This window comes from Photorhabdus sp. RM96S, from assembly GCF_042879335.1.
GTDB lineage: Bacteria > Pseudomonadota > Gammaproteobacteria > Enterobacterales > Enterobacteriaceae > Photorhabdus > Photorhabdus kayaii.
The window spans coordinates 114,283-171,142 of record NZ_JBHFKT010000006.1 but is presented as its reverse complement, the minus strand read 5'-3'; the positions used below and the strand labels follow the sequence as shown (position 1 = coordinate 171,142).

General features: G+C 41.7%; 60 protein-coding genes, 2 pseudogenes and 1 other annotated feature (2 of these 63 running past the window's edge). Of the genes and pseudogenes, 40 read left to right on the top strand and 22 right to left on the bottom strand.

Going from position 1 to position 56,860, the window contains the following annotated elements; all coding sequences use genetic code 11:
• The 4 genes and pseudogenes from ACGF49_RS05910 to ACGF49_RS05895 all read right to left on the bottom strand — a co-directional run.
• Positions 1–596, bottom strand: the beginning of a protein-coding gene (locus ACGF49_RS05910) for an L-serine ammonia-lyase (protein ID WP_113041017.1). 769 nt of this gene lie to the left of the window's left edge; the window shows 596 of its 1,365 coding nt (coding positions 1–596); it begins with the start codon at positions 594–596; the stop codon falls past the left edge of the window.
• A 171-nt stretch (positions 597–767) separates the two neighbouring features.
• Positions 768–1,331 carry a CoA pyrophosphatase gene (locus ACGF49_RS05905; protein ID WP_113041016.1) on the bottom strand — a complete coding sequence of 188 codons (564 nt, stop codon included), beginning with the start codon at positions 1,329–1,331 and terminating at the stop codon, positions 768–770.
• Positions 1,328–1,645, bottom strand: a pseudogene (locus ACGF49_RS05900) (chorismate-binding protein); the annotation flags it as partial. The gene ACGF49_RS05905 and the pseudogene ACGF49_RS05900, both read right to left, overlap by 4 nt.
• Positions 1,567–1,803 carry a hypothetical protein gene (locus tag ACGF49_RS05895; RefSeq protein ID WP_113041015.1) on the bottom strand — a complete coding sequence of 79 codons (237 nt, stop codon included), beginning with the start codon at positions 1,801–1,803 and terminating at the stop codon, positions 1,567–1,569. The gene ACGF49_RS05895 and the pseudogene ACGF49_RS05900, both read right to left, overlap by 79 nt.
• Before the next feature lie 139 nt (positions 1,804–1,942).
• Between ACGF49_RS05895 and ACGF49_RS05890 the strand changes: the two genes are divergently transcribed.
• From ACGF49_RS05890 to pip, 3 genes are all read left to right on the top strand, one after another.
• The gene (locus ACGF49_RS05890) at positions 1,943–2,128 is read left to right on the top strand and encodes a YoaH family protein (RefSeq protein ID WP_112875701.1); all 186 of its coding nucleotides are present in this window, start codon (positions 1,943–1,945) and stop codon (positions 2,126–2,128) included.
• A gap of 101 nt (positions 2,129–2,229) precedes the next feature.
• Positions 2,230–2,604: a protein YebF gene (gene yebF / locus ACGF49_RS05885; RefSeq protein WP_113041014.1), complete on the top strand. Its 375-nt coding sequence runs from the start codon at positions 2,230–2,232 to the stop codon at positions 2,602–2,604.
• A gap of 73 nt (positions 2,605–2,677) precedes the next feature.
• Positions 2,678–3,631, top strand: coding sequence for a prolyl aminopeptidase (pip, locus tag ACGF49_RS05880; protein ID WP_113041013.1), 954 nt, complete (start codon positions 2,678–2,680; stop codon positions 3,629–3,631).
• 174 nt (positions 3,632–3,805) lie between these two features.
• Here pip and ACGF49_RS05875 read toward each other — a convergent pair whose 3' ends face one another.
• Positions 3,806–4,036 carry a DNA polymerase III subunit theta gene (locus ACGF49_RS05875; protein ID WP_112875704.1) on the bottom strand — a complete coding sequence of 77 codons (231 nt, stop codon included), beginning with the start codon at positions 4,034–4,036 and terminating at the stop codon, positions 3,806–3,808.
• Positions 4,037–4,349: 313 nt separating this feature from the next.
• On the opposite strand from ACGF49_RS05875, the gene ftnA reads away from it, so the two are divergent.
• From ftnA to copD, 3 genes are all read left to right on the top strand, one after another.
• A complete protein-coding gene (gene ftnA, locus ACGF49_RS05870) occupies positions 4,350–4,853 on the top strand; it encodes a non-heme ferritin (RefSeq protein WP_113041012.1) in 504 nt (167 codons plus the stop codon).
• Positions 4,854–5,047: 194 nt separating this feature from the next.
• On the top strand, positions 5,048–5,434 hold the full coding sequence (yobA, locus tag ACGF49_RS05865) for a CopC domain-containing protein YobA (RefSeq protein WP_113041011.1): 387 nt from the start codon (positions 5,048–5,050) through the stop codon (positions 5,432–5,434).
• A 2-nt stretch (positions 5,435–5,436) separates the two neighbouring features.
• Positions 5,437–6,330 carry a copper homeostasis membrane protein CopD gene (copD, locus tag ACGF49_RS05860; RefSeq protein WP_387490073.1) on the top strand — a complete coding sequence of 298 codons (894 nt, stop codon included), beginning with the start codon at positions 5,437–5,439 and terminating at the stop codon, positions 6,328–6,330.
• A gap of 9 nt (positions 6,331–6,339) precedes the next feature.
• Here copD and ACGF49_RS05855 read toward each other — a convergent pair whose 3' ends face one another.
• Positions 6,340–6,522: a hypothetical protein gene (locus tag ACGF49_RS05855; protein WP_146748044.1), complete on the bottom strand. Its 183-nt coding sequence runs from the start codon at positions 6,520–6,522 to the stop codon at positions 6,340–6,342.
• A gap of 34 nt (positions 6,523–6,556) precedes the next feature.
• On the opposite strand from ACGF49_RS05855, the gene ACGF49_RS05850 reads away from it, so the two are divergent.
• Positions 6,557–6,898, top strand: a complete 342-nt coding sequence (locus ACGF49_RS05850; protein WP_113041009.1) for a YebY family protein — start codon at positions 6,557–6,559, stop codon at positions 6,896–6,898.
• Between the two features lie 351 nt (positions 6,899–7,249).
• On the opposite strand, the gene ACGF49_RS05845 is transcribed toward ACGF49_RS05850, so the two are convergent.
• Positions 7,250–7,492: a DUF1480 family protein gene (locus ACGF49_RS05845; protein WP_112875709.1), complete on the bottom strand. Its 243-nt coding sequence runs from the start codon at positions 7,490–7,492 to the stop codon at positions 7,250–7,252.
• A 667-nt stretch (positions 7,493–8,159) separates the two neighbouring features.
• On the opposite strand from ACGF49_RS05845, the gene ACGF49_RS05840 reads away from it, so the two are divergent.
• The 4 genes from ACGF49_RS05840 to htpX all read left to right on the top strand — a co-directional run bounded on the left by ACGF49_RS05840 (position 8,160) and on the right by htpX (position 12,758).
• On the top strand, positions 8,160–8,657 hold the full coding sequence (locus tag ACGF49_RS05840) for a GAF domain-containing protein (RefSeq protein WP_113041008.1): 498 nt from the start codon (positions 8,160–8,162) through the stop codon (positions 8,655–8,657).
• A 95-nt stretch (positions 8,658–8,752) separates the two neighbouring features.
• Positions 8,753–9,457 (top strand): RNA chaperone ProQ, encoded by a 705-nt coding sequence (proQ, locus tag ACGF49_RS05835; protein ID WP_113041007.1) that lies wholly within the window; start codon positions 8,753–8,755, stop codon positions 9,455–9,457.
• Positions 9,458–9,476: 19 nt separating this feature from the next.
• Positions 9,477–11,528: a carboxy terminal-processing peptidase gene (prc, locus tag ACGF49_RS05830; RefSeq protein ID WP_113041006.1), complete on the top strand. Its 2,052-nt coding sequence runs from the start codon at positions 9,477–9,479 to the stop codon at positions 11,526–11,528.
• 342 nt (positions 11,529–11,870) lie between these two features.
• On the top strand, positions 11,871–12,758 hold the full coding sequence (gene htpX, locus ACGF49_RS05825; RefSeq protein ID WP_113041005.1) for a protease HtpX: 888 nt from the start codon (positions 11,871–11,873) through the stop codon (positions 12,756–12,758).
• Positions 12,759–12,824: 66 nt separating this feature from the next.
• On the opposite strand, the gene ACGF49_RS05820 is transcribed toward htpX, so the two are convergent.
• From ACGF49_RS05820 to ACGF49_RS05805, 4 genes and pseudogenes are all read right to left on the bottom strand, one after another.
• Entirely contained in the window at positions 12,825–14,216 is a 1,392-nt protein-coding gene (locus tag ACGF49_RS05820; protein ID WP_191214722.1) for an L-cystine transporter, read from the bottom strand.
• A gap of 187 nt (positions 14,217–14,403) precedes the next feature.
• Positions 14,404–14,952, bottom strand: coding sequence for a metal-dependent hydrolase (locus ACGF49_RS05815; RefSeq protein ID WP_113041003.1), 549 nt, complete (start codon positions 14,950–14,952; stop codon positions 14,404–14,406).
• A gap of 23 nt (positions 14,953–14,975) precedes the next feature.
• Positions 14,976–15,116, bottom strand: a complete 141-nt coding sequence (locus ACGF49_RS05810; RefSeq protein ID WP_387490066.1) for a hypothetical protein — start codon at positions 15,114–15,116, stop codon at positions 14,976–14,978.
• Between the two features lie 127 nt (positions 15,117–15,243).
• Positions 15,244–15,594, bottom strand: a pseudogene (locus ACGF49_RS05805) (HAD hydrolase-like protein); the annotation flags it as partial.
• A gap of 186 nt (positions 15,595–15,780) precedes the next feature.
• Between ACGF49_RS05805 and ACGF49_RS05800 the strand changes: the two are divergent.
• A complete protein-coding gene (locus tag ACGF49_RS05800; protein ID WP_113041002.1) occupies positions 15,781–16,323 on the top strand; it encodes a YniB family protein in 543 nt (180 codons plus the stop codon).
• A 54-nt stretch (positions 16,324–16,377) separates the two neighbouring features.
• On the opposite strand, the gene ACGF49_RS05795 is transcribed toward ACGF49_RS05800, so the two are convergent.
• From ACGF49_RS05795 to ACGF49_RS05775, 5 genes are all read right to left on the bottom strand, one after another.
• Positions 16,378–17,247, bottom strand: a complete 870-nt coding sequence (locus tag ACGF49_RS05795) for a fructosamine kinase family protein (RefSeq protein ID WP_349010818.1) — start codon at positions 17,245–17,247, stop codon at positions 16,378–16,380.
• A gap of 243 nt (positions 17,248–17,490) precedes the next feature.
• On the bottom strand, positions 17,491–18,378 hold the full coding sequence (locus tag ACGF49_RS05790; protein WP_271865713.1) for a metal ABC transporter permease: 888 nt from the start codon (positions 18,376–18,378) through the stop codon (positions 17,491–17,493).
• Positions 18,375–19,253 (bottom strand): metal ABC transporter permease, encoded by an 879-nt coding sequence (locus tag ACGF49_RS05785; RefSeq protein WP_112875720.1) that lies wholly within the window; start codon positions 19,251–19,253, stop codon positions 18,375–18,377. Before ACGF49_RS05785 ends, ACGF49_RS05790 begins: the two co-directional genes overlap by 4 nt.
• Positions 19,250–20,146, bottom strand: coding sequence for a manganese/iron ABC transporter ATP-binding protein (locus tag ACGF49_RS05780; protein ID WP_112893985.1), 897 nt, complete (start codon positions 20,144–20,146; stop codon positions 19,250–19,252). Before ACGF49_RS05780 ends, ACGF49_RS05785 begins: the two co-directional genes overlap by 4 nt.
• The gene (locus tag ACGF49_RS05775; RefSeq protein ID WP_271858569.1) at positions 20,143–21,063 is read right to left on the bottom strand and encodes a metal ABC transporter substrate-binding protein; all 921 of its coding nucleotides are present in this window, start codon (positions 21,061–21,063) and stop codon (positions 20,143–20,145) included. Before ACGF49_RS05775 ends, ACGF49_RS05780 begins: the two co-directional genes overlap by 4 nt.
• A 218-nt stretch (positions 21,064–21,281) precedes the next feature.
• Between ACGF49_RS05775 and ACGF49_RS05770 the strand changes: the two genes are divergently transcribed.
• From ACGF49_RS05770 to ACGF49_RS05685, 18 genes are all read left to right on the top strand, one after another.
• Positions 21,282–21,932, top strand: a complete 651-nt coding sequence (locus ACGF49_RS05770) for a transglycosylase SLT domain-containing protein (protein ID WP_387490059.1) — start codon at positions 21,282–21,284, stop codon at positions 21,930–21,932.
• A 313-nt stretch (positions 21,933–22,245) separates the two neighbouring features.
• The gene (gene thrS / locus ACGF49_RS05765; RefSeq protein WP_228901572.1) at positions 22,246–24,174 is read left to right on the top strand and encodes a threonine--tRNA ligase; all 1,929 of its coding nucleotides are present in this window, start codon (positions 22,246–22,248) and stop codon (positions 24,172–24,174) included.
• A gap of 3 nt (positions 24,175–24,177) precedes the next feature.
• On the top strand, positions 24,178–24,717 hold the full coding sequence (infC, locus tag ACGF49_RS05760; protein ID WP_228901579.1) for a translation initiation factor IF-3: 540 nt from the start codon (positions 24,178–24,180) through the stop codon (positions 24,715–24,717).
• A 97-nt stretch (positions 24,718–24,814) separates the two neighbouring features.
• Positions 24,815–25,012 (top strand): 50S ribosomal protein L35, encoded by a 198-nt coding sequence (rpmI, locus tag ACGF49_RS05755; RefSeq protein WP_011146889.1) that lies wholly within the window; start codon positions 24,815–24,817, stop codon positions 25,010–25,012.
• A 41-nt stretch (positions 25,013–25,053) separates the two neighbouring features.
• Complete coding sequence (gene rplT, locus ACGF49_RS05750) at positions 25,054–25,410, top strand: 50S ribosomal protein L20 (protein ID WP_011146888.1); 357 nt, start codon at positions 25,054–25,056, stop codon at positions 25,408–25,410.
• A gap of 104 nt (positions 25,411–25,514) precedes the next feature.
• Positions 25,515–25,639, top strand: a sequence feature (Phe leader region).
• 42 nt (positions 25,640–25,681) lie between these two features.
• Positions 25,682–26,665, top strand: coding sequence for a phenylalanine--tRNA ligase subunit alpha (gene pheS / locus ACGF49_RS05745; RefSeq protein ID WP_387490055.1), 984 nt, complete (start codon positions 25,682–25,684; stop codon positions 26,663–26,665).
• Positions 26,666–26,680: 15 nt separating this feature from the next.
• Entirely contained in the window at positions 26,681–29,068 is a 2,388-nt protein-coding gene (pheT, locus tag ACGF49_RS05740) for a phenylalanine--tRNA ligase subunit beta (RefSeq protein ID WP_011146886.1), read from the top strand.
• Positions 29,069–29,072: 4 nt separating this feature from the next.
• Positions 29,073–29,369, top strand: a complete 297-nt coding sequence (gene ihfA / locus ACGF49_RS05735) for an integration host factor subunit alpha (protein ID WP_011146885.1) — start codon at positions 29,073–29,075, stop codon at positions 29,367–29,369.
• Between the two features lie 65 nt (positions 29,370–29,434).
• A complete protein-coding gene (gene btuC / locus ACGF49_RS05730; RefSeq protein WP_011146884.1) occupies positions 29,435–30,442 on the top strand; it encodes a vitamin B12 ABC transporter permease BtuC in 1,008 nt (335 codons plus the stop codon).
• 33 nt (positions 30,443–30,475) lie between these two features.
• Positions 30,476–31,228 carry a vitamin B12 ABC transporter ATP-binding protein BtuD gene (gene btuD / locus ACGF49_RS05725; protein ID WP_113041116.1) on the top strand — a complete coding sequence of 251 codons (753 nt, stop codon included), beginning with the start codon at positions 30,476–30,478 and terminating at the stop codon, positions 31,226–31,228.
• Positions 31,229–31,365: 137 nt separating this feature from the next.
• Complete coding sequence (gene arnB, locus ACGF49_RS05720) at positions 31,366–32,511, top strand: UDP-4-amino-4-deoxy-L-arabinose aminotransferase (protein WP_011146882.1); 1,146 nt, start codon at positions 31,366–31,368, stop codon at positions 32,509–32,511.
• Positions 32,512–33,489 (top strand): undecaprenyl-phosphate 4-deoxy-4-formamido-L-arabinose transferase, encoded by a 978-nt coding sequence (gene arnC / locus ACGF49_RS05715; protein ID WP_011146881.1) that lies wholly within the window; start codon positions 32,512–32,514, stop codon positions 33,487–33,489.
• Entirely contained in the window at positions 33,490–35,472 is a 1,983-nt protein-coding gene (gene arnA, locus ACGF49_RS05710) for a bifunctional UDP-4-amino-4-deoxy-L-arabinose formyltransferase/UDP-glucuronic acid oxidase ArnA (protein WP_387490048.1), read from the top strand. It begins immediately after the preceding gene.
• Positions 35,472–36,365 (top strand): 4-deoxy-4-formamido-L-arabinose-phosphoundecaprenol deformylase, encoded by an 894-nt coding sequence (gene arnD / locus ACGF49_RS05705; RefSeq protein WP_011146879.1) that lies wholly within the window; start codon positions 35,472–35,474, stop codon positions 36,363–36,365. Before arnA ends, arnD begins: the two co-directional genes overlap by 1 nt.
• 7 nt (positions 36,366–36,372) lie before the next feature.
• Entirely contained in the window at positions 36,373–38,034 is a 1,662-nt protein-coding gene (gene arnT, locus ACGF49_RS05700) for a lipid IV(A) 4-amino-4-deoxy-L-arabinosyltransferase (protein ID WP_113040993.1), read from the top strand.
• Entirely contained in the window at positions 38,031–38,372 is a 342-nt protein-coding gene (gene arnE, locus ACGF49_RS05695) for a 4-amino-4-deoxy-L-arabinose-phosphoundecaprenol flippase subunit ArnE (protein ID WP_011146877.1), read from the top strand. The genes arnT and arnE overlap by 4 nt, the downstream gene beginning before the upstream one ends.
• Positions 38,369–38,749, top strand: a complete 381-nt coding sequence (arnF, locus tag ACGF49_RS05690) for a 4-amino-4-deoxy-L-arabinose-phosphoundecaprenol flippase subunit ArnF (RefSeq protein ID WP_113040992.1) — start codon at positions 38,369–38,371, stop codon at positions 38,747–38,749. The genes arnE and arnF overlap by 4 nt, the downstream gene beginning before the upstream one ends.
• 105 nt (positions 38,750–38,854) lie before the next feature.
• Positions 38,855–39,340 (top strand): C40 family peptidase, encoded by a 486-nt coding sequence (locus ACGF49_RS05685; protein ID WP_011146875.1) that lies wholly within the window; start codon positions 38,855–38,857, stop codon positions 39,338–39,340.
• A gap of 489 nt (positions 39,341–39,829) precedes the next feature.
• Here the strand turns inward: ACGF49_RS05685 and ACGF49_RS05680 are convergent, their stop codons facing one another.
• Positions 39,830–39,967: a hypothetical protein gene (locus ACGF49_RS05680; protein WP_158536476.1), complete on the bottom strand. Its 138-nt coding sequence runs from the start codon at positions 39,965–39,967 to the stop codon at positions 39,830–39,832.
• 366 nt (positions 39,968–40,333) lie between these two features.
• Between ACGF49_RS05680 and ACGF49_RS05675 the strand changes: the two genes are divergently transcribed.
• The 3 genes from ACGF49_RS05675 to ACGF49_RS05665 all read left to right on the top strand — a co-directional run bounded on the left by ACGF49_RS05675 (position 40,334) and on the right by ACGF49_RS05665 (position 42,265).
• Positions 40,334–41,263: a hypothetical protein gene (locus ACGF49_RS05675; protein WP_113040991.1), complete on the top strand. Its 930-nt coding sequence runs from the start codon at positions 40,334–40,336 to the stop codon at positions 41,261–41,263.
• A 182-nt stretch (positions 41,264–41,445) separates the two neighbouring features.
• Positions 41,446–41,739, top strand: a complete 294-nt coding sequence (locus ACGF49_RS05670) for a DUF1778 domain-containing protein (RefSeq protein WP_041380892.1) — start codon at positions 41,446–41,448, stop codon at positions 41,737–41,739.
• A complete protein-coding gene (locus ACGF49_RS05665; protein WP_011146872.1) occupies positions 41,723–42,265 on the top strand; it encodes a GNAT family N-acetyltransferase in 543 nt (180 codons plus the stop codon). Before ACGF49_RS05670 ends, ACGF49_RS05665 begins: the two co-directional genes overlap by 17 nt.
• Here the strand turns inward: ACGF49_RS05665 and ACGF49_RS05660 are convergent.
• Both ACGF49_RS05660 and ACGF49_RS05655 read right to left on the bottom strand, forming a co-directional pair.
• On the bottom strand, positions 42,231–42,428 hold the full coding sequence (locus tag ACGF49_RS05660) for a hypothetical protein (protein ID WP_125043772.1): 198 nt from the start codon (positions 42,426–42,428) through the stop codon (positions 42,231–42,233). The genes ACGF49_RS05665 and ACGF49_RS05660 overlap by 35 nt on opposite strands.
• Complete coding sequence (locus ACGF49_RS05655; protein ID WP_011146871.1) at positions 42,419–42,841, bottom strand: flagellar protein FlhE; 423 nt, start codon at positions 42,839–42,841, stop codon at positions 42,419–42,421. The genes ACGF49_RS05660 and ACGF49_RS05655 overlap by 10 nt, the downstream gene beginning before the upstream one ends.
• A 309-nt stretch (positions 42,842–43,150) precedes the next feature.
• Here ACGF49_RS05655 and ACGF49_RS05650 point away from each other — a divergent pair, with 309 nt between their 5' ends.
• The 4 genes from ACGF49_RS05650 to ACGF49_RS05635 are packed head-to-tail and all read left to right on the top strand — an operon-like array spanning position 43,151 to position 47,842.
• Positions 43,151–43,894 carry an ABC transporter ATP-binding protein gene (locus ACGF49_RS05650; RefSeq protein WP_228902390.1) on the top strand — a complete coding sequence of 248 codons (744 nt, stop codon included), beginning with the start codon at positions 43,151–43,153 and terminating at the stop codon, positions 43,892–43,894.
• Positions 43,887–45,101, top strand: a complete 1,215-nt coding sequence (locus tag ACGF49_RS05645) for an ABC transporter permease (RefSeq protein ID WP_267479155.1) — start codon at positions 43,887–43,889, stop codon at positions 45,099–45,101. The genes ACGF49_RS05650 and ACGF49_RS05645 overlap by 8 nt, the downstream gene beginning before the upstream one ends.
• Positions 45,094–46,572, top strand: coding sequence for a TolC family protein (locus ACGF49_RS05640; RefSeq protein WP_011146868.1), 1,479 nt, complete (start codon positions 45,094–45,096; stop codon positions 46,570–46,572). The genes ACGF49_RS05645 and ACGF49_RS05640 overlap by 8 nt, the downstream gene beginning before the upstream one ends.
• On the top strand, positions 46,565–47,842 hold the full coding sequence (locus ACGF49_RS05635) for an HlyD family secretion protein (protein WP_387490037.1): 1,278 nt from the start codon (positions 46,565–46,567) through the stop codon (positions 47,840–47,842). The genes ACGF49_RS05640 and ACGF49_RS05635 overlap by 8 nt, the downstream gene beginning before the upstream one ends.
• 84 nt (positions 47,843–47,926) lie before the next feature.
• On the opposite strand, the gene ACGF49_RS05630 is transcribed toward ACGF49_RS05635, so the two are convergent.
• From ACGF49_RS05630 to ACGF49_RS05620, 3 genes are all read right to left on the bottom strand, one after another.
• Entirely contained in the window at positions 47,927–49,726 is a 1,800-nt protein-coding gene (locus ACGF49_RS05630; RefSeq protein ID WP_387490034.1) for a formyltransferase family protein, read from the bottom strand.
• Between the two features lie 109 nt (positions 49,727–49,835).
• A complete protein-coding gene (locus ACGF49_RS05625) occupies positions 49,836–51,035 on the bottom strand; it encodes an MFS transporter (protein ID WP_011146865.1) in 1,200 nt (399 codons plus the stop codon).
• A 45-nt stretch (positions 51,036–51,080) separates the two neighbouring features.
• Positions 51,081–53,831, bottom strand: coding sequence for an amino acid adenylation domain-containing protein (locus tag ACGF49_RS05620; RefSeq protein ID WP_113040988.1), 2,751 nt, complete (start codon positions 53,829–53,831; stop codon positions 51,081–51,083).
• A 408-nt stretch (positions 53,832–54,239) separates the two neighbouring features.
• Between ACGF49_RS05620 and ACGF49_RS05615 the strand changes: the two genes are divergently transcribed.
• The 3 genes from ACGF49_RS05615 to ACGF49_RS05605 form a co-directional block, all read left to right on the top strand.
• Positions 54,240–55,127, top strand: a complete 888-nt coding sequence (locus ACGF49_RS05615) for a LysR family transcriptional regulator (RefSeq protein ID WP_113040987.1) — start codon at positions 54,240–54,242, stop codon at positions 55,125–55,127.
• Positions 55,128–55,297: 170 nt separating this feature from the next.
• Entirely contained in the window at positions 55,298–55,753 is a 456-nt protein-coding gene (locus ACGF49_RS05610; RefSeq protein WP_113025418.1) for a hypothetical protein, read from the top strand.
• Positions 55,754–56,636: 883 nt separating this feature from the next.
• Positions 56,637–56,860, top strand: partial view of a hypothetical protein gene (locus ACGF49_RS05605; RefSeq protein ID WP_262978605.1) — the 5' portion only. It continues 205 nt past the right edge of the window; the window shows 224 of its 429 coding nt (coding positions 1–224); it begins with the start codon at positions 56,637–56,639; its stop codon lies off the right edge, out of view.

Below are 56,860 nucleotides of genomic sequence, written 5' to 3'. Positions count from 1 at the left end.
AGATCCAGCTCGTTTTTCATCATTAAACCGGAAATAGATAACCCGGTTTTATTACAATTCATCAGTAATTCTTTTGCTGAATTGAATGGATATGAAACTGGTTTGGTATCCTGAGAGGGTTTACCAAAGTGTTCTTCATCAACAATAAAACCACCACCAATCGAGTAGTAGGTTTTGCTATAAACTTTTTTGTCCCCCGCGAATGCGTGAATTTGCATGCCGTTTTCATGTAATGACAGATTATCACTTCGGAAAACCATGCCGCTATCACGTGGGAAATCGACTTCATGTAAACCGTTGGCTAGTTTAATACGCTGTGTTTGCTCTACATCACGAATAAAACCGGGGATCGAATCAATATCAACGGTGGCGGGTAAATTACCTGCCAGACCCATGATAATGGCGATATCCGTATGATGACCCTTGCCGGTTAATGAGAGTGAGCCGTAAACATCGACGGCTACACGCGTGATAGAAGGCATTAATCCCTGGTTTACCAGATCGTCGACAAACTGTTTGCCGGCTTTCATCGGGCCAACCGTATGAGAGCTAGATGGGCCAATACCGACCTTAAACATGTCGAAAACGCTAATCACGCCAGACTCCTTAAAAAAGATAGAGATATAGTTATATATATTGAGGTACGCTACTTTACTGTGATTTAGTCGTGTTGATAAGGGAGTTTACAGGTTTTTTTGAATTATGATAGCAACAGCGATAAAGATGGATAAAAAAAATACAAATTTGTTATCCTTAAATGATTTGGATCAAACCTGAATTTGTTGAGCTAATTGATGAATTATTGTCGCTGTTAATCCCCAAATGAGATGCTGCTGATACCAGTAAAAATAGATACGATGCCGCTGACCACGGCGACTAACATCAAGATAATGATAACTCGAAAGTGAGAGCGCTTCAGATAGAGGAACTTCGAATATTTTGGAAACTTCTGCCGGGTTGCTGTGGAAGGATAATCCGGGGGGCAATAATCCGACAATAGGCGTCACCAGATAGCCACTGATGCTATTTAAAGGAGCGAGTTGTCCCAGAACCTGAACTTTCTGATGAGGTATGTTAACTTCTTCTTCCGCTTCCCGTAGTGCTGTCGCGATTATTGATTTATCTTTAGGATCAGCAACCCCCCCTGGAAAAGCGACTTGACCGGCATGTGATCGTAAAGTGGCGGAGCGTCGGGTCAATAATAACGTTGGCTTCGGTTTGCAGATGATTGGTAATAATACCGCAGCATGGCGGTTGTTATCTGAAAGCCGTTTAGGTGGTGGTGGAAGTTGTAACTGAAATCTGTTAACGAAATCAGACAGTGATATCATATTACTTTTATTTTCCCTAGTTGCGGCAAGATACGATTCAACTTATCAAATGTTTCCTGATACTCTTTTTCAGCAATGCTGTCGGCAACGATTCCGCCACCGGCCCAGCAATATATTTTTTCTTTCTCAGTTAAGAGGGTACGAATGGTGATATTGCTGTCCATTGTGCCACAGAAACTAATATAGCCAATTGAACCACAATATCCATGTCGGCGGTGAGGTTCAAGCTCTTCTATTATTTCCATTGCTCTGATTTTAGGAGCTCCGGTAATAGAACCACCGGGAAAACAGGCGCGTAATAAATCCGTAGCATCCGTGGTTCTGCAACCAAAATATCGAACCGGTTATGGGGATGGTTGGCCGCACCAGAATGGAGCAGCATTGCCCAAGACTGATTTGAAATCGGCGCGAAATAGTTGATGGCAGCGTCTGGTTGATAGGGTAATTGCCGTTTTTGTAGTGAAATGCTCATTATAGTGTTGGTTTAGCAATTGTCATGCAAAAGTTAGTCTTGATTTTAATCCTTACAGATTAACATAGAAATCCATTCCTTACTTGAGTTAAAAATCGCTATACTCTTCGGCATAGATCACTTTATAGAGGTTATTATCATGTTTTCAGAGATGCCAACTTTATCCCATGAGGAACAGCAACGAGCGGTAGAAAAAATTCAGCAATTGATGGTTGAAGGAATGAGCAGTGGCGAAGCGATTGCGTTGGTTGCACAAGAACTTCGTGAGCGACATCGAGGAAAAGAGCAGGTTAATGTGGTGTTTGATGATGAAAAATCAACATAATTAAATTATTTATTTAACAATAATCACACATTTATTTTACCTGACATGTTAGGTTAGCTCCATATTTAATCTCTTACTTTGAGATATTAACGGGAGGTAGTATGAAAGCATGTCATATCATTAACAGAGTTAGCCTATCAGGTGCAGCACTTTTGCTCACGGTTTCATTCACAGTATCTGCTGTGTCGGAGAACAAACGTGTTGATAAATTTATTTCTTGCGACAATTTAACTAAATCGCAAATTGCCGCTCAAGTAAAGCGTGATTTTCTGCAAAACCGCATTAACCATTGGTCAGAAGATAGAAAGCAATTGGGAACGTCTAAACCAGTGGTGTGGGTAAAGGCGGAAAATATCACTGGCGATAAAGATATATTAAAAATTCCGCTGACTGTTCGTGGTTCTAAGCGTGACAAAGATTACCGTGTTGTCGTTGATTGTCAGCAAAATACGATTAGCTATAGTGAATTGAAATAACATTTTCTGATAGTTATGTCTACCCGTCATTAGACGGATACCAGATTTGGTGTTAGCCAGTAAAGGAAATGTTATGTCAGAATTGAGAAAATTATATCCGGCTTGTGAAGCTTATCGTTCGGGGTATTTGGATACAGGCGACGGTCATCAAATTTATTGGGAATTGTGTGGTAATCCTGTAGGTAAGCCGGCTGTATTTATTCATGGTGGGCCGGGTGGTGGTATTGCTTCTTATCACCGTCGGTTATTCGACCCGAAGAAATATCATGTCATGTTATTTGATCAGCGTGGTTGTGGGCGTTCAAAACCTCATGCCAGTTTGGAAAATAATACCACTTGGCATTTAGTTGAAGATATTGAGCGCTTACGTCAATTGATGGGAGTAGAAAAATGGCTGGTATTTGGTGGTTCGTGGGGTTCAACCTTATCTTTAGTTTACGCCCAGACTCATTCCCAACACGTTTCTGAATTAATTCTTCGGGGAATTTTCTTGCTGAGACCACAAGAGTTGCACTGGTATTATCAGGATGGTGCTTCTAATTTCTTCCCTGACAAATGGCAACGAATGGTATCTATTTTATCGGAAGGAGAACGAAAGGATGTGATCAGAGCATATAATAAGCGGCTGACTAGTAATGATCTTCGGGTGCAATTAGAAGCCGCGCGTCTCTGGAGTTTATGGGAAGGAGAGACGGTAACATTGCTTCCTTCAAATAATGTAGAGTGTTTTACGGAAGATGAGTTTGCTTTGGCATTTGCTCGGATTGAGAACCACTATTTTATCAATGAGGGTTTTATGAATGAGGAGCAGCAACTGTTGAATAATATTGACGTTATACGGGATATTCCGGCAGTTATCATTCATGGCCGATATGATATGGCGTGCCGGGTGCAAAATGCTTGGGATCTAGCGCAGGCATGGCCGGAAGCGGAATTACATATCATTGAAGGAGCAGGGCATTCATTTGATGAGCCGGGTATTTTACATCAGCTTATTAGTGCAACAGATAGGTTTGCAGATCAGTAATTGGATATACCCGTTATCTTTCAAGTTGCCTCTTTGTTGGCTGCACTCACTCACCCCGGTCACATAGTTATCTATGCTCCCGGGGATTCGTTCCCTTGCCGTCGCGATCCATCTTGAAATCCATTGGGTATATAATCACCGGTTATCCGGTGGTTACCCATTCTTACTGGATGATCAGCGGCCTTTTGGCTCGTAGGGTAAATTGGAAAATTGTTTGGATAATTGGCGATAATGCACTAAACGTTGTTGAAAATATTGCCGCAGATGTTCGGGTTGTTCTTGTTCAACTGTATCAGGAAGTACCGGCATATTGTAACGTTCCTTAAAGGCTACGCCAGAAGCTGCCAAATCAACATTCACTTTGTCCATATTCTCTGTAGAAAGTTCGGCCAGATTATGTTTCATCAGTGTCTCTCTCATTCACAAAGTGATAAAACTAATCCAGACAGGTTTTTCTGGCAAGGTCTGAATTGATTATTTTATAAATATAAATAATATTCATTATCATTAAATATCAAAATTCCTTGATGAAGATTATTTTGTAAATGTGATTCATTTTCATTTAAATATATTAAATGAGATTCATTTTCATATTTTTATTAAAAAATATATTTATATTTCAATGTGATACTTATTTTTGATTTATTTTTATTATTGGGTTTTATTATTTTCATTTAATTGGCATAATGTAGTCCAATTAATAACTGGAGTATCTATTATGTTAAATCAAGAAATGGTTAATAAATTAAATGAGCAGATGAATCTGGAGTTCTATTCTGCGAATTTATATCTGCAAATGAGTGCATGGTGTAGTGAACAAGGGTTACCAGGTGCCGCTGCGTTTTTTAAATCGCACTCTCAGGAAGAGATGCAGCATATGCATCGCTTGTTTGAGTATCTGAGTGATACAGGCGCAATGCCACGTTTGGGGCAAATTGATGCACCTGTGGCCGATTATGAATCTATATCTCATGTACTCAATAGAACTTATGAACACGAGCGATTTATTACTGCCGAAATTAATAAACTTGCTCATTTGGCGATAACCATGCAGGATTATTCTACTTTTAACTTTCTGCAATGGTATGTAGCAGAACAGCATGAAGAAGAGAAATTGTTTAAATCTATCCTTGATAAACTGGATATGGTTGGTGAGGATGGTAAAGCACTTTTCTTATTAGATAAGGATCTGAAAGGTCTGTCTACTGCAAATCCTGTCTAATGAAAGGGAATTAATTAGCCGCAGTAGTCGCAATAACTTTAGGTATTTAAAGTCAATGCTGCGGTTTTCCTTTATTTTTGCGCGATAGTTCACAAGACGAAATTCTTATTGTAAGTTATCGCAGATAAAATAATTCTTTTGATATAAAATGATGACAATTTATAGCGATTCATTTGAAAATTAAGAGGTTATTGATGACCATTAGCACAATCCGCTCTTTTGGCCGAAAATTATCTGCTTTAATTGTCCTTTTTGTTGCCATATCTTGCCAGCAAGCTTTGGCCCATGCGCATTTAACAGAACAAATTCCGGCAGAAGATACTACAGTAGAAAATACACCGCAGGTGATCACGCTAAGCTTTTCTGAAGGTATTGAGCTGAGTTTTAGTAAAGTAAAAGTGATTGGCCCGGAAAATAAACTCATTAAAACGGGAAAGTTGAAGCTTGATCCGGCAACTAATACAAAACTTATTCTTCCTATCGAAGATAAACTGGCGACAGGGAGATATGATGTTAACTGGAGCGTGGTCTCTGTTGATGGGCATAAGACTAAAGGTGCCTATAGCTTTACAGTGAAATAATTATGTTTCTAGCGGCGCTGTATATTCTTTGTCGCTTCACTCATTTCGTGGCAGTTATGTTAGTGTTTGGCTTTAGCATATTTACTGCCATATTGGTTCCTGAGCGTTTATCTGTTCTGATTGATGCACGCCTTCGTTTAGGGGTAATTATCAGTACAGTTGTGACATTAGTAACAACAATTGGATGGTTGGCAATTCAATCGGGAATAATGGGTGATGGTTGGCAGGATATTTGTAATCTAGAAATCTGGTTGGCAGTATTGGGAACAACTTTTGGTAAAGTTTGGCAATGGCAAATACTGGTTTCAATAGTTGCTACAGGGTTTTTGTTTATCGGTAAACAAAAAGCCAGAAATATTTTGATGTTAATCAGTTCTGCTGTTTTACTCTCCTGCCATGCTTTTATAGGCCATTCGGTAATGCATGATGGGATAACAGGTGTTTTTTCTCAGATTAATCAGGTAATTCACTTAGTGAGTGTTGGATACTGGTTTGGTGGATTATGGCCGTTTTTGTTATGCTTGCAATTTTTACGGATACAAAATGAATTGGCTATAGGGTTGGATAAACAGATTATGATCTCCATGATGCGTTTTTCCACGTATGGTCACGTTGCTGTAACCCTGATTATCATTACTGGCATTATAAGCAGCTTAATTTTGCTACCGAACTGGCCGAAATATAGCGGTAGTGAATATCAATCCATGCTATGGCTGAAGATAGCATTGGTGGTGGGTATGGTGATGCTTGCATTAATTAACCGCTATATCTTGGTTCCTAAACTGAAGCAACCTGGCCGCTATCAATTGTTGATTATCAATAGTTGGGTTGAAATTATTCTTGGAGCATTGGTTCTATTATGTGTTGCTGTTTTTGCTACTTATCAACCGATTTGATTTTCTTAATTAATTATCTGTCTCAATAGGTGCTATTGGTATATACCCGTTATCTTTCAAATTGCCTCTTTGTTGGCTGCACTCACTCACCCCGGTCACATAGTTACCTATGCTCCCGGGGATTCGCTCCCTTGCCGTCGCGATGCATCTTGAAATCCATTGGGTATATAGATAGTGTGTGAAAAGATCCATTTCGCTCGCTTTTATATCTACATTGGTAACTATTATGAAACGTTTACTTTTATTAATTTCCTTGCTTTGTCTCTCTTTTCAAAATGTTGCTGCACCGATTGAAACGGTGAGTAAGCTACAATTTGGTGATAAATGGGCATTTACGCGGGAAGAGGTGATGTTGGATTGCCGAGCAAATAAGGCTCTGTTTGTGATTAATCCAAGTACGTTAGTGCAATACCCATTGAATGATATAGCCACGGATATGATGAAGGTGGGGAAAGTGAATGCTAAGTCTTTGGATATTATTCTATTGGATGATAGCAAAAATCCGACCCAAAAAATGAGTATAGAGCCATTCCAACAAGCAGCTTTAGCATTGTGCGATAAGAGATAATGTCATTGAGTAAGCAATATACCCGTTATCTTTCAAGTTGCCTCTTTGTTGGCTGCGCTCGCTCACCCCGGTCACATAGTTTGCTATGCTCCCGGGGATTCACTCTCTTGCCGTCGCGATGCATCTTGAAATCCGTAGGGTATAGCGTCTATTTTGGCTTAATGGAAGATGTTGTTTTTGATTATTTATTATCCAAAAAGTTGGTAAAATGCAAGTATGTCAGCTACTCTTTAAATTGTAAGTTGTTTTTCGTCTCAATGACACTTTTAGCGCACGGCTCTTAAGAGCCATTTTCCCTAGGCCGAGTAGAGGAGTCAACTCGGCCTCTTTTTGTCACAAGTTTTGTGGACATCAGACCACCCTCATAACCCATGCATGTTTTTGTCTATCATAATGCTTTCGGTAGAGAAGAATGTGTTTATCGTTTAGTAAGGCGGGAATACTGGTATGTTCATCCCATCCATCCAACTGCATACAAAGTTCATGGTCGGAATTACAAGGAATGCTAATGGTGATATCGTCCTCTTGGGAAGGTGAAGAGAGAATAGCATCATCAATTTCGTAGCTGGAAATTCTTAATTTTGTCTGGTTCATGATTGCTCCTTAACTTTTATATAACAGGTAAGACCAGCGTGACCATCATTGAGAATAGATCAAATAGCTGAGATTTCCAGTAATAATATTTTCTGTGCTGGATAATCGGTAGATGATATTGCTGTTATAATGATCTGTTCTAAAACTTACTCTTGTCATATTGCTTTTTTTATCTCTGTTATTCTTTGACCTTTTATACATTCAGTAGGAAATATTTATTTGGTGTGGTAGTAAGGACTCAAAGTGTTGGTGGTGGTGTGGTAAATGCAATAATTCTATGGATAACTTGTTTGAATGTTTAGTTTTTTTACTACACTACTAGTCAACTCTCAAATGAAAGGGGCTAATGAACGATACTGTTATCAGATAATTGATCTTTATAATTGTGTAAAAACTCAATTTGATTTTATTGTATGAGGGCATAGAGGCACTAACAGTGAATCATATTCATACTGGTTGTACCTCTGATAATGTTTTGGTGAAGTGGTGTGATATCTCACTAGCCTTTGCAAGTATTCAATAAATATAATTAAAGAATATCTTATTGAGGACAGTAAAAAATTTACGTCAGTGTGACAGACTGTTAACCTTATTGTTATGGGCACTTGATGTTTTTTTGATATAAAAATAGAGATGCGTTTTGTGAATTTCATCGGATAGGTCAATTATGAATAAAAATGAGTTCTATCGGGAGCTTACGGGAGACCTAAAAGCTCTGTTGTCTGGTGAGTATGACTTAATAGCGACGCTGGCTAATACCAGTGCATTGTTGTATGAACGTTTGCATGACGTTAACTGGGTTGGCTTTTACCTGATTGATGGTAATACGTTGGTGTTAGGACCATTTCAGGGAAAAGTTGCTTGTGTCAGAATACCTGTTGGCAAGGGGGTATGCGGAACGGCTGTATTGAAAAAGCGTATCCAGCGTGTTGATGATGTTCATGCGTTCCCTGGTCATATCGCCTGTGATGTTGCTAGTAACGCTGAAATTGTGTTGCCGTTGATCGTAAGCGATAGAATTATCGGTGTATTGGATATTGATAGTACGGTCTTTAATAGGTTCGACCAGAAAGACGAATTTGGCTTACAAGCCCTTATTGATGGGCTTTGTGCTCATTTAGAACAGTGCGTTGTGCCGAAATATGTTGAATTGAATGTAACTTAACATATGGATAACGTGGCATTTATCAGCAACGCTATTATAATGACGCCAGTTCATGCCTATGCTGGTTGGCAAAACCGTTGTAATCAGGAAATTTCATGGAAAATCAACCTAAGTTGAATAGTAGTAAAGAGATTATTGCTTTTTTAGCTGAGCGTTTCCCGCTCTGTTTCGTAGCCGAAGGTGAAGCTCGTCCTTTAAAGATCGGTATTTTTCAAGATATCGTTGAACGTATTCAGGACGAAGAGTGTTTAAGTAAAACACAACTGCGCTCCGCCTTGCGTCTGTACACATCAAGTTGGCGTTACCTGTATGGTGTGAAAGAAGGTGCGCAGCGTGTTGACCTTGATGGTAATTCATGCGGTGAATTGGAAGCGGAACACATTGAGCACGCTCTTCAGCAACTGACTGAAGCTAAAGCACGGGTTCAGGCACAGCGTGCAGAGCAAAGAGCTAAAAAACGTGAAGCTGAAAATGTGGCTGCTGGTGAAAAAAATGAACGGCCCACAGCCAAGAAACCAGCTCCTCGTCGCCGCGCTAATAATACTGAGGGGGAAAAACGGCAGCCACCACGTCAGCAAAAGCGCCCTCAGCAAGCACGTAAACCAGTTGCTAAACCTGCTCAACCTGTACCGATTCAGATTGTCGATGTTTCATCGCTGAAAATTGGTCAGGAAATTAAAGTAAGAGTGGGTAAAAGTTCAGTGGATGCTTCTGTGCTTGAAGTCGCCAAAGATGGTGTACGGGTACAATTGCCTTCCGGTTTGGCAATGATTGTACGCGCAGAACATTTACAGTTCTGATACGGAGGCCGACCTGGGCATGAACAAATTCGTCAGACTGGCTTTTGTTTTAGGTGTTTCAATTTTTGGTACTTGTTATGCAAATACAAACAGTCCAGTGGCTGTTCCTGTTGGTATTGAACAATTACCTATATTGAAGCAAGAGCCTCAGCATTCAACAGTTAGCGAGCGGGTAACATCCCGCTTCACTCGTTCTCATTATCGCCAATTTGATTTAGATGGTGATTTTTCGGCAAAAATATTTGACCGCTATCTTAATATACTGGATTACAGCCATAACATATTATTGGCGTCAGATGTTGCTCAGTATGCCGATAAGAAAAAGTTGTTAGGCAAGGAATTGGAAAATGGGAATCTGGAAATTCCGTATGACTTGTTTAATTTGTTACAGAAACGTCGCTTTGAGCGTTATCAGTACGCTTTATCGCGTCTTGAACAGCCAATGAATTTTGATGGTAACGATACAATTGATGTTGATCGTTCCAAAGCCCCTTGGTCACAGAGTGTGGAAGAGCTAAATAAACTTTGGGATGCTAAAGTTAAATATGATTGGCTCAACCTCAAGCTCAGCGGCAAAGAGGACAAGAAAATCAAAGAGATGCTCACCAAACGCTATCAATCCGCGTTAAAACGTCTGACACAAAGCCAGAGTGAAGATGTTTTCCAATTGATTATGACTGCGTTTGCCCGTGAAATTGATCCTCATACCAATTATCTTTCACCACGCAATACTGAACAGTTTAACTCAGAAATGAGTCTTTCCCTGGAAGGGATTGGTGCTGTTTTGCAAATAGATGATGACTACACAGTTATAAATTCTTTGGTTGCTGGTGGACCTGCCGCCAAAAGCAAAGCATTAAACGTGGGTGATAAGATTATCGGTGTTGCCCAGTCAGGAAAGTCTATGGTGGATATTATTGGCTGGCGTCTGGATGATGTGGTTGCGCTGATTAAAGGTCCTAAAGGGAGTAAAGTGCGGCTTGAGGTTATTTCTGATACCAAAGGGGCAAAACCGCGTACTGTTATTTTAACTCGCGAACAGATCCGTTTGGAAGATCGGGCTGTGAAGATGTCAGTTAAGACCATGGGTCAGGAAAAAGTGGGCGTGCTTGATATCCCCGGTTTTTATGTTGGTTTGACTGATAATGTTAAAACTCAATTACAAAAACTGACCAAACAGCATGTCAGTGCTATTGTCATTGATTTGCGTAGCAATGGTGGTGGCGCACTGACAGAGGCGGTTTCTTTATCAGGCTTGTTTCTCCCAAGTGGCCCGGTTGTCCAGGTTAGAGATAATAATGGGAAAATTCGTCAGGATTCTGATACTGATGAAGTGGTGTACTATAAAGGACCTTTGGTTGTTCTGGTAGACCATTTTAGTGCTTCTGCTTCTGAAATTTTTGCCGCAGCAATGCAGGATTATGGGCGAGCGTTGATTGTTGGTGAACCGACTTTTGGTAAAGGTACAGTTCAGCAATATCGTTCTTTGAGTCGTATTTACGATCAAATGATGCGTCCTGATTGGCCATCACTGGGGTCTGTCCAATATACGATTCAGAAGTTTTATCGTGTGAATGGCGGTAGTACTCAGCGTAAAGGGGTTACTCCTGATATCGTAATGCCTACGGGGGTTGATCCGGCAGAAACCGGGGAAAGTTTCGAAGATAATGCTTTGCCTTGGGATAGCATTCCTCCTGCCCGTTATACAGGGTCTAAAATTATTGCTGCATTGGTTCCTCAGTTGAATGTTGCTCACAATGCCCGCATTACAACTGATCCAGAATTCAAGTATATCAATGAGGATATTGCTCACTATAAGGCGCTGAAAGAGCATAAAAATATTGTTTCTCTGAACTATGCACAAAGAGAGAAAGAGAATAAAGAAGCGGATGCTCTGAAGTTGAATCGCATAAATGATCGCTTTAAACGCGAGGGTAAAAAACCGTTAACTTCACTGGATGATTTGCCTAAAGATTATCAGGGGCCAGATCCCTATCTCGATGAGTCAGTGAAGATTGCACTTGATTTAGCGCACCAACCTGCTGAGAAAATGTTGGCTAAGTCTAAGTAAAATAATGGGTTAAAGCCTGTTAATGATTAATGCCCAATATCGTTTGCTTGGGATGTTTTGAGTGAATGGTATATTGGGCTGTCAGTAATATAAACAGTCTTTTTAAGGTGTTTTTTCTTTTCAGGAAGGATGAATTATTTCACATTTTCTCAGTATTACCAGGTATTGGCGTATTTTGTTTAACCAATTGGTGTTAGGCTAATGTGGTTTTTTTCATGATTTTGTAAAGTTATGTTGGTTTTATCGCTTAACAGGTTAAAAGCCTTGAATATAGTAAGAACAGCCTTATTTATAGAGTAGTTCTGAAAGTGCATTGATTATTAATAAAGGAAGCCGGTTTTTATGATGCGAATTGTTTTGTTCCTCCTCACTAACCTCGCTGTTATGTTGGTGTTCGGGATAATACTTTCTTTGACAGGAATTCAGGGGAGTAGTGTACAAGGTTTGATGATTATGGCTGGTCTGTTTGGTTTCGGTGGGGCGTTTGTTTCCCTGTTGATGTCCAAATGGATGGCCCTACGTTCTGTGGGTGCCCAGGTCATAGAACAGCCAGCAAATGAAGTTGAACATTGGTTAGTTGAAACTGTTCGCCGTCAAGCGGAACAAGTCAATATTGCCATGCCCCAGGTTGCGATTTATACCGCGCCTGATATTAACGCATTCGCTACCGGAGCGCGTCGTAATGCTTCTCTGGTTGCTGTCAGCACCGGTCTATTGGATAACATGAGTAGGGCAGAAGCAGAAGCTGTTATTGCTCATGAGATTAGTCATATTGCTAATGGTGATATGGTGACGATGACCTTGCTGCAAGGGATAGTAAATACTTTCGTTATCTTTATTTCCCGTCTACTGGCTCAAGCTGTATCAAGTTTCCTGTCTGGCAACAGTGATGAGGAAGAGAGTAACTCTTCGGGCAATCCTATTGTTTACATGGTTGTTTCAATGGTGTTGGAAATAGTATTTGGTATTCTGGCGAGCATTATCACAATGTGGTTCTCACGTTATCGCGAATTCCATGCAGATGCAGGTTCTGCCAAGTTGGTCGGTCGTGAGAAAATGATCGCTGCTTTACAGCGTCTGAAAACCAGTTATGAACCGCAGGAAGAAGGCAGTATGATGGCGTTCTGTATTAATGGTAAATCAAAAACATTCAGTGAGCTGTTCATGTCTCACCCACCATTGGACAAACGTATTGAAGCACTGCGTAGTGGACAGTACCTGAATAAATAATATTGTGAATAAAATAAAAAGCCGGGGAATCAATCCCGGCTTTTTTACAGTTTTTGAAGTTTTAAATTATAGCTGACTTAATTCAACATGTTCTTCCTGATCGAAGATAGTTTTATCAGTTTGTCCCATCAGTTGGCTGGTAATAGTGCCAGCAGTCATTGAACCACTTACATTCAGTGCCGTACGGCCCATATCAATGAGAGGCTCAACAGAAATCAATAAAGCAATCAACGTTACAGGTAGTCCCATTGCGGGTAAGACAATCAGTGCTGCAAACGTAGCACCGCCGCCCACACCAGCAACGCCAGCAGAGCTGATAGTGACAATGCCAACGAGTGTTGCAATCCACATCGGGTCGAGTGGGTTTATGCCCACTGTTGGAGCAACCATTGCGGCCAACATGGCGGGATAAATTCCGGCACAGCCATTCTGACCGATTGTTGCTCCAAAAGATGCTGAAAAGCTGGCGATTGATTCTGGTACGCCAATACGGAGTGTCTGGGTTTCGACATTCAGTGGAATACTGGCAGCACTGGAACGGCTGGTGAATGCAAAAGTCAACACTGGCCAAGTTTTTTTGAAAAATCTAAGTGGATTGATGCCGAAGAGAGAAAGTAGAAACCCATGAGCAACAAATACTAGTGCTAGTGCAATATAGGATGCGATAACAAAGGTTCCCAGTTTTGCAATTTCATGGATATTAGAGTTAGCGACAACTTTGGTCATCAGGGCCATAACACCATACGGCGTTAAGCGCATAACCAGACGAACCAGTTTCATTACCCATGCCTGTATAGTGTCGATAGCGACTAATATGCGTTCACCCTTCTCATGATCATCTTTCAACATTTGCAGGGCAGCGATACCTAAGAAGGTTGCGAAAATAACAACGCTGATAACAGAAGTTGGGTTAGCGCCGGTTAAATCTGCGAACGGATTTTTCGGAATAAAAGATAGAATCAATTGTGGTACAGATAAATCAGAGACTTTGCTGACATAGTTGTTTTCGATAGCAGACAGACGTGTTGTTTCTTGGGGACCTTGAATCAGACCTTCAGCAGTCAGGCCGAACAGGTTGATAATCATGATACCGATAAGTGCTGCAATCATTGTAGTGAATAACAACGTTCCGATAGTCAGAAAGCTGATTTTTCCCAGAGAAGATGCTTTGTGTAGTTTGGCGACTGCACTCAAAATAGAGGCAAATATCAGAGGCATAATGACCATTTGTAGAAGTTGTACGTAGCCATTACCTACAATGTTGAACCATGATATGGATTCCTTCACTATGGTATTATCAGAACCATAAACCAGTTGCAGTGCTAAGCCAAAAATAATGCCAATGGTAAGGCCCGCAAAAACCTTTTTCGACAGGTTCCATTGCCGTGAACTGGTTTTTGACAATAGCAAAAGCAGTGCTACGAAGACGAGCACATTCGAAATGAGTGGTAAATTCATCCCCAAACTCCAGAATTCAATTTAGTTAAGTTATAAGCTGTATTGAATCGTGTAGGTTTGCAAACGAACACATTACAACAAGCAGTTGGGGAATATAGTACCAGATTAAACTATTTTCATTTATAACTATATAGAATTTAATATAATTAATGTGACTTTTAAGATTTATTTTTAGTCAATTAGAGCATTAGAAATAGAGATCTTTGATGCGATTTATATAAAAAAGTATAGAAGATTCAATATCTTCTGGTAGAAAAATGGCAATGACAATTAATAGGGCAGAAATAAACCTTTCTGCTTTCTTATTTCCTTGCTTGCCAAGCACAGGTAGACAGAAACGTATTTTGATTGGCCACAATAACGGCACACCAGCCGGTGTTAGCATATCTGCAATCAGATGGCTCAAATAGCCAACAATCATGGCATGGAAAAAATCAGTTGGGATTAGCCACTCTTCGGGTATTTTTAGCCAAAATAAAGTAATCCCTAATATGAGAGCAAGTAAACTGTGAGTAAAGCCTCTATGACCACAGAGTTTGGCAATAGGAATGGAGATAAATCTGAATAATCTACCCAGGGTTGAATTAGGGTGATCGATATCGGGTAACAAGGCAGTAAGCAGTACCCCTGGTAGCATATGCAACCAGTCTCCATAAGCTATCTCTGGTGTTATTTCTAGCTTATGTGCCAAGATGATGCTGGCAACTGAAAATAAAAGATGCCCTTCTGCGGTCATAAATTCCTCTGACTAATAACTGTCTATCCATACAGTCGGCGAAGTATAGAGGGTTTTATGTGGGTAAGATAGAGGGTGAAAAGCAAAAATATCTTATTTATTAATATATACCCGTCATCTTTCAAGTTGCCTCTTTGTTGGCGGCACTCGCTCACCCCGGTCACATAGTTACCTATGCTCCCGGGGATTCACTCCCTTGCCGTCGCGATGCATCTTGAAATCCATAGGGTATATAACGTTAATATTTAATTAGATTTTTGTTTGACAGAATAAGACATAAGCGCTACGGCTACTATGTGAACAATAAGAAGCTGCCATCGGCATAAATGATGAAAGGTTTAAAGCATATTCAACACCTGGGAGTAAAGGACGGTTTTCTTTTACCAAATCGATAACATGGTCGGTAATTCTCTGTTCCACGTCTGATTTTGATGCCCCTTGCCAGGGAGAAGCCTGATACCAAAGTTCCACAACTTGGTCAATTCGCAATCCAAGAGTATCTGGTAGTTTTTCTGCTAAAGAGAAATCCAGACCTAATTCACTAAATACTTCTTTTTCTCCTTGGGTCCAATAGGGTTCAGAGTCAATCAGTAAGCCGTCCATATCGAAAATGGCCGCTTTTATTGGTAAATGAAAAGACATTTAAGTATCTCTCTCTGGTCAGACAGTTAGCGAAAGCTGATTGTAACAATCTCAGTAGGTGAAATCTTTTCCTGATCGGGAACATGGTAAGAAATGCTTAGTTAATTAAATATAAAGTTAAATTTGGTGATTGATGGGCTATGATTAGCCGAAAATAAAATCTGCTTATTGTTATGAGGGATATCGATGACTTACCAAAAAGCCGGATACATCGCTATTATTAAGCGAGTTTTAGGTTGGGTGATTTTTGTTCCGGCACTTTTATCGACCACTGTTTCTGTGATTAACCTTGCCTGGCTGCACGGTATTAAAGGTGATGGTATCAATGCTGTTTTGGATGATTTCCTGAAAATGATGGCTGAAATGGTGCGTTTTAATACCCCATTTCTGGATTTCTTCTGGAAAAACTCACCAACACCTGATCGTCTGGCTGGTTTTACCGGATCAACGCTTGGTTTCCTGATTATCTATTTTCTTATTTTTTTCGGCCTTGCTATGAGTGCGTCAGGTCAACGGATATACAGACAAGTGAAGTTTATACGAGAAAACATTGAAGATCAGCTTATTATTGAAAAAGCTAAAGGCAATGATGGCTTGACGAGAGAACAGATTGAATTAAAAATTAAACTTCCTCGTCATACGCTGTTCAGTCAGATTTATACCTTATATATTTCACCGGTAATTATCGGTGCAATTTTTTATTTTCTATTGAAAATCTTAGGCTGGTAGATTCTCCGGTTGGCTATAGCTGCGGAATAAGTATTTTCGCAGCCTGATTACCATCTATTGGCTATTTTCAGTCAAAATATTATCGAGAATATTTTGAACCGCAATAAAATTATCACCACCAAAGAGATTACACCGGTTAAGCAAATAATAGAGCTGATACACAGGCTGCCGTTCAATAAAGTTGGCAGGGAGTGGCCATATGCTCTGATAGCCATCAAAAATTTGCATGGGTAAGTCAGGGTATAACGGTAACATAGCGAAATCACATTCACGATCTCCCCAATAACAGGCTGGGTCGAAGGCAACGGCTTGGTCATCTAGCGAAGCACAATTAGCTGGCCAGAGATCGCCATGTAACAGAGAGGGTTGTGGCTGATGGTGTTGAAGTTTGTTACTTATAGCTTGAACGATATTATCAATATCACCAAATATCATGTTTTTTTCTGCTGCGATTTGTAATTGCCAACCAACCCGCTTTTCCGCATAAAATTGGTGCCAACGTCGTTGCCAGCCATTAGGTTGTGGAGTTGTTGCCAGCATATTGTCAAAGTCAAAGCCGAATTGAGGTTGCTCACTCCATTGATGAAGTTTTGCCAGTTGTTGACCGAAGCAATAGGCACTGTGAGGGTCAAAAGATTTTAAAGGCAGAAATTCAAGCAATAGAAAGCTATGGTCACGGGCATTGCCAATGCCATAAACAGTTGGAACACGGATAGTTTGGCTGCGAGCCAGGAGTTCAAGCTGTTCTGATTCTGCTTTGAAGACAGGGAGCATCTCGCGCAGATTTGATTTGACAAAAACTTGTCGTTTTCCATGAGTGACTCGCCAAGCTTGGTGGATGTCCCCCCCGGCTAACTCAGTTTTATCGTGAATTTCAGCAACACCGAAATGTTCGTTTAACAAATGATTTACTGTTTGCCACATGGTTCACCTCTCTATGTCGTCAATTACTTTATGAACAATTATAGTCAGAGAAAACATATGATCAGGTAAAAAAGATGATTAACAGGGTTATACCCGTCATCTTTCAAGTTGCCTCTTTGTTGGCTGCACTCACTCACCCCGGTCACATCGTTATCTATGCTCCCGGGGATTCGCTCCCTTGCCGTCGCGATCCATCTTGAAATCCATAGGGTATATATCTCAAAACAGATATAACCCTTTTTGTTATTGATTGGGTTCGTTAGAGATTTGTAGGGCTGATTGATACGTTTTACGTTTGGATTTTGTTCTTACAAGTTTTATCTGACTGTAAGTCAGTGCCAGTGTAAAGAAAATAGCCTGAACAATAACAATGCATGGCCCCGTTGCACCATCAATGTGGAAACTGACCAGAGTACCCAGGACACAGGAACTGACTGATGCAATGATAGCGACAATTAACATTCGGTCAAAACTGCGGCATAACATGAAAGCGATGATTCCCGGTGATATCAACATTGCGATAACTAAAATCATTCCCACGGCTTGCAGGGAAGCGACAATGGTCATTGACAATAGACAAAGTAAACCGTAATGCAAAAGCTTAACAGGTAATCCCACTACGCGTGCTTGGTTTGGATCGAAGCAGTAAAGCATGAAGTCTTTGCGCTTTAGCAGTACTACCGCCATAGTGATACAGGCAATCCATAATGTTTGATTCAACTCATCTTTAGTGATCCCTAGAATATTTCCGAACAAAATATGAGTGAGATGTTGGTCAGTGTCTATTCGGGCAAAAAGAACTAAACCAAAGGCAAACATGCCTGAAAAGACAATTCCCATGACAGTATCTTCTTTTATCCGGCTATGTTCTTTCAGATATCCTGTTGCAAAAGCACAAAAAATACCGGAAAGGAATGCGCCAATAGCCAGCGGTATACCAGCAGCGAAAGCTAGCACAATGCCTGGCAATACAGCGTGAGAGATGGCATCACCCATTAACGACCAGCCCTTAAGAACCAGATAACAAGAGAGTATTGCACATACTGCACCTGTTACAATAGCAGCAAATACCGCCCGTTGCATAAATGGAAACATAAACGGCTCAGTGAGTAATTGTGTCAACTCATTCATAATTGTGTTGTCTCCTGAGCCAAGGCTGAGGATTCTTTTCTGGCACGTATACGTGAAGCGAATAGCCCATGCTTTGGTGCAAAGAAGAATGCGAGTAGGAAAATAACGGTTTGCAGCGTGACAATGACACCACCAGTAGCGCCGTTAAGGAAAAAGCTTAGGTAAGCGCCAAATGCACTGGTCAGGGAACCAATAGTAACGGCAATGATCAGCAGGTGCTTAAAACGATCTGTTAATAAGTAAGCTGTTGCGCCTGGAGTGACAACCATTGCAATCACCAGAATAGCGCCGACAGTTTGTAAGGCTGCGACAGTACAAGCACTCAACAAAGTAAAAAAAATGATTTTCATCCGCAAGGGAGATAAACCGATAGAGCGAGCATGTGTTTCATCAAAAAATACAATTAGCAAATCTTTCCAGATAAACATGAGCACGATAAATGAAATCGCAATAATGATTTCAACTTGGAGAACATCTTCATCAGCGATGCCAAGGATATTGCCGAAAATAATGGTTTGTACGTTAACCGATGTAGGATTGAGGGAAACGATTAATAAGCCGACCGCAAAGAAAGTGGAAAAAATGAACCCGATTACTGCATCTTCACGTAAGCGAGTGATATGACGAACTAAAGTCATAGACAGAGCTGCCAGCATTCCGGTAAAAAAAGCACCACCTGCATAAGGAAGACCCAGCGCATAAGCACCAGCGACGCCAGGCACAACTGAGTGAGAGAGCGCGTCTCCCATCAATGACCAGCCTTTTAACATCAGGTAGGAAGAAAGAAAGGCACAGACAGCACCGACGATGGCGCTAACCCAGATGGCTTTTACCATGTAATTATAGTGAAAAGGTTGCAGCAAAAGCTCTGTCATGATTGACGCTTCTCCTTATGCTGACCCTGCCTTGGCGGAACATGATGATCATGACCATAAAATACGGCTGCGCGTTCATCATCAGTAATAACAGTCAAGGAGCGTGGATCATCATCATCATGTAATTCCGGACCAGATAGATTAATATGACGAAGTACTCCACCAAAAGTCATCTCTAAATTTTTTTGGGTGAACGTTGTTTCTGTTGGGCCACTTGCTAGAACAGTTCGGTTGATTAGGATAACATGATCGCAGAATTCAGGCACGCTACCGAGGTTATGTGTAGAAACCAGAACCAGATGGCCCTCATCACGTAAATCACACAACAGGTCAATGATGGCATTCTCTGTTTTTACATCAACACCAGTAAAAGGTTCATCTAGTAATAGAACTTTACCTTCCTGAGCTAGAGCTCTTGCAAGAAAAACCCGTTTTTTCTGCCCGCCCGAGAGTTCGCCAATCTGTCGGTTGCGTAGGGCCGTTAAGCCGACACGTTCAAGTGCTTTATCAACAGCTTGGTGATCTCTTTTACTTGGGATTCTCAGGAATCCCATTTTCCCATAGCGGCCCATCATAACGACATCAGAAACCAATACTGGAAAGTTCCAGTCGACTTCTTCTGTTTGAGGGACATATGCAATAATATTTTTCTTCAAAGCATTTTTGACTGGCATATCACTCAGAGTTACTTTTCCCTGAGATGGGCTTACCAGTCCCATGATAGTCTTAAACAATGTGGATTTACCGCTACCGTTAATGCCCACCAACGCACAAATAGTTCCACCGGTGATAGAAAAACTTGCATCATAAATAGCTGTGTGACCATTGTTATAAGTCACAGTGGCGTCATCAACGACTAAATGAGGACGTTCAAACAGTATATTGCTATTCATTGATTAAATCCTTTTGCGATTGTATCTACAGTTTTGTTCAGTAAATCAATGTAAGTTGGTACCGGGCCAGTACTGCCGGAGAGTGAATCTACATAAAGAACGCCACCATAACGGGCGTCTGTTTCTTTACTGACTTGTTTAGCGGGTTTATCTGAAATTGTACTTTCGCTAAATACAACTGGGATTTTGTTTGCTCTTACAGTATCAATGACATGACGAACTTGTTGTGGTGAACCTTGTTCTTCCGCATTAATTGGCCATAGATAAACTTCCTTGAATTGGTAATCTTTAGCTAAATAGCTAAAAGCCCCTTCACTGGTGACTAACCAACGTTGATCCTGTGGAATACGGGAAAGACGTTTTCTCAGTGGAGAATCCAGTTGTGCGATTTTTTCAGCATAGGCTTTGGCATTCTTATTATAAATTTCTGTATTTTCAGGATCGTATTTCACAAATGCTTGGCGAATATTCTCAATATAGATTAAAGCATTTGTGGGTGACATCCAAGCATGAGGATTAGGGTTCCCGTTGTAAGGCCCTTCACGGATAGGTAGTGGTTCAATGCCGTCAGTAATGACAACGGCAGGTACATCTTTAAGGTTTTCAAAGAAGCGTTCAAACCAGCGTTCTAGATTTAGCCCATTCCAAAGGATCAAATCAGCATGTTGAGATTTTATAATATCTTTGGGGGTGGGTTGGTAATCATGGATTTCGGCACCAGGTTTAGTAATTGATTCAACAATCGCCGCATCACCTGCTACGTTTTGTGCGATATCTTGGATAATAGTAAAGGTCGTGACAACTTTAAATTGTTTGGCGGCGGATACCTGATGACTAAATAGAATTACAGATAAGAGAATCAACATAATTCCCAGAACAGGAGGAGAAAGTAAAAGCAGAGAAAGTTTTTTCTTCATAAAATTCAAACCTTACTTGTTATAAGTATATGATAACGATTATCAATATCATTTAAGTAAAGTCAAGATGATAAAATTTGGAAATAGCAATTGTTGCAATAGTCATTCCATATGATATGAACACGAATACAGTGAAAAGTTAAGTAAAAATATTTTTAGATTGTAAACGAAATTGTATATGCTGCGCTGTAGCAAAATTTGATCCGGAGGATTATAGGGTGAAATTAAGACTGAGCTTTGTGGCACTGGTCGTGCTGTTAGTCGGTTGTGCTGAGAGAAATGTTCAGCAAACAAATGTTGGTAAACAGTCCGGTCAGCAACGTATGCTTAGCAATACTTCCAACGCAGCTAGAATTTCTTCTTTTCCGCCGACGCCTTTTGATACCTTTATTCAACAGGCATCCAATCGGTACGGCGTTGATGAAACTCTGATCAGAGCGATTATTCAAGTTGAATCCGGTTTTCGTCCTAATGTAGTCAGTAAATCGAATGCAATTGGTCTTATGCAAATTAAAGCATCGACAGCAGGGCGGGATGTGTATCGACAGAAAGGGCGTTCTGGTCAGCCAACAACTAGTGAGTTGAAAGATCCTAAAACTAATATTGATCTTGGCACTGCTTATATCAGTATCCTGAAGGAGCAACATCTGGTAGGTATTGATAACCCTGAGACTCTCTACTACGCCACTATCGTTGCCTACGTAAATGGTGCGGGTGCTCTTTTGCGTACTTTTAATGCAGATCGTCAATTAGCCGTCAATAAAATAAACAGCATGACGCCGGATGAGTTTTATCGGTATGTTCAGGATAATCATCCAGCACCTCAGGCTCCACGCTATTTGTGGAAGGTGAAAAAGGCTTATCGTTAACAACAAGCCGCCCGTGGCAATTTGCGTCGCGAGTTCGCCGGAGCGGATAGCAACCCGCAAATTAGACGGATTCGACTAATAAATGCAAATGATTTTACCCATACTAAACATCGCCGTGACCTGACTGGTTGTTGATGGTATATTTTCGCGGTGTTTCGGTATTGAAGGTAATCACTTTTTACATTGTGTACCAATTTTAGTACCAAACTTTAATGGATTGACGAGATAATAATTTAAATCGTTATTTTAGTTGAATATCAAACTCCTTCAAGTGACCTTTCGTGTGGGTCACCACTGTAGATAAGGATTTTAAATGCCTGTTGTTACTCTTCCTGACGGTAGCCAACGCCAGTTTGACCATGCCGTTTCTGTAATGGATGTTGCCTGTGATATTGGTCCAGGTTTAGCGAAAGCATGTATTGCTGGCCGCGTAAATGGTGAGCTAGTGGATGCTTGTGAATTAATCGATTCAGATGCCAATCTTGCCATCATCACCAGTAAAGATGATGCAGGGCTGGAAATTATCCGCCATTCATGCGCTCATCTGTTAGGCCATGCAATTAAACAATTATGGCCAGATACTAAAATGGCTATCGGTCCAATTATTGATAATGGTTTTTACTATGATGTTGATCTTGGCCGTGCTCTGACGCAGGAAGATATTGAACTGCTTGAAAAGCGGATGTTGGAACTTGCCAAAAAAGACTATGACGTCATCAAGAAAAAAGTGAACTGGCAAGAAGCTCGTGATACCTTCGTTGCTCGTGGTGAGGATTATAAAGTCCAAATTTTGGATGAAAACATCAGTCGAGATGATCGTCCTGGTCTCTATAATCATGAAGAATATATTGACATGTGCCGTGGCCCACATGTGCCAAATATGCGTTTCTGCCATCATTTTAAATTACAGAAAGTCGCAGGGGCATATTGGCGTGGGGATAGCAACAATAAAATGTTGCAACGAATATACGGTACCGCGTGGGCTGATAAGAAACAGCTCAATACTTATCTGCAACGTTTGGAAGAAGCAGCCAAACGTGACCATCGTAAGATTGGTAAACAATTAGATCTATACCACATGCAGGAAGAAGCTCCAGGTATGGCATTCTGGCATAATGATGGTTGGACTATTTTTCGTGAGCTGGAAACTTTTGTCCGGACCAAACTGAAAGAATATCAATATCAGGAAGTTAAAGGTCCGTTTATGATGGACCGTGTCATGTGGGAAAGAACGGGTCACTGGGAAAACTACGGTGAGCATATGTTTACCACTTCTTCAGAGAACCGTGAATATTGCGTTAAACCGATGAACTGCCCAGGGCATATTCAGATTTTTAACCAAGGCTTAAAATCTTACCGTGATTTACCGTTACGTATGGCTGAATTCGGTAGTTGTCACCGTAATGAACCATCAGGGGCATTACATGGTTTGATGCGGGTTCGTGGTTTTACTCAGGATGATGCTCATATCTTCTGTACAGAAGAGCAAATTCACCGGGAAGTTAGCAATTGCATTAAGATGGTGTATGACGTTTACAGCACTTTTGGTTTTGAAAAGATCATGGTTAAGCTGTCAACCCGCCCGGAAAAGCGCATTGGTACTGAAGAACAATGGAATCAAGCGGAAGAAGCTTTGGCGGCAGCACTACAAGAAAATGGTGTTCAATTTGAATATCAACCAGGTGAAGGTGCCTTCTACGGACCGAAAATTGAATTTACTTTGCATGATTGTTTGGATCGTGCGTGGCAATGTGGTACTGTGCAGCTCGACTTTTCACTACCTGGTCGTTTGAATGCGTCCTACGTAGGTGAAAATAATGAACGTAAGGTTCCTGTAATGATTCACCGTGCGGTTCTGGGTTCACTGGAACGGTTTATCGGTATCCTAACTGAAGAGTATGCGGGTTTCTTCCCAACATGGATTGCTCCACAGCAGGTAGTGGTGATGAATATCACCGATAGCCAGGCTGATTATGTACAGGAATTAGTAAAAAAGCTTCAAGATGCTGGCATTCGTGCAAAAGCAGACTTGAGAAACGAGAAGATTGGCTTTAAAATCCGTGAACACACTCTACGTCGTGTTCCCTACATGCTTGTCTGTGGTGAAAAAGAGGTCGAATCAGGGAAAGTTTCCGTTCGTACCCGCCGTGGTAAAGATTTAGGTAGCATTGATGTTAACGAGTTCATCGAAAAACTGCTTGTAGAAATACGCAGTCGTAATCTTCATCAATTGGAGGAATAAGGTATTAAAGGCGGAAAAAGAATTCAAACAGCGCGTCCTAATCGCATTAACGGAGAAATTCGCGCTTCTGAAGTTCGTTTAACAGGTTTAGATGGCGAACAGATTGGCATTGTCAGTCTGAGGGAAGCTCTTGAAAAAGCTGAGGAAGCGGGTGTTGATTTAGTTGAAATCAGCCCGAATGCCGAGCCGCCGGTTTGCCGTATCATGGATTACGGCAAGTTCCTCTATGAGAAGAGTAAGTCGATCAAAGAGCAGAAGAAAAAACAAAAAATTATTCAGGTTAAGGAAATTAAATTCCGTCCTGGTACAGATGAAGGCGACTATCAGGTCAAACTACGCAACCTGGTTCGTTTTCTGGAAGATGGCGATAAAGCCAAAATCACCCTGCGTTTCCGTGGGCGTGAAATGGCACACCAGCAGATTGGTATCGAAATGCTTAACCGCATTCGCGACGATCTGGATGAATTGGCGGTAGTCGAATCCTTCCCTTCGAAGATTGAAGGCCGTCAGATGATAATGGTGCTCGCTCCTAAGAAGAAATAGTTAGGCAATCAAGTAATAAGCTCCAGTCGGTTCATCTGGTTGGGGCTTATTCGCCTGATTAATTCGTTGTAATTCACAATGCGAAGTGGAAATTAAAATGCCAAAGATTAAAACAGTACGCGGCGCCGCTAAACGTTTTAAAAAAACTGCAAGTGGCGGTTTTAAGCGTAAGCGTGCTAACCTTCGTCACATTCTGACTAAGAAATCAACCAAGCGTAAACGTCATTTACGTCCAAAGGGCATGGTCTCCAAAGGTGATCTGGGCCTGGTTGTTGCTTGCTTGCCGTACGCATAAGCAATTTTTAGATTAGAATTCAGAGACGATAGGAGAAGTATATGGCTCGCGTAAAACGTGGTGTTGTCGCCCGTGCACGTCACAAGAAAATTTTAAAGCAAGCGAAAGGTTACTACGGTGCCCGTTCGCGCGTTTACCGTGTTGCCTTCCAGGCAGTAATTAAAGCAGGGCAGTACGCTTACCGTGACCGTCGTCAGCGTAAACGTCAGTTCCGTCAACTGTGGATTGCACGTATCAACGCTGCTGCACGTCAGAATGGTTTGTCTTACAGCCGTTTCATCGATGGTCTGAAAAAAGCCTCTATTGAAATCGACCGTAAGATCCTGGCTGACATCGCTGTGTTTGACAAAGTGGCATTTGCTGCTTTAGTTGAAAAAGCGAAGAGCGCTCTGGCATAAGTTAGGGTAGTAAGAGGGGGGCATGCTCCCTCTTTTACTTTGTTGTCAGATGTAGCTTACGAGAGAGAGTCGTTGTCAAAAAAGAGTTTTACTCTGAGAGAACTAACATTATGTCTTTAGCTTTTTTTCGCATCTTTTTTTACTTTAGCACCTGAATTCAGGGGGCTTTGCGCGTAAGAAAAGAAACGAAAAGTAGCGCCTGAGCCTCCGTTGTGGAGGTTTTTTTGTTTTTATGACAGTAAGGCCGTTAGGCCGAAGGAAGAGGAAAACGATGCCACATCTCGCTGAACTGGTTGCAAACGCAAGAGCAGCCATAGAAGATGCCCAGGATGTTGCTGCGTTGGATTTGGTGCGTGTTGAATATTTAGGCAAAAAAGGCCATTTAACTCTCCAAATGTCATCGCTGCGTGATCTGCCGGTCGAAGAACGTCCAGCAGCAGGGGCGGTTATTAATCAGGCTAAGCAAGAAGTCCAGGAAGCTCTGAATATCCGTAAAGAAAAACTGGAGACTGACCTTTTGAACTTCCGTTTAGCAGCGGAAAAAATTGATGTATCATTGCCGGGTCGCCGTATGGAAAATGGTGGACTACATCCGGTTAACCGCACAATAGAGCGTATTGAGACTTTCTTTGGTGAATTAGGGTTTTCTATAGAATCAGGCCCTGAGATTGAAGATGATTATCATAATTTCGATGCGTTGAATATTCCTGCTCACCATCCTGCACGTGCTGATCATGATACTTTCTGGTTTGATGCCAAACGTCTGTTGCGTACTCAGACTTCAGGTGTTCAGGTTAGAACTATGCACAGTCAACAGCCGCCAATTCGCGTCATTGCACCGGGTCGCGTGTATCGTAATGACTACGATCAGACACACACGCCCATGTTCCATCAGGTAGAAGGTTTGATTATTGATCGTGATATCAGTTTTACCAACCTGAAAGGAACGTTGCACGATTTCCTGACTAACTTTTTTGAAGAAGATTTGCAGGTTCGTTTCCGACCTTCTTATTTTCCATTTACAGAACCTTCGGCGGAAGTTGATGTAATGGGTAAAAACGGCAAATGGCTGGAAGTGTTGGGTTGCGGTATGGTTCATCCTAATGTATTGCATAATGTTGGCCTTGATCCTGAAATTTATTCTGGTTTTGCTTTCGGCATGGGAGTGGAACGCCTGACAATGTTACGTTACGGTGTAACTGATTTGCGTGCGTTCTTCGAAAATGATCTGCGTTTTCTCAAACAGTTTAAATAAGGGCGGGAATATCTCATGAAATTCAGTGAACTCTGGTTACGCGAATGGGTAAATCCAGCCATTAGCAGTGAAACATTATCTGATCAAATTACCATGATAGGTCTGGAAGTTGATGGCGTTGAAGCTGTTGCTGGTCAATTTCATGGTGTGGTTGTCGGTGAAGTTGTTCAATGTGCTCAGCATCCAAATGCAGATAAGCTACGGGTAACAAAAGTGAATGTAGGCGGTGAACGACTGCTGGACATCGTTTGTGGTGCACCAAATTGCCGCTTGGGGTTGAAAGTTGCTGTAGCAACCGTGGGTGCTGTATTACCGGGTGATTTCAAAATCAAGGCGGCAAAACTGCGAGGTGAGCCTTCTGAAGGGATGCTATGTTCTTTTTCTGAACTGGGTATTTCTGAGGATCACGACGGTATTATTGAATTGCCAATTGATGCTCCTTTAGGTGTTGATCTGCGTGAATATCTGAAGCTGGATGATAAGGTCATTGAAATTAGTATTACGCCTAATCGCGCTGACTGCCTAAGTATTATAGGGGTTGCGCGTGATGTGGCGGTCGCTAATAAAATGCCACTATCTGAGCCACAAATTGAGGCAGTAAAACCGACAACAGATGCTATTTTCCCTATTCGTGTTGAAGCAACAGAAGCTTGTCCACGTTACCTTGGACGGGTAATTAAAAACATTAATGTGAAAGCGGCAACACCCCAATGGATGCGTGAAAAATTACGTCGTGGTGGTATCCGTTCCATCGACCCGATTGTCGATGTGACTAACTATGTATTGCTTGAATTAGGCCAACCATTGCATGCGTTTGATTTGGAGCGTTTGAATGGCTCAATCACTGTGCGCATGGCGAAGCAGGATGAAAAATTGGTGCTGCTGGATGGTACAGAAGCCAATCTTTCTACTGATACCCTAGTTATTTCTGATGAAAAACAAGCTGTTGCAATGGCTGGTATTTTTGGCGGTGAACATTCAGGTGTGAATGAAGAAACGCAAAATATTTTACTTGAGTGCGCATTTTTTGCTCCTTTAGCGATTGCTGGCCGTGCTCGTCGTTATGGTTTACACACTGATGCTTCTCATCGTTATGAACGTGGAGTTGATCCTCAGTTACAACACAAAGCAATAGAGAGAACAACTCAATTATTGATTGATATTTGTGGTGGTGAAGCTGGCCCGATTATTGATGTTACTGATGAATCTCAATTGCCTCAATCTGCGACAATCACATTGCGTCGTGAAAAACTGGATCGTTTGATTGGTCACTATATACCTGATGAACAGGTTGGTGACATCCTGACCCACTTAGGTTGCAAAGTCACTATTCAGGAAAATTGTTGGCAAGCGGTTGCACCAAGCTGGCGTTTTGATGTGGAGATTGAAGAAGATTTGGTGGAAGAGGTTGCCCGTATCTACGGTTACAACAATATTCCAGATGTACCGATTCGCGCAGATCTTATCATGAAAAAACATCGTGAAACGGATCTTTCCCTGCAACGTGTTAAAACGGTGCTCGTTGATAGAGGTTATCAAGAAGCGATTACTTATAGCTTTGTTGATCCCAAAATTCAGGCGCTGTTACATCCACAGCAACAAGCGTTGATGCTGCCTAACCCAATTTCAGCGGATATGTCAGCAATGCGTTTATCTCTGCTGACTGGTTTGTTAACAACGGTGGTATATAACCAGAACCGCCAGCAAAACCGTGTGCGCTTGTTTGAAACTGGCTTGCGTTTTGTTCCTGATGAAAATGCCGATCAGGGGATTCGTCAGGAGCTGATGCTAGGGGGGGTTATTACAGGAAATCGCTTTGAAGAGCATTGGTCACTGGAAAAACAGTCCGTTGATTTCTTCGATATGAAAGGCGATTTGGAAGCCGTTCTAGAGTTAACTGGAAAATTATCTAAGATTTCTTTTAGAGCAGATGTAAATCCGGCGTTGCACCCAGGTCAAAGCGCCGGGATTTATTTGGAAAATGAATACATCGGATATATTGGTGTGGTTCACCCAGAATTGGAACGCAAACTTGATTTAAATGGCCGCACCGTGGTATTCGAAGTACTCTGGAACAAGCTGGCAAGCCGCGTGGTTCCTGATGCGAAAGAGATTTCACGTTTCCCGTCAAACCGTCGTGATATTGCGATCGTGGTGCCTGAAAATGTTGCTGTAGAAGATGTTTTGGCTGAATGCAAGAAAGTTGGCGTAAATCATATAGTTGGCATAAACTTGTTTGACGTGTATTGTGGTAAAGGTGTAGCAGAGGGTCATAAGAGCCTTGCTATAAGTTTTATCTTGCAGGATACCGCGCGTACACTGGAAGAAGAAGAGATTGCTGCGACGATTAATAAATGTGTTGCAGTGCTGAAACAGCGATTCCAAGCATCCTTGAGGGACTGAACTTATGGCGCTTACTAAAGCTGAAATGTCAGAAAATCTGTTTGAGAAACTGGGAATTAGCAAGCGTGATGCTAAAGATCTGGTTGAATTATTCTTTGAAGAAGTGCGTCGTTCTTTGGAGAATGGTGAGCAGGTAAAATTGTCTGGATTTGGCAACTTTGATTTACGGGATAAAAACCAACGTCCGGGACGTAACCCTAAGACTGGTGAGGACATTCCGATTACAGCTCGCCGAGTAGTGACATTCCGTCCTGGTCAGAAGTTAAAAAGCAGGGTTGAGAAAGCCACACCTAAAGAATAATCAAAAAGGCCGCATCAATAGCGGCCTTTTTCTTAAATGATCCTCCCTCATGAGCTTGATTTACCATGCAATCCACTCATTCTATCGCTGAATTAGTGACTCGTCAGAAAAGACATGATTATCGTTTTCTGGCAATTCTCACGTGTTTATTTTTACTCGTTTTTTTTCTCTCGCTTTGTGCTGGGGAAAATTGGATCTGGCCTAATAAATGGTTTTCTGAAACAGGTCAATTGTTTGTGTGGCAGTTACGTTTTCCTCGTGTATTAGCTGTCGTTGCTGTAGGTGCGAGCCTGACTGTGGCGGGTGCAGTAATGCAGGCACTGTTTGAAAATCCGTTGGCGGAACCTGGGCTATTGGGGGTCAGTAATGGTGCTGGCGTGGTGGTGGTGTTTTTGGTGTTGATGTTTCATGGCATTGCGCCGTTCTGGTTATTAAGTATTGGCGCTGTGCTCGGTGCGCTGACCGTCACAATGATATTGCTGACCTTTTCAAGAAATCGTTATCTGAATAACGCCCGTTTGTTGTTGGTAGGGGTTGCTTTTGGTGTTGCCTCTGGTGCGTTAATGACCTGGATGGTTTATTTTAGTACTAGCCTGGACTTGCGTCAGCTAATGTATTGGATGATGGGGAGTTTTAGTGGAATAGACTGGCGGCATCAATGGTTGGTAGTCGCTTTGTTTCCTTTGATTATTTGGTTGAGCAGACAAGGAAAAGTACTTAATTTTCTTTCACTGGGAGAAACACAGGCCCAACAGCTAGGTATCTCACTTTATTATTGGCGTAATTTATTTGTCTTTGCTGTTGGGTTGTTGGTAGGGTTAAGTGTTGCACTTGCTGGAACAATTAGCTTTATTGGTTTGGTTATTCCACATATTTTGCGTTTATGCGGCCTAACAGATTATAAAACTCTACTGCCTGCCTGTGTTCTATCCGGCGGTTATGGATTATTGCTGGCTGATCTGCTATCTCGTCTTAGCTTGAATAATGCAGAAGTACCGATTGGTGTTGTAACTGCAACATTGGGTGCGCCAGTCTTCATTTGGTTATTATTGAGGGTTAGAGACTGGAGTTAAAAAGTGAATAATGTGCAAGTGACTAATCAGTTGATGGCTCTCAATCAGGTATCAGTACGAAACCGATTAATGCCGCTGACAGCGTTGGTACAACAAGGTGAACAGATACATATCATTGGGCCGAATGGTTCAGGAAAAAGTACACTATTAGCCTGTATGGCCGGTATTTTACCCTATAGTGGTGCAATCGATTTGCAACAAAAGTGCCTTAGTCAATATAGTCACTGCCAATTAGCACGCTACAGAGCATGGCTTAGCCAGCAAATTTCTTCTGTGCCAATAATGCCGGTTTTTCAATATTTGCAACTGCATTTAGCAGCTCATCTTGTTAATTGTGACGGTGTGTTGTCAGAACTCTGTTCCTTTTTTAAGTTGGGAAAGTTTCTAGAGACACCTGTAGGCAATCTATCTGGTGGTGAATGGCAAAGGGTGCGATTAACCGGAGTTTTTTTACAAGTCTGGCCATCAATCAATTTGGAAGGCAAATTATTGCTCTTGGATGAGCCTACGAATAATCTTGATATCACTCAGGTCGCGGCACTTGATCTGTTGATAAAGAAATTCTGTGAACTCGGTGGAACCGTAGTCATGAGTGGTCATGATCTCAATCATAGCTATGATAAAGCTGATCGGATCTGGTTGCTTGCTGATGGATCACTGGTTGCGAATGGAAAGCCGGATGAGGTAATGAAAGAAAATACGCTCTCCAGAGTTTTTGCCGCTGATATCAAATGCGTGCCAGAAAAGACAGATAAATATTGGCGGGTTTTTTTGCCTGAATTATAGCCCAGCCTTATGTACGTACCTGCCGTGAATCTATTGTAATTTCCACTTAATTTGCTAAATCATACCTGTGTTTACGATTCGTTCAAATATAGTCATCTAATATATCGTTATATTATGAATGAATTGGACTGTGTTTTATGGATAGCTTTCTTCCATTTTCTCGTCCTGCAATCGGTGATGAAGAAATTCAGGCAGTAGAGAAGGTTCTTCGTTCGGGGTGGATTACAACAGGCCCGCAAAATCATCAATTGGAACAGGACTTTTGCCGCATGTTTGGTTGCAAACATGCGGTTGCTTTGGCCTCGGCAACGGCGGGTATGCATCTGACACTAATGGCACTGGGAATTGGCCCTGGTGACGAAGTGATTACACCGTCTCAAACTTGGGTTTCCACAATAAATATGATCTGCTTGCTTGGTGCTGAACCAATCATGATTGATGTTGATCGTCATACTTTAATGGTCGACGCGCAGACAGTGAAAAAAGCGATTACTTCCAGAACCAAAGCGATTATTCCGGTTCACTATGCCGGTGCGCCTTGTGATTTAGATATATTGCGTGGAATTGCTCAGGAGGCGGGTATTCCCTTGATTGAAGACGCCGCTCATGCATTAGGAACCCGTTATAAGAATGAATGGATTGGTGAGCATGGCACAGCGATTTTCTCTTTTCATGCCATAAAAAATGCCACTTGTGCAGAAGGGGGGTTAATTGCTACTGATAACAATGAACTTGTTGAACGAATTCGATGTCTAAAGTTTCATGGATTGGGTATTGATGCTTTTGATCGTCAGATTCAAGGCAGGAGACCACAGGCGGAAGTTGTAGAACCGGGTTACAAATATAATTTATCTGATATTCACGCTGCGATTGCTGTTGTGCAATTAAGTAAATTGGAATCAATGAATATTCGCCGTCGGCAAATTGTCGCCCGTTATTCAACGGCATTAAAAGATTCGCCTTTGCAGATGTTAAGTGTGCCCGATTATGAGCATATTCATGCACATCATCTATTTATGGTGCGGGTTAATAAGGATGTTTGTGGCATTGATCGCGACACATTAATGGAACGTTTGAAAAACAAGAATATTGGCACAGGTTTGCATTTCAGAGCTGCACATACACAAAAATATTATCGGGATCGGTATCCGCAGTTGTCATTACCTGAATCAGAATGGAATTCAGTAACACTCTGTTCATTGCCACTCTTTCCTGATATGAGTGATGATGATGTAGATCGTGTCACTGATGCTTTACAAGAAATTATTTCGGAGCACAGATAAGTGTCATTTGAACAAATTAAAAAAGTTTCTGTTGTTATTCCAATTTATAACGAAGAAGAAAGTTTGCCTCTTTTATTGGAAAGAACCTTAGCAGCCTGTAAACAATTGACTCAGGAATATGAGCTTATTCTTGTCGATGATGGTAGTAGTGATAAATCTGCGGAAATTCTGATTCAGGCCGCGGAACAACCTGAAAATCATATTATCGCAATTTTACTTAATCGTAATTATGGTCAGCATTCAGCGATTATGGCGGGGTTTAATCAGGTCAATGGTGATTTAATTATTACGCTTGATGCTGATTTACAGAATCCGCCAGAAGAGATCCCCCGTCTTGTGAAAACAGCTGAACAAGGTTATGACGTTGTGGGTACTCGCCGAGCTAATCGGCAGGATTCTCTGTTCCGTAAAACAGCTTCAAAAATCATCAATGCGATGATTACTAAGGCAACAGGCCGTTCTATGGGCGATTATGGCTGTATGCTCCGTGCCTATCGTCGCCATATTGTTGAAGCCATGTTGCAGTGCCATGAGCGCAGCACCTTTATTCCTATTCTGGCAAACACTTTTGCCCGCAAAACCATTGAGATTGATGTCGCTCATGCAGAGCGTGAATTTGGTGATTCCAAATATAGCTTCATGAAGCTGATTAATCTGATGTATGACTTGCTAACCTGCCTGACAACAGCACCTTTGCGTTTACTGAGTGTGGTAGGAAGCGTGATTGCAGTTTCTGGTTTTTTGCTGGCTGTATTATTGATGGTTTTACGTCTGATTTTCGGTGCCATATGGGCAGCAGAAGGGGTATTTACCCTGTTTGCTCTCCTTTTCATATTTATTGGCGCGCAGTTCGTCGCGATGGGCTTATTAGGTGAATACATAGGCCGTATCTATAACGATGTTCGTGCACGCCCACGTTATTTTATTCAAAAAGTGGTCGGAGATAACAAGACCAACGACAACCAGGAAGAGTACTAAATGAAAGCAATTGTATTTGCCTATCATGATATCGGCTGTGTCGGGATCAATGCTTTAACCAAAGCTGGTTTTGATATTCAGGCGGTATTTACCCATACAGATGATCCTAATGAAAACCATTTTTTCTCTTCTGTTGCCCGTTTAAGTGCAGATTTGGCGCTGCCGGTTTTTGCGCCAGAAAATGTTAATCATCCTCTTTGGATTGAACGTATCCGGGAACTGAAACCTGATGTGATTTTCTCTTTTTATTACCGAGATATGTTGAGTGAAGATATTTTATCGCTGGCGAGTACAGGTGCATTCAATCTGCACGGTTCACTGTTGCCAAAATACCGTGGTCGTGCCCCGATTAACTGGGCGATTTTGAATGGTGAAGTGGAAACAGGTGTAACCCTGCATAAAATGGTGTTGAAACCTGATGCAGGGGATATTATTGCTCAGCATAAGGTTGCTATTGCAGAGACAGATACCGCGTTGACTTTGCACGGTAAAATTCGTGAAGCAGCGGAAAAACTGTTTGATCAAGTATTACCCCAGATCAAAGCGGGAATTTATCCTGCCATACCTCAAGATGAAAGTCAGGCAACTTACTTTGGGCGTCGTACTGCCGTGGATGGTGAGATTGACTGGCACAAATCAGCTACTGAAATTAACAATCTTGTCAGGGCAGTAACTGAGCCATATCCTGGGGCATTTACTTTCTTAGGTGAGCGTAAGATTACTATCTGGCGTGCCTGCCCGTTGAATGAGACGCATGACAAACAGCCGGGAACAGTATTATCGGTAGATCCGTTAATTATTGCCTGTGGAAAAGGCACGTTAGAAATTATCAATGGGCAAAGTGAATCGGGTTTGTATGTTCAGGGCCACCGCCTGGCAGTAGATATGAGCATGGTGACTGATGTACGTGTTGGCCCAAAGGCAACTACTCAAATTAACCACCGGAAACGTGTATTAATTCTCGGTGTGAATGGCTTCATCGGTAATCATCTAACAGAACGTCTATTACGTGATGGCAACTATGATATTTATGGTATGGATATCGGTTCTTCCGCCATTGAGCGTTTTATTAGTAATCCGCGTTTTCACTTCATTGAAGGTGATATCAATATCCATACTGAATGGATCGAATATCACATTAAAAAGTGTGATGTCGTTTTGCCATTGGTAGCCATTGCGACTCCAATTGAATATACCCGTAATCCGCTGCGTGTATTTGAATTGGATTTTGAAGAGAATCTAAAGATTGTCCGTTATTGCGTTAAATACAATAAACGAATTATATTCCCGTCCACATCAGAAGTTTATGGAATGTGTGATGATAAAGAATTTGATGAAGATGACTCTCGTCTGATTGTTGGTCCAATCAATAAACAGCGTTGGATCTATTCTGTATCTAAGCAATTGTTAGATCGTGTTATCTGGGCATATGGCGAGAAAGAAGGACTCAAATTCACACTATTTCGTCCATTTAACTGGATGGGGCCACGTTTGGATAATTTGAACTCCGCACGTATTGGCAGTTCCAGAGCGATCACACAATTAATATTGAACTTAGTTGAAGGTTCACCGATCAAACTAGTAGACGGTGGCGAACAGAAACGCTGTTTTACTGATATTAATGATGGTATTGAGGCGCTGTTTCGTATTATTGAAAACCGAGAGGGGCTATGTGACGGTCAAATTATCAATATTGGTAATCCAACTAATGAAGCCAGTATTCGCCAATTGGCAGAAATATTACTTGATAGCTTTGAAGACCATGAATTGAGAGATCATTTTCCTCCATTTGCTGGATTTAAAAAGGTTGAAAGTGGCAGTTACTACGGTAAAGGTTATCAGGATGTTGAACACCGTAAGCCAAGTATTAAAAATGCGGAGCGGTTACTAGGTTGGAAACCAACCATTGACATGAAACAGACGATAAATGAAACACTGGATTTCTTCTTGCGTGGCGCCGTGGAAGAATTAGGGAAAAATTAATGAAACAAATTGGCTTGAGAGTTGATGTGGATACTTATCGAGGAACCGTTGAAGGAGTACCGAAGCTGCTCAAAATTTTGGCAAAACATCAGATTCAGGCCAGTTTTTTCTTTAGTGTTGGGCCGGATAATATGGGGCGCCATTTGTGGCGTCTTTTACGGCCAAAATTCTTATGGAAAATGTTGAGGTCAAATGCAGCATCTCTGTATGGTCTTGATATTTTACTGGCGGGGACTGCATGGCCGGGTAAGAAGATTGCTAAAGATTTAGGCTACTTGATGAAACAAACGCTGAATGCAGGCCATGAAGTGGGTCTGCATGCCTGGGATCATCAGCGTTGGCAGGCGAAAGTTGGCCGTTGGTCTGAAGCTCAGTTAACAGAGCAGGTTAAATTGGGCGTGGATGCATTGGTACAGGCAATTGGTCAACGGGTAACGTGTTCTGCTGTTGCGGGTTGGCGGGCTGATGAACGCGTACTCGCGGTAAAGCAACAGTTTGGTTTTGATTACAACAGCGATTGTCGGGGAACTCATCCATTCAGGCCCATCTTGCCTGATGGTACTCTTGGTACCGTGCAAATTCCGGTGACGTTGCCAACTTATGACGAAGTGATAGGCATTCAGGTTAAAGATGAAGATTTTAACCAGTTTATCTTGGATAAGATGAAAAACAGCCAGGGAGTTCCGGTATATACCATCCATACGGAAGTTGAAGGGATGTCCAAGTCCACAGAGTTTGCAACACTGTTGGAAATGGTTCATCAGGAAAACATACAATTTTGTGCATTGAGCCATCTACTACCTGAAAATATACAAAGACTACCTGTCGGGAGAATTGTTCGTTCTGAATTTCCCGGTAGAGAAGGGTGGTTAGGATGCCAACAAGAGGCTTAACTTATCTATGTTGAATAACCGGGCGTGTAAGGTTGGGGCCTTTTTGATGGCTCTTTTTTTTGTCCTTACCTATTTATTACCCCTGAATGGCCGCCTATTATGGCAGCCTGATGAAACTCGTTATGCAGAAATCAGTCGTGAAATGCTGCAACGAGGAGACTGGATTGTTCCGTATTTGCTGGATATTCGTTATTTTGAAAAGCCTGTAGCGGGTTATTGGATCAATAATATTAGCCAATGGATTTTTGGTGATAATAATTTTGCTGTCCGTTTTGGATCGGTTTTCTGTATTTTTATCAGCGCAATTTTATTATATCGACTTGCTATGATGATGTGGCATAACCGGCATATTGCTTTTGCCACTAGCCTTATCTACATCTCAATGTTTCTGGTATTTGCCATTGGCACTTATAGCGTACTCGATCCGATGTTTTCTTTGTGGGTAACGGCTGCCATGATGTGTAGCTTCTGGGGGCTAAAAACAGACTGTACCAGACGGCGGATAATGGCATATTTGGTGCTCGGTTTGTGCTGTGGTATGGGTTTTATGACTAAAGGGTTTCTGGCATTGGCTGTTCCGGTCATTGTGATGTTGCCCATTGTCATTTATCAGAAGCGGGTCCTGCAAATAGTCTGCTTTGGCCCACTTGCCATTATTTCGGCGATAGCAATCAGTTTACCGTGGGTGATTGCAATTGCCCTACGTGAGCCTGATTATTGGCACTATTTCTTCTGGGTTGAACATATTAAGCGTTTTTCTTCCGATGATGCACAGCATATTGCACCGTTCTGGTATTACATACCCATTCTTATTCTTGGTGTGATCCCGTGGTTGGGATTATTACCTGGGGCAGTGATGAAAAGTTGGAAAGAAAGAAAATCCAATCCTGAAATGTTTTTTCTACTTTGCTGGTTTGTCGTGCCATTGTTATTTTTCAGTATTGCGAAGGGAAAATTGCCAACTTATATCCTGCCCTGTATGGCGCCATTGGCAATGATGATGGCTAAATTTGGTGCCGATTGCGTTAAAAATGGCAAGATGGAGTTACTTAAGATCAATGGAATGGTTAACGTATTTCTTGGTCTGCTGGCGGTAATAGTTCTGTTTGCTATGGAAGTAGTGACAAAACACGCTTTATATCAGCCATCAGAATGGCTTAAATGGGTTTTAGCGATTGTTGCTTTTGGTATTTGGGGAATTATCGGTTATCTGTGTTTTGCGTTGAATGGGAAATACTGGTTATTGGCGGCATTTTGCTCCATTGTTGTCAGTTTAGTGATAGGTCATGCTTTGCCTGAAAATACCGTTAATTCCAAATTACCGCAGAACTTTATTAAGTTACACCATCAGGAACTTGCAGGCAGTCGCTATATCCTGTCGGAAAGTGTTGGTCTTGCGACCAGTGTCGCTTGGGAGATGAAGCGTAGTGATATTTATATGTTTGAACGTTGGGGAGAACTGGAATATGGGTTGAATTATCCAGATAGACGATATCGATATATCAGCTATAAAGATTTTCCGCAATGGTTAGCGAAAGCACGTAAAGAAGGGCGGGTATCAGTACTCTTTCATTTATATAAAGATGAAAAATTACCTGATTTGCCAAAGGCAGATCAAATTAGTCGCAATTATCGCTTTGCTATTTTGGTTTATGAGAAGCAACCATGATAAGTTTCTCTTTATTGTTGCTGATTAGCTTGCTGACATGTGCTGGTCAGTTATGTCAGAAGCAGGCTGTGATGTGTTGGCGCAGTGATGTTTATCAGCGGGCATCTGCGCTGAAATGGTTAATAGGGGCTGTGATTCTATTGGCTGTTGGCATGTTATTTTGGCTTCGTTTATTACAGATATTGCCGTTAGGAATTGCTTATCCAATGTTGAGTATAAATTTTATTATGGTCACTTTGGCGGGGAAATTTTTCTATCAGGAAAAAGCGGGCATAAAACATTGGAGTGGGGTTGTGTTTATCATGTTGGGAATTTTGCTGATGAGCTTGAATGAATGAAAGGTTATATTTGGGGATTAATTAGTGTATTACTGGTGACAATAGCCCAGTTATTACTGAAATGGGGTGTTGTCAATTTGCCAGCGTTGAATCTTGGTTTGCATTGGTTTGATATTGAGTGGCTATGGAGTCATCGCCATTCTCTGGTGGCGGTAATGGCTGGTCTGGCTGGATATCTATTATCTATGTTGTGTTGGTTATTTACGCTAAAATATTTACCATTAAATAAATCTTATCCATTAATAAGCTTAAGTTATGTCTTTGTCTATTTAATGGTGGCTTTATTGCCTTGGTTTAATGAAACCATCACATTATTGAAAACTGCGGGCGTGATTTTTATTTTGTATGGTGTCTGGTTGATTAGCCGTCCAGAATGAAGAAGGAAATAACTATTTAACTGTTTTACTTAAAGTACAGACTTGTTTTTTTATTGAGTTCTGGATAGAGTCACCTTGCTTTGCTGATTTTATGAGGAGGGGTTAATGATAATAAGAATAAAAGAGTTACTCTTATTGTTCAGTCTGTTACTTATTGGCTGTTCCAGTCATGCCCCCAGGACTCCGGCTCCTGTGTTAAAGACGGCGCTTTCTGATCCAATCATGGTGATTGCTCAGCTTAAGGAGCAGCTTAATCAATGGCGTGGTACACCATATCATTATGGTGGAATGGATCGCCGGGGGGTAGATTGTTCTGGTTTTGTTTACCGTACTTTCAGTGATCGGTTTGATATTCAATTACCTCGTACTACCGGTGGGCAAATAAAATTAGGGACCCGTATTGATAAAAGCGATTTAATGCCGGGTGATTTGGTCTTTTTCAGAACAGCTAGTGGCGAACATGGGTTACATGTTGGCATTTATGACGCCAATAACCAGTTTATTCATGCATCAACCCATAAAGGTGTTACTCGTTCATCTATGAATAATGTTTACTGGAAGAAAGCTTTTTGGCAAGCCCGGAGAATTTAAGTCCGTTTTTATCCGCGAATTGTAAAAATTATTCTTATTAAGATAGCATTTTTATTTAAATCTCAGTAATTATTATCAGTAATTCTAATTTTATTAATTGCATTTTAACCATCTAAAACAATAATTATTTTATGACAGTAAATAAATTATCCATATTGCATTTAACTTGGTCAGGTAATATCTGATTTTGTTTTAAGGTATATTAGTTAAAAAAGTTTAAAAATAAATAACCAGTTCCTTAATATACAATGAGCTGGTTATAATGTTTATTATTTTGTTATTTATAGTGTGCCGCTATTATAATTTTTAGGGATGCGTAATTTATTTATTTATTTATTTATTTATTTATTTATTTATTGTATGAATTACTGGATTAATGTTTTTATAGTTTATAACTATATTTTTAAATGTAGCAATATATTATTTGCATATTTTCAATAAATTTTTTTTCAGAAATAAAATCTTATTTTATGACGGAAAACTTAAACATTATTTATTAAATCGACTTGTTTTTATGAGTTGTGTTTTTATTTGCCAGATTAGACTAATAGGTGTATTTTCATGAGGATTATACCCGTTATCTTTCAAGTTGCCTCTTTGTTGGCTGCACTCACTCACCCCGGTCACATAGTTATCTATGCTCCCGGGGATTCGCTCCCTTGCCGCCGCGATGCATCTCGAAATCCATAGGGTATAGATCAGTTGCTATATTTCAGCATCTTTTTTGCCAAAGGGGAATACATCGTGAAATATTAACAATTAACCTATGAAGAACAATATTAGATTTATATTTTAAAGAAAAAAGTAAGAACATAATAATCTGATATTAATAATGGCTAATCAGGGATTTATTTATTTTATTTTAAAACAGTTTTACATTCTCGCACCATAAATATGATTGATTAGCCAAATAATTTTTATCTTCCATAAATTAATTATACTTTGGCGAAGAGAATAGACCTAATAACTTAAATCATATCAAGAGGAAAACTGATGACAGATAAACAACCTTATTTTCCAGAAATAAAATATTCTCCGTGGGGACCTAATGATGCCCCATTATTTATCATCCTTGGGCAATCAAATAGTTATGGTCATGGAACACAATTACCACAAGATGAAGAAATTACACAAGGTTTAAAAAACGTATTCACATTATCTCTGCCAGAAGTTTACAGCGTTGACTTTCCCGCAATCAACTGGACAGGGCTGACTAGCTTTGGTAATGCCAATATTGGTGCTCCTGTTGGTTTACTTCGTGGCAATCAAAATCACTCCGTCAATGCTGCCAACCGTTTTGCTAAACTTTGGCAAGACCATATAAATCAGGGGAATGCGCTTAATTTGCCTGATCTTTATGTCATTTTGATGGGCTGGGGTGGTCAGGGTATGTATCTGGATAATCCACCAGATAATCGTTGGGCGCCTGAGCGTGATCCCTGCGATGTGGAATCACTCTATCCCCGCGCGGTCAGAACTTTGCGCATGGCAGTCGAATCACTGTGTAAGCTAGGCAAAAATCCTCGCATTTTGGCTGTCCATTGGAACCAATGGGAAGCAGAAACCGAAAGTTTATTGGCGGCACAGATATCAGAGTGGAATTTTACCCGTATCATTACTGGTATCAGTGATGCTTTGGGTTCTCGCAGTATACCGTGGAGATTGTATTATCCACTTTCAGTTGCGTTTGATCCCATCAACACCCGCTATGTGCTCAAGGCAATCAATAATGTTATCGCTGATGATCCCCAATATCGAACGCTAATTGATGCACGGAATTCACCCGACTATACCGGAAAGGCGACTGAGTTTGGTGTTTTTCTACCTGATAGTCTTCATTATGATGGCAAAGCCCAGACATGGTTTGCCCAACGGGAATGGGAGTTGATTTTATCTGGTTATAAGGGGGTTGAACTGCCATAGGATTAAATAGGATTAACCATCCAAGAGATACCAAGATGGCGGCTAGAGCCGTCATCTTATCGGTAGGAATAATATATCCTTGAGTATCTATGTATGCCTTTTCGGCATACATATGGATAAACGTCTATTTTGTATGCCATAATGGCACCATGTTTATATGGACTAAAAATGCAGATGAAATCATGGCTACTAATACAGAACGTAAAGAGACCCGTTTAGTTGCAAGAACTTCCATAGAGATTCAAGAGATCATACAAAGGGCGGCTGATTACTCCGGCGCAACACTTTCACAGTTTCTTATTGAATCGGCAATGGAGAGAGCGCGTAACGTGATTGAACGAACTGAAACCTTACATCTTTCGATAGAGGGGGCTGATGCTTTGCTGGCAGCTTTGGAAAACCCGCCAAAAGCAAATGCTAAACTACTTAAAGCCGCAAAGCACTATAAGGATACAGTGAATGTCGGTAATCATTAAAGAAATCACCCAGCAACATGGTCGTAAAGCGTTTGATTGTGGTGTCAGTGAATTAAATAAGTTCTTACAACAGCAAGCTCGGCAGAAAACCGTAAAGCATATTTCAAAAACTTATGTGGCCTGCCGAGATTCCGTGCCCACGATTATAATCGGATATCACACACTTACCGGATATTCGGTGACAACTCCGCTTGCCTATAGGGATTACAAAAAATATCCTCATCCACTTAGTGCGGTAAAATTGGCCCGACTTGCTGTGGATTGTTCACATCAGGGGCAAAGGATAGGTGAACAGCTATTGATTGATGCCATTTATCGGACAGTGTTGGTCGCACAGCAAGTTTCAGCGATTGGGCTGTTTGTTGATCCTATGACCTCAGAAGTTATTCCGTTTTATCAGCAATATGGATTTTTGCCAGCCGATCCTAACGATAATTCACGTCTCGAAATGTGGCTACCCATCAAAACTTGTATAGAAGTCACGAGTACCTTCAAAATAAGTCAGAATTGCCGCCTATCATGCTGACGGCAATCTTTGGCGAGTTATACCCGTCATCTTTCAAGCTGCCTCTTTGTTGGCTGCACTCACTCACCTCGGCCACATCGTTATCTATGCTCCCGGGGATTCGTTCCCTTGCCGTCGCGATGCAACTTGAAATCCATAGGGTATATTGAAGTGTTATTGCCAACTGACAGTAATTTCTCCGGTTTGACCTGCTATCGGCATAACGTTACCGTTTCCAACCTTTAAGGCGAAAAGGAACTGTTGTGCCGGGCTTCTCTTATTAAATGCGTCTGTCGACATTCTTCGTGTGCGTGATATATCTATGCAACTGCTGGTATCTCCCTGACAAAGATAAACCGATAAATTCTGAGGCCATCCAACAACATTCCAAGTCCAAGATACATTGTTAATCTTTCCTGTTGCAGGAGGAGAACCGACAATAGGAACGTTAACAGTTTCTAAGAAATTTTTAGAATATAGTGTGGGCAAAACAACTGAAGAGTGATAGCTGCCACTTGCCGCAGGTACTGTCTGTGAGAATATAGTTAACAATAAAGCGCCACCAATACCAAATATTTTTTTTAATTTCATAGCCATTACCCCAATACCTGATAATTTTCTATTGCGAGAACTTAGATATACATTTTGATCTCGCGCCGTGTATCTCCTGAATTTTTATAAAAGCATGTACGCAATACCAAAGTAGGCAGGAGTAATTTGGGTGGATTAACACCAAAAAGCAATGGGGAATTTGAATTTATGTTAAGTTAATCTAATATATTTTGCTATTCGATGCTTTTGCCAGTCACTTAGACCGTAATCTTTTACAACAGGATTTCCCCATGATATAAAACCTGCTAAACAATCAAGTGGAGTCAGCGATACGTTTAATGGATGTTAAAAACGATGAATAAATTAGACATGACAATCACCACTTCCCCATGTCAGGAAGCCCTGATTTACATGGAAAATATTTGTCGATCTTATCGTATGGGGAAAAAATATTACCCAGTACTTGATGAAATATCATTCACCATCATGCGCGGACAAAGTTGTGCTATTGTCGGTGCTTCCGGTTCGGGTAAAAGTACTTTACTCAATATTCTTGGTTTACTGGATCAACCCTCTTCTGGATATTTTCAGTTTAGTGGCGTTAATATAACAAATGTTACTCCTAATGAACGGGCGAGAATAAGAAATCAGGAAATTGGTTTCGTGTTTCAGAGTTTTAATTTACTTCCCAGAATGCAGGCGTTGGATAATGTAGCGCTACCATTGTTATATCGTGGATATTCTCGTTCTCTAGCTCGGCAGGAAGCGAAATACCAGCTTGAGTTGGTTGGTCTGGCGGGTCGTATTTACCATCGTCCGGCTGATCTCTCCGGGGGACAGCGGCAACGTGTTGCCATTGCCAGAGCCTTGGTTGGTAAGCCTTCTTTGATTCTGGCAGATGAGCCGACAGGCAATCTCGATAGTGCTACAGCACGTGATATTATGGCACTTCTTCTGTCATTGAACCGTGAGCAAGGCGTTACGCTCGTCATGGTTACACATGATGAAGCCATAGCCAAAAATATGCAGCGCTGCCTCTATGTTAATGGTGGGCGGCTTTCCGAAACTGATCTGTGGCTGGATAGCCTCGATGCTTAATGTGAATTCTGGTCGCTACGGTTTTTCCTTCGCGCAGGCCCTGTGTGAATCACTGGGTAGTCTGCGTCTGCTAGGAAGGCGCTCCTTGCTTGCTTTGCTTGGTATTGCAGTTGGGTGTGCTTCTGTCATTGCACTTTTAAACATCGGTCATAATGCTGTTAATGAAGCTATCAGCACTTTTAAAAGTATGGGAAGCAATATTTTAGTTGCTCATTTCAGTTTTACTCCAGGTACCGATGTCAAACCCGCGCCATCTACGCTGGATACTCAGGCGCTGACTCGTACAATACCGACTATCACACATGCTGCGCCCCTCACATTGCACTCAACCCGTATACGCTTTCAAGGACAAGGGATCGATACGAATATTACCGGTACATCCTCTGATCTGGCTGCGGTGTTGGATTTACAAATCGAGCAGGGGCGTTTTCTATCGGACTATGATCGCCAAACGACCTATGCCGTGCTCGGAGCGAATATTGCCAAACAATTAAAAGTCGCTAATCAACCTATTCGGATAGGTAATCAATTGCAGATTGGGGAATATCTGTTTGAAGTGATAGGACTTCTCGCTGTTCAGGGACCGAACCCTTTACTCCCCGGTTCTATTGATGATTCCGTCATACTGCCTATCGAAGCAATGCGGCGGTTGCGGCCTGCGCCAGAAATTGGAAGCGTTATTGCCAGAGCACGTGACACAACAACGCTAAACAGTGACGCGGTGTCGTTACGTGACTATCTTGTCTCATTATCAAAAGGTCGTCAGGTTGAAGTTGATATCCCGAAACAATTGCTTGATGGATTGACGCGTCAGGCAAGAACATTTTCCTATTTGCTCGCGGGCTTAGGGGGAATTTCGTTGCTGGTGGGAGGTGTGGGCGTGATGAATGTCATGCTGATGAATGTTTCGGAACGTAGGCGTGAAATTGGTGTTCGTATGGCTTTGGGAGCTCGGCCTATGGATATTGGTATACTGTTTATGTTGGAGGCTGCCATTCTGGCAATTGCTGGTGCAATGGTTGGTTCATTATTGGGGGTAGTGGCGGGATACCTATTTGTAAAATTTTCGGGTTGGGTATTTACGTTATCCCTATTCTCTTTGCCTCTGGGTATTGCTAGTTCATTAGTGATTGGTCTATTTTTCGGTATCAATCCGGCATTAGCGGCTGCCAGATTACAACCTGTAGAGGCACTTCGTGATGATTAGCCAAGTTTTTCAACGTGCTATTGGCATCATCATTGCCTTGATAATAGTTGCATCTGTCAAACCAGCGTTAGCGGAGCCGTTGAATCCATCACAGGCAACCATGCCTGCAACGGATACAATTTCGCTTAATCAGAAAACTATTGGTCTGACACTCAGCGATGCAATCTATTTAGGGTTACGAAATAATCGTTCGATTCGCAGTGCTTATCTGGATCGAATTGCACAGAAATTCGATTTACGCGTTGCTGAAGATCGTTTTACGCCAAAATTACTGATTAATAGCCGTTATATTGCTGCTCGTAATCAAAGCGATCGCTATCGCCAGAGCGAGATTACACCCACATCTACGCTGCTTGGAGAATATGGTACTCGATTCAGTCTATCTTGGACGAATCGGACGACATGGGCAGACAATGCAGGTCGTAGCCGTAATGATGGTGTTTCATTCTCAGTTATTCAGCCTTTGTTGCGTGGTGCCGGCAAAGATGTGGCCACAGCACCTGTACGTCTTGCTCAATTGATGGAGCAAACAAATCGTTTGAACCTAAAAGCGACGGTATCCCAGACTATCACGCAAGTTATTATGGCTTATCGTGGATTGTTGCGTGCTCAAGAACAATTACAAATCGCACGTGATGCTCTTGAACGTTCGCGTCAACTGCTGGAGGTTAACAAGGCTATGATTTCCGCAGGCAGAATGGCAGCTTTTGAGATTGTCCAGACGGAGGCTGATGTTGCAATGCAGGAGCTGGCTGCGGAGGAAGCGGCTAATCAATTGGATACCAGTCGTTTAGAATTGCTGCGATTGCTCGCCTTAGACTTACAAACGCAGGTAAAGGCTACTGACAGATTGGAAGCTAAGCGCGTAGATATTAACCTGCTCCAAGCGCAACATTTGGCACAAGAGCAACAGCCATCGTATCTCACTCAATTGATTACGGCGGAGCAGGCTGCAATTAACCTGACCGTTGCCCGTAACGAACGTTTATGGGATGTCTCTTTAGTGGGTGGTGCTAGTCAGGTACGTGATCGAACAGGATCAAACCGTTCTCGTAATTGGGAAAATTACGCCGGTGTTCAGGTAGAGATACCCATTGGCGATTTGAGTCAGCGCCAGGCGGAAGTGCGGGCGCGGGTTGATGTTCAGAACCAGGACATTCGTCTTGCTGAGGCGAAACAGTCACTAGAACGTAATGTGGGTAATGCGGTACGCGATATTGGTACGCGTTGGCGTCAATATGAGATCGCCCAGCGTGCCAGGGATCTATCTCTGCGCAAGCTGGAGATTGAACGTGAAAAATTGACGGTGGGCCGCTCCAGTAACTTTCAAGTCTTGAGTTTTGAAACCGATTTGCGTAATGCAGAGAATGTTCGTCTCAATGCGTTGATCACTTACTTAAATGCACAAGCGGAGTTGGACGAAACGTTGGGTACTACGTTAGGGAGTTGGGATATTGCACTTAATGACTAAGATCAGGGGACTTGCCCGTTTCAGATATAAGACTCGTTGGCTCGTGACACTTGCTGTTGCATTAGTCATTGGGGCTACCATTGCTTATGTTTTGTTTTCTTCTTCAATTGATACATCATCACCGCAACGGTGGGTGCATGTTGAACCTCAACGACTCGAAAATCGTCTTGGGTTAGTTGGCCGTATTCAGGCGGCAACCAGTTTGACGATTGCCGCGCCATTTGATGGTGTTATTGCTGAAGTGATGGTAACTGAAGGCCAGCGCGTTAAGCGTGGGCAACCCCTGTTGAGCCTTGATACGACACAATTGGACATTCAGTTGCGGCAGGCGCTCACGGAACTGTTGAAAGCCCAAAAAACCGTACAAGATTTGGTGGGGTGGGAGAACAGTCAGGATGTCGCTAGGGTACGTAGAGCTTTAACGAATGCTCAGTTAAGTTTGAGCGATACCGAACGTAAGCTAACCGATACCCGGGCTTTGTTCGAGCGTGGCATTGTTCCCCGTATGGAGGTTGATACACTGGAGCAGCAGGTCAGAGTTCAACAGCTCGATCTTGCCGCCGCTAAGGCGGAACTGAGTGTTGCTCTCGATAAAGGCACAGGGGAGAATCGCCAGATTGCTGATATGGAATTAGCTAATGCTCAATCGCGTTATCAGGCGCTTCAGATCCAGCAAGCCCAACGTGAATTGGTTTCTCCTTTTGATGGCATTGTTATTCGCCCTCAGGTACCGGAATCAGATAAGGGGGTATTTATTCAAAAGGGGACACGTGTCACTCAGGGAACACCTCTGTTAGGGGTAATCAATTTGGAGCAAATCCAGGCGGTAGCGCGTATTGAAGAGGCTGACCTTTATCAGGTGTATGAAGGAATGCCGGTTGAGATAACCGGGGATGGTTTTGCCGGGCTATCTCTACGGGGGCAAATTAAGACAATTGGTGTACAAGGGAGTTCAAAGGAGATGCAGGGAGCGGGTGTAACCTATGATCTATTAGTGGCAATTGATCCTCTTACTCCCGAACAGCGGCAGCGTATCCGGCTGAGTATGAGTGCGAAACTGGCTATTGTCACCTATCGCAATGAACGTGGATTGGCCTTGCCAGCCGAGGCATTACATACCGGCCCTGATGGACGAACTTTCGTCACTTATCGCCGTGAATTAAACGCACAAACCCAGCAGATTGTCGTGACACCGGGGCATGCCGTTCCTCAAGGTGTGGAGGTGATCGGGTTGGAGGCAGGCTATGTTGAAGTTCCTGCGCGGAAATAACTGACGCAACCTCATTGATTTTTTGCGACACCCTCGCATTGAGCGAGGGTTTACGGCAGTTTTTGCTAATTTTGGTGCAATATCTCACCGTGAAAATGCGTATATTGGAAGTTCATTTGCAGTCATATTTAAATTTTTCGTGTCTGCAATGACATTCGACAATAGCGCCAGATCAGATGCCACATGTTCAATATTATTTACTGCAACTAATTTGCTGTTATATATGAAGCGGAAATTTCCTTTATTTTGATCAATCTGTAATGTCATTATTTCTCCGACAATTGCATGTTCCTGTATGGCATTTTTGTTCGTTAGATCTTCACTGTAACCAGAGATGACAGAAATACCAATCGGCCACGGACGGTTGTTATGTAATAGATTGATTGTGCGTAATACTGGCTGTCTGGAGACCATATCGCGGGGATAAACTCTATGTTGTTCAAGCAATTGCTGTTCAGACGATATTGAATTTAAAATCTCTGTAAGACGTTGTTGTAAATTGATATGGACCTCCATTGGGACGATCATGGCGAAAAAGGAGGACCATTTTGAAGAATGAACAGCATCTCCTGCTTGCGCCCATCCGACTTGAAATTGAGTATCATTTGATGTGTGAGCCAAATAGATAAACCAAGCGCATATAATATGTTGAACGAGCTCAGTTGAAATAAAAGAACTATGATTGAGTACTGTTTTCCATTCAGACACATGCCAATCCGGTATTTTATCTATCGTTGCCCGCAATTTAAAAGGCAGCATTGGTGTTGAAAAACGCTCTAGTCTTTTTTGCCAAAATAGCTCTTGTTCGGTAAGTTGTTCATGTATATCTGTTAACGTCTTAATATTTGATCTTTCAATTGTGGGGAGTTGATCACCAATGTCAAGTTTGCATTGATTGGCTAAGGTGAGTGCATTTATTGGGTTGCCACGGCTATTAACAAACGAAATACGTATATCTTCACTACTTGTAGTCATTAGCCAATGGTCCTCGCTAATACCCAACAATGTACCTGGTTTATGATCGGAACGTGTATACATCACTTGTAGTGTGCTTATCGATACCAGGCGATCTCTCAGCAGAACTTTAGGTAATGTGAGTGGATTAGGATAGTAAACTCCGAAAGTTAAAGATCTGACCAAAGATGACAATTCCTGAGCTTTTTTATTCCACAATAGACAGCCAGCAGCGTCTGGCCGGCGACGTCTTGAGAAAAAATTGCGGTTATCAGGATCTTGTTGTCGGCGGGGTATATCACCGTTCTCTAGGTTGTTTAATAGTTCGGTAAATCCTTCGGCAGCAGCCTGATAACATTTAAGATTCAGTGAAAGTGCGGTGTCGGTATTTTTAATATCAACATGACGCTGCACAACAATATCGCCGCTATCGACCATAGATCCGATTAAATGCCAGGTAATAGCATACTGAGACTCACCGGCAAGGATAGCCCAAGAAGTGGCATGGCTGCCGGCATAGCGTGGTAGAGGGGCGTCGTGGTAGTTGAAAGCACCTTGAGAGAACTGATTGATTAATAGAGTAGGGAGAATAACTGGATTGACTATGGAAAAAAGCCAGCATATTGACTCAGTTTTGGAGAGCGTCAAGAGATCTTCTAGTGCTTCAACACAGTGTATATTTTGAGAAGTTGCCCATTCGAAAAACAGAGATTCCGTGGGAAAAATAGCCACAATTATGTATCCGGCCGCTTGAAGTTGTTGGGTACAACGTATCGCAAGTGTTGTACCACCGATGACGACACAAGATCGAGCTTTTCTAGTGGAGTGGTTTACAATTTTGCACTTTTCAACTTTTAGTGTGTTATCGGTTAGTGTGTTATCAGTGCTATTTTTTTTCTCTTGCGTTGAAGATGTGAATTCGCCGGGCATGTTATCCCCTTTATCGTTATTGAGTGAAGGGATTTGTTTGAGAGTAAGTAAAGTTCATAGGCTTAGTTGCCTTGAACTGCATTTAAACACAGACAAACCCCGATATTGCTCACTTACCTTTGATTCCTTTATGAGGGAAGCCATAGTTGCCTGAATTCCAGACGATCAACAAAGCTAGCACTAACAGAACAAGTAAGGTCCACGGGAACGAGCTGGCACCAAGTGTTTCAAGTAATATCCCGCCAATAATGCCCCCGGCTGCAATGGCTAAATTCCATAAGGTAACAAGAATCGACTGAGCAACGTCTGCACCTTCCCCGGCAGATTCGGCCAATGCAGTTTGAAGTAGGGCAGCGGCACCGCCGAAGGTTAGCCCCCATAAGATCACGGCAAGAAAAACAAAGACAGGAAGAGTACCGATAACACCAAGTATGAGAGAGGCGAATGTAAATAGGGCAAGACTTATCAGTACCAACGAACGTAACATTTTGTCAATTAACAGCCCTGTCATCCATATTCCAAGCAACGACGCCACACCAAAGGCTAACAACACAAGATCAATCCTGGTAGCAAGCCCCGCCTGTGTCACAAAAGGCAATACATAGGTATAAAGAATACTGTGAGCCAGTACCCAACAAACAAGAACGCTTAATACCGGTCGTACTCCTGGGATCATGATAACTTTTTTGATCGGTATACGTTTTTCGGCAGTCCGTCCTGGGTAGTCAGGGACTTTCAACATGACCCATGCGATAACGACCAATGTTAGAATAGACATCAAACCAAAAGTTGTACGCCAGCCAACAATTCCACCAATGAACGTTCCTAATGGCACGCCAAGAGAGAGTGCCAGTGGTGCCCCGACACCGGCTACAGCCAATGCACGTCCTTTTAAATGATCGGGTACCATCCGTCGGGCATAGCCGACCAACATTCCCCAGATTAAGCCGCCTGCCATGCCTGAAAGAAGTCTGGCCGCAAGTGCCACTATATAGTTAGACGTTAACGCGGTGAGCGTATTAAAGACTAACAAACCCGTAAGTGCCATCAAGAGTAATCGGCGACGGCGCCAACCTTGTGTTGCTGTCGTCAGTGGAATCGCAGCGACAAGTGAGCCAATTGCGTAGAGTGTAACGAATTGACCAGCTAATGCTTCAGAAACGGCCAAGCTGTCACTTATTTGGGATAGAATGCCCGCCGGGAATGTCTCTGTGAGAAGTGCAAGGAATCCCGTCATTGCTAACGCGAGTAGAGCAACGAAAGGAAAATTGGTACTGCCCGCATGAGTGGCAGTTTTTTCTTTAATCATGGAACCCCCCTTAAATAATTTTCATTGTGTTGTTTGCAGAAGCAATCAACTCAAGAATCGAGCTAATTCGTTAACACCTGATTCCTTAAGTACCTCGAAATGATCAACGTTAAGATTGATATTTTCTGGGGGATGTTTTAGGTAGGGTGTTGCTTCTTCGATAAAAGAAACGGCATCGTCACGTGCATTAAACACCGTAATTGGCGCCTTGATTATTCGTTCTTGCAGTTCTGTTGCTGAATATTTCTGTCCGTAGGTTTGAATAACTATCCTGGCAATTCGAACAATTAACGTAGGGGCCAGAGTTGGGTAGTGCTTATGAACAAAAGAGACAAAGCTTTGCTCATCGATAACGTTAGCCAGGCATTCATTCAACGCTGAACTGTGAGAAGTGCCCGCAAATACAGAGAATAATAGTGATATCAACTCATTGTTTTGGTAAGTAGACCCGTTTTCTGTTCCCGTGGAATTAACGTGATATTTTATCTTCGAGAGCCCTGGAGCGATTAGAACCACCTTTTCGACATGTTCTCCGGCTCGTTCTAATTGGTAAGCCGCTTCGAAAGCCAATACAGAGCCAAAAGAATATCCCCATAGCGTGTATGGGCCAGTAGGTTGTAATTTTTTGATTTCTGTTATGTCTTGAATCACCATTTCGGCTATGGTGGAGTATGGAACCTCTCCTTCATTAATTCCGTAAGCTTGGATGCCATAAAATGATCGATCAGTGCAGATCTGTGTAGCCAGCAGGTGTAAATTCATTGGGTATCCACCCAATCCTGGCCAGCAAAAGACAGGTAATCCAGCATCTTTTTCCTGTAAACAGGCCAATCGTGAAGATAATCTGGTTACTTCACCTTCAACGATTTTTGCCAATTGTTTAACCGTTGCGGCCTCAAATAGAGTATGGAGAGGTAGCGATAACGCAAATTCTTCATTTAAACGTTGTATCAGATGGACGGCTATCAGAGAATTGCCACCTAAAGCAAAGAAGTCATCTTCGGTAGATATGCTTTCTCGCGTTAGCACTTCTTCCCATATCTTTACGATCTGTGTTTCTGTCGAGGTGCTTGGGAGTACCTGTGGACTGTGTGATACTGTGCTGACCAGTACTTGTAATGTGTCGAAATCGATTTTTCCACTGGAAGTTAGCGGCATGGTATCCAGGAACAAAAATCTGTCAGGTAACATATAGTCCGGTAATGTTTTGCTAAGTTCACTCCGCAGAATTGAAGTAATGTCATACTTTGCTTGCTGGCGTATTGTTTCATCGGCTAATTCAATACAGGCGGTTAATCGTGTCGAACGGTGTTGAGGGTCTTTTTCTGCCAAAATTGCAGCGTGTTTCACTTGATCGATAACCTCTATTGCATTTTTTATTTCTTCTAATTCGACCCGCATCCCTCTCACTTTAATTTGATTATCTTTCCGACCAGCAAAGTGGGCATTACCCTCTTTATCCCAATAAGCCAGGTCTCCGGTTCTATAAAGCCGGATTTTTTGCGTATTTGGTGGTATTGCAATTTCAAGAAAGTGCTTTTCTGTGAGATCCTGACGATTCAGATATCCTCTTGCGACTTGAGTGCCCGCAATATAAATCTCTCCAATTTCATATTCTGAGGCGAGCTGATAGTGGTGATCGAGAATAAAAAATTCCGTATTGGATACCGGCTTACCAATAGGGACTGAATTAACTTCGTCAGATATTGGGTAGTGATTAACAAGGAAAACTGAAGCATTAATTGTACATTCCGCCGGGCCATACATATTAATCAGTAGACAGTTTGGTAGTGTATGGATACATTGAGTGGCGAGTTTTCTTGATAGGCTCTCTGCTCCGATGAATATTTGCCGAAGGGTGTGGCATTCCCGGAATTGATGATTATCGATCAGTGCTTGTAATAGCGTGGGAACACACTGTAACGTGGTCACATTGTGGCGAATAATCAGGTCAATGAGTTGGGGAATATTCCTGTGTGTTCCAGATGAGCTAATAACAACCCGACTACCACAACTGACTGATAATATTTCCCATTGAGCAGCATCAAAGCTGATGGGCGTTTTCTGAATAATTGTTTTTTCAATATTTAAATCGCATTTTTCATTTAACCAACACATTTGGTTAACGATACTGCGGTGCTCAATCATTACACCTTTCGGTTTCCCTGTACTTCCAGAGGTATAAATGACATAAGCCAAGTTATCCGGGCTAAGGTAGTCATGGAGGGTGTTGTTGGTAATGGCACTGGATTCAAATGATTTCTCTACGTCTTCAAGAGTCACGATATGGATATTTTCTGCAACCAACCTGACCAATTTTTCCTTTAATTTTTCTTGGGTAAATATCATTTTCAGATTGCTATCGTGGATCATGTAACGAAGTCGTTCCTCTGGATAATCATGAGACAATGGCAGATATGCACCACCGGCAAAAAGAGTTCCCCAAACTCCGATCATCTGCTCAATCGACGGTTCAACAAATATACCGACGCAATCACCCGCTAAACATCCCAGGTTTTGCAGATAGCAGGCCAGATGTACACTGCCAATTGCCATTTCCAAATAACTGAGTCGCTCTTCACCGTGAATGACTGCTGTAGCCCAGGGAGTTGATCTGACGTGTGAAAAGAGTAATCCCGGTAGGCACTCTTTTCGTTGAAAACTCGCTGGTAACTTAATGTTGTTTAACGTTATCCAATTTTCATTTGCCGGTTGAGCGCTGGAGATATCGTATTTTCGATACTGTCCTGTTTTTAATATATTGCGCCATTTTATTATTGGGAGAGTTGATTGCATCTTATTTTATACCTTTATTTAAGGAGAGAAGCCAAAAGGAGAGCGTATCGGCTTCTTCTTTAACTAGCTGATATTCCTGTGGAATAAAATTAAAATATTCCAACTTAGGAAAATCATTTCCTGGTCTTATAAATCCTTCCTTTAAGAAGGGGCTATTCAATATTATTAACTATCATGTTTGTTCTTTTTCCACTCTGACGTTTATTTATTAAATACTTGGGATAAATTATCTTTATCGACTTGATGATTCTTGTATTTAGCAAACCTGAGTTATCTGTTTTTTTATTAATAAATATGTAGATATAAGATAATTTCTCCTAACGCCTATACTACTTGCTACCATAGACCAGTGAACAGTAGGATGATGTTCAAAACACTTATGACCAATCTGTCAGCAATGGGGGAAATATGGATAGTTTGGGGTCATTGAACGTGTTCGTTCGGGCTGCTGATGCCCGTAGCTTCACAGTTGCAGGTCAACAACTTGGCATCTCTTCGTCGGCGGTTAGTAAGGCTATTGTTCGGTTAGAAGAGCGTCTGGGAATACGCCTTTTCCATCGATCTACGCGAACCGTCACATTAACGCCTGAAGGGACATTATTCTTTGAACGGTGCAAGCGAATCCTTGATGAGGTTGAGGCTGCTGAAACTGAACTATCCCAGATGCAGAAAATGCCAAGTGGAAAGTTAAAGATTAGCCTACCGTCAGTTGGTATGCTGTTTATGCCGAAATTTGCTGCTTTTAATCGCCTTTATCCAGAGATTAAACTTGATATAAGTTGCTCAGATCGAATAGTGGATGTTATTGAAGAGGGATTTGATGCTGTACTCCGAACCGGTGATCCACGTGATTCCAGATTAATGTCTAGGATGCTAGGTTCTTACCGTCAGGTTATTGTCGGCTCTCCTGCCTATTTTGCGGCCGCAGGTTTTCCAGAAGAACCCGAAGATCTTGTTAGCCATCCGTGCTTATTATATCGCTTTCCAACAAATGGGAAATTAAACGCATGGCCTTTGAATCGTGATGGTAAGAAAATTGAGCTTAACTTACCGTGCAATATGGTGACGGATAGTTTAGAACCGCAAGTCTGTTTTGCCGAGCATGGTCTTGGGATAGCTTGTGTACCGAATATTGCTGTTTACCGACAGTTGAAAGAAGGTTCTTTGGTCACTGTTTTGGATAAATATAACGAAAGTTCCACAATTTTTCGTATACTTTGGCCATCAAGTCGTCATTTATCCCCTAAGGTCAGAGTATTTGTAGATTTTATGGCGGAGAACCTCTTACCTTTTTAAATAAGTTCTGCAAAGTGGTCTAGTATTATAGATACGTAAAGTGAAAATTTACTTTTGGGATTGGCGCATATATCGTGCGCTCCAATAACGTTATAGAAGAAAAAGATAGAAGAGAAAGTTGTATTAAAACGCAGTAAGCCATCTTAAACAACATAAGGAGAGTATCTAACATGTTAGTGCGTAAATCGTTGTTGGCCCTGTTTGCAACTACTTCCCTAACTGCCGCAGGTATTGCTTATGCAGGCCCGCCTGTAACAGTTACATTTAAGCATCTTGGTGCGTCTGGCAGCGCGGATGCTGTTTATACCATGATTACTAACAATGAATCCGGTACATACGTAAATGCAACACCTAAACCTAGTTCAAGCGTAGGGCCAGGGGGCGTCGATAATTATCAGGTTCAAAGCCCGCTTTCACCTGACGTAAACTATGCGATGGTGCGATATAAGATAGGGTTTAAAACCTGCGAATTTATGACCACTTTTGTGAACGCATATTCTAATGGCATTAAAATTCCGAAGTGGAATAAGGGAGCAACGCCGAGTGGTGGTGCTGTTTGTAATGCAACCATCACCTATACTAATTATGTGACCTACGCATGGTCAGTTGAATTTACTATGAAGTAGTGAACAGTGAGTCAGATTATTCTATACCCGTCATCTTTCAAGTTGCCTCTTTGTTGGCGGCACTCGCTCACCCCGGTCACATAGTTACCTATGCTCCCGGGGATTCTCTCCCTTGCCGTCGCGATGCATCTTGAAATCCATAGGGTATATACCCGTCATCTTTCAAGTTGCCTCTTTGTTGGCGGCACTCGCTCACCCCGGTCACATAGTTACCTATGCTCCCGGGGATTCACTCCCTTGCCGTCGCGATCCATCTTGAAATCCATAGGGTATATATCATTTTTTTCTGATTTAGTGATTGCTATTCAACTGGCTATTGTGATTTTTAATGGCCGATCGGATTTTAATACGAAACAGCGTTCCCTCGTTATCTATTATATCGGCTATATAATCGCAGATATTAATTTTCTTTGAAGTGAACATATATGCATAGTAGGATCTCGCTCTATTGCTATGACTTATGTGAATTTTAGATTATCTGTCCGTTATATTTTTTATCTTGAATTTTATGTTGATTATATAATTGCTAACCACTACTATTAGGAGGGTTTTTTCTTTACTGTATGCTTAGTGTAAATAACACAATATATGCGCTATGTTAGCACTAGGTTAAAAATAAAAAAACATACAGCAATTTAATTTGTTATTATAAATTAATGGTGAATGTTTATTTTTTTTAGTTTTTATTTTCTTTGTTCTTTTATTGACGCACTATTGGTTCTACACTATTTTTAAAGTTAGAAAGTGTTTTAATTTTTTATAAGTTTATGGATTATGATAGTTGAATATGGATGTTCAGTAAATTAGTTGAGTTTTTAGGTGTAATATGAACTTCTATATTTATAACTTGGTATGAATTTAATTTTATAAGGAATAATATATTATGATTGATCAAAACAATTCTAATAATATAGTTACCCCTAATGTGACGATTTCTGATGTAACTGTATCCTCCATTCAAATTGCTCCGGAAATAGCCAGAAACAATGTTCATGTAATCATTGTTGATGATAAAGGGACTTCACAGGATTTTCTTCTAGATAACTCTGATGGTGGTTATCAAGGGAGTGGTAGTTTAATAGCTTTGATTCTTGCACACCTTAATTC

Bases quoted from the DNA above. Each gene is read 5' to 3' on its own strand.
- ACGF49_RS05905 (WP_113041016.1), bottom strand. From the start codon at position 1,331: ATGATATCACTGTCTGATTTCGTTAACAGATTTCAGTTACAACTTCCA.
- ACGF49_RS05895 (WP_113041015.1), bottom strand. From the start codon at position 1,803: ATGAGCATTTCACTACAAAAACGGCAATTACCCTATCAACCAGACGCT.
- ACGF49_RS05890 (WP_112875701.1), top strand. From the start codon at position 1,943: ATGTTTTCAGAGATGCCAACTTTATCCCATGAGGAACAGCAACGAGCG.
- yebF (WP_113041014.1), top strand. From the start codon at position 2,230: ATGAAAGCATGTCATATCATTAACAGAGTTAGCCTATCAGGTGCAGCA.
- pip (WP_113041013.1), top strand. From the start codon at position 2,678: ATGTCAGAATTGAGAAAATTATATCCGGCTTGTGAAGCTTATCGTTCG.
- ACGF49_RS05875 (WP_112875704.1), bottom strand. From the start codon at position 4,036: ATGAAACATAATCTGGCCGAACTTTCTACAGAGAATATGGACAAAGTG.
- ftnA (WP_113041012.1), top strand. From the start codon at position 4,350: ATGTTAAATCAAGAAATGGTTAATAAATTAAATGAGCAGATGAATCTG.
- yobA (WP_113041011.1), top strand. From the start codon at position 5,048: ATGACCATTAGCACAATCCGCTCTTTTGGCCGAAAATTATCTGCTTTA.
- copD (WP_387490073.1), top strand. From the start codon at position 5,437: ATGTTTCTAGCGGCGCTGTATATTCTTTGTCGCTTCACTCATTTCGTG.
- ACGF49_RS05855 (WP_146748044.1), bottom strand. From the start codon at position 6,522: ATGGATCTTTTCACACACTATCTATATACCCAATGGATTTCAAGATGC.
- ACGF49_RS05850 (WP_113041009.1), top strand. From the start codon at position 6,557: ATGAAACGTTTACTTTTATTAATTTCCTTGCTTTGTCTCTCTTTTCAA.
- ACGF49_RS05845 (WP_112875709.1), bottom strand. From the start codon at position 7,492: ATGAACCAGACAAAATTAAGAATTTCCAGCTACGAAATTGATGATGCT.
- ACGF49_RS05840 (WP_113041008.1), top strand. From the start codon at position 8,160: ATGAATAAAAATGAGTTCTATCGGGAGCTTACGGGAGACCTAAAAGCT.
- proQ (WP_113041007.1), top strand. From the start codon at position 8,753: ATGGAAAATCAACCTAAGTTGAATAGTAGTAAAGAGATTATTGCTTTT.
- prc (WP_113041006.1), top strand. From the start codon at position 9,477: ATGAACAAATTCGTCAGACTGGCTTTTGTTTTAGGTGTTTCAATTTTT.
- htpX (WP_113041005.1), top strand. From the start codon at position 11,871: ATGATGCGAATTGTTTTGTTCCTCCTCACTAACCTCGCTGTTATGTTG.
- ACGF49_RS05820 (WP_191214722.1), bottom strand. From the start codon at position 14,216: ATGAATTTACCACTCATTTCGAATGTGCTCGTCTTCGTAGCACTGCTT.
- ACGF49_RS05815 (WP_113041003.1), bottom strand. From the start codon at position 14,952: ATGACCGCAGAAGGGCATCTTTTATTTTCAGTTGCCAGCATCATCTTG.
- ACGF49_RS05800 (WP_113041002.1), top strand. From the start codon at position 15,781: ATGACTTACCAAAAAGCCGGATACATCGCTATTATTAAGCGAGTTTTA.
- ACGF49_RS05795 (WP_349010818.1), bottom strand. From the start codon at position 17,247: ATGTGGCAAACAGTAAATCATTTGTTAAACGAACATTTCGGTGTTGCT.
- ACGF49_RS05790 (WP_271865713.1), bottom strand. From the start codon at position 18,378: ATGAATGAGTTGACACAATTACTCACTGAGCCGTTTATGTTTCCATTT.
- ACGF49_RS05785 (WP_112875720.1), bottom strand. From the start codon at position 19,253: ATGACAGAGCTTTTGCTGCAACCTTTTCACTATAATTACATGGTAAAA.
- ACGF49_RS05780 (WP_112893985.1), bottom strand. From the start codon at position 20,146: ATGAATAGCAATATACTGTTTGAACGTCCTCATTTAGTCGTTGATGAC.
- ACGF49_RS05775 (WP_271858569.1), bottom strand. From the start codon at position 21,063: ATGAAGAAAAAACTTTCTCTGCTTTTACTTTCTCCTCCTGTTCTGGGA.
- thrS (WP_228901572.1), top strand. From the start codon at position 22,246: ATGCCTGTTGTTACTCTTCCTGACGGTAGCCAACGCCAGTTTGACCAT.
- rpmI (WP_011146889.1), top strand. From the start codon at position 24,815: ATGCCAAAGATTAAAACAGTACGCGGCGCCGCTAAACGTTTTAAAAAA.
- rplT (WP_011146888.1), top strand. From the start codon at position 25,054: ATGGCTCGCGTAAAACGTGGTGTTGTCGCCCGTGCACGTCACAAGAAA.
- pheS (WP_387490055.1), top strand. From the start codon at position 25,682: ATGCCACATCTCGCTGAACTGGTTGCAAACGCAAGAGCAGCCATAGAA.
- pheT (WP_011146886.1), top strand. From the start codon at position 26,681: ATGAAATTCAGTGAACTCTGGTTACGCGAATGGGTAAATCCAGCCATT.
- ihfA (WP_011146885.1), top strand. From the start codon at position 29,073: ATGGCGCTTACTAAAGCTGAAATGTCAGAAAATCTGTTTGAGAAACTG.
- btuC (WP_011146884.1), top strand. From the start codon at position 29,435: ATGCAATCCACTCATTCTATCGCTGAATTAGTGACTCGTCAGAAAAGA.
- btuD (WP_113041116.1), top strand. From the start codon at position 30,476: ATGGCTCTCAATCAGGTATCAGTACGAAACCGATTAATGCCGCTGACA.
- arnB (WP_011146882.1), top strand. From the start codon at position 31,366: ATGGATAGCTTTCTTCCATTTTCTCGTCCTGCAATCGGTGATGAAGAA.
- arnA (WP_387490048.1), top strand. From the start codon at position 33,490: ATGAAAGCAATTGTATTTGCCTATCATGATATCGGCTGTGTCGGGATC.
- arnD (WP_011146879.1), top strand. From the start codon at position 35,472: ATGAAACAAATTGGCTTGAGAGTTGATGTGGATACTTATCGAGGAACC.
- arnT (WP_113040993.1), top strand. From the start codon at position 36,373: ATGTTGAATAACCGGGCGTGTAAGGTTGGGGCCTTTTTGATGGCTCTT.
- arnE (WP_011146877.1), top strand. From the start codon at position 38,031: ATGATAAGTTTCTCTTTATTGTTGCTGATTAGCTTGCTGACATGTGCT.
- arnF (WP_113040992.1), top strand. From the start codon at position 38,369: ATGAAAGGTTATATTTGGGGATTAATTAGTGTATTACTGGTGACAATA.
- ACGF49_RS05685 (WP_011146875.1), top strand. From the start codon at position 38,855: ATGATAATAAGAATAAAAGAGTTACTCTTATTGTTCAGTCTGTTACTT.
- ACGF49_RS05675 (WP_113040991.1), top strand. From the start codon at position 40,334: ATGACAGATAAACAACCTTATTTTCCAGAAATAAAATATTCTCCGTGG.
- ACGF49_RS05670 (WP_041380892.1), top strand. From the start codon at position 41,446: ATGGCTACTAATACAGAACGTAAAGAGACCCGTTTAGTTGCAAGAACT.
- ACGF49_RS05665 (WP_011146872.1), top strand. From the start codon at position 41,723: ATGTCGGTAATCATTAAAGAAATCACCCAGCAACATGGTCGTAAAGCG.
- ACGF49_RS05655 (WP_011146871.1), bottom strand. From the start codon at position 42,841: ATGGCTATGAAATTAAAAAAAATATTTGGTATTGGTGGCGCTTTATTG.
- ACGF49_RS05650 (WP_228902390.1), top strand. From the start codon at position 43,151: ATGAATAAATTAGACATGACAATCACCACTTCCCCATGTCAGGAAGCC.
- ACGF49_RS05645 (WP_267479155.1), top strand. From the start codon at position 43,887: ATGCTTAATGTGAATTCTGGTCGCTACGGTTTTTCCTTCGCGCAGGCC.
- ACGF49_RS05640 (WP_011146868.1), top strand. From the start codon at position 45,094: ATGATTAGCCAAGTTTTTCAACGTGCTATTGGCATCATCATTGCCTTG.
- ACGF49_RS05635 (WP_387490037.1), top strand. From the start codon at position 46,565: ATGACTAAGATCAGGGGACTTGCCCGTTTCAGATATAAGACTCGTTGG.
- ACGF49_RS05630 (WP_387490034.1), bottom strand. From the start codon at position 49,726: ATGCCCGGCGAATTCACATCTTCAACGCAAGAGAAAAAAAATAGCACT.
- ACGF49_RS05625 (WP_011146865.1), bottom strand. From the start codon at position 51,035: ATGATTAAAGAAAAAACTGCCACTCATGCGGGCAGTACCAATTTTCCT.
- ACGF49_RS05620 (WP_113040988.1), bottom strand. From the start codon at position 53,831: ATGCAATCAACTCTCCCAATAATAAAATGGCGCAATATATTAAAAACA.
- ACGF49_RS05615 (WP_113040987.1), top strand. From the start codon at position 54,240: ATGGATAGTTTGGGGTCATTGAACGTGTTCGTTCGGGCTGCTGATGCC.
- ACGF49_RS05610 (WP_113025418.1), top strand. From the start codon at position 55,298: ATGTTAGTGCGTAAATCGTTGTTGGCCCTGTTTGCAACTACTTCCCTA.